The organism is Bifidobacterium sp. ESL0825, assembly GCF_052606465.1.
The window spans coordinates 1,612,304-1,669,974 of record NZ_CP199589.1 but is presented as its reverse complement, the minus strand read 5'-3'; the positions used below and the strand labels follow the sequence as shown (position 1 = coordinate 1,669,974).

The 57,671-nt window shown below is 58.2% G+C and carries 39 protein-coding genes, 3 rRNA genes and 1 pseudogene (2 of these 43 running past the window's edge); 15 read left to right on the top strand and 28 right to left on the bottom strand.

Features of this window, described 5'->3' with window-relative positions:
- A protein-coding gene (locus tag ACUIAG_RS07095) for a glycoside hydrolase family 36 protein (protein WP_445339485.1) crosses the window boundary here: on the bottom strand, positions 1 to 1,810 show its 5' portion. It extends 395 nt beyond the left edge of the window; only the first 1,810 of its 2,205 coding nucleotides appear in the window; the start codon lies at positions 1,808 to 1,810; its stop codon lies beyond the left edge, outside the window.
- 602 nt (positions 1,811 to 2,412) lie between these two features.
- Here ACUIAG_RS07095 and ACUIAG_RS07090 point away from each other — a divergent pair.
- Positions 2,413 to 2,583, top strand: a complete 171-nt coding sequence (locus tag ACUIAG_RS07090; protein WP_313839835.1) for a hypothetical protein — start codon at positions 2,413 to 2,415, stop codon at positions 2,581 to 2,583.
- An 81-nt stretch (positions 2,584 to 2,664) separates the two neighbouring features.
- Here the strand turns inward: ACUIAG_RS07090 and ptsP are convergent, their stop codons facing one another.
- From ptsP to arfA, 17 genes are all read right to left on the bottom strand, one after another.
- Entirely contained in the window at positions 2,665 to 4,278 is a 1,614-nt protein-coding gene (ptsP, locus tag ACUIAG_RS07085; protein WP_445339484.1) for a phosphoenolpyruvate--protein phosphotransferase, read from the bottom strand.
- A complete protein-coding gene (locus ACUIAG_RS07080; protein WP_313837651.1) occupies positions 4,275 to 4,535 on the bottom strand; it encodes an HPr family phosphocarrier protein in 261 nt (86 codons plus the stop codon). The genes ptsP and ACUIAG_RS07080 overlap by 4 nt, the downstream gene beginning before the upstream one ends.
- 10 nt (positions 4,536 to 4,545) lie before the next feature.
- Entirely contained in the window at positions 4,546 to 5,295 is a 750-nt protein-coding gene (alsE, locus tag ACUIAG_RS07075) for a D-allulose 6-phosphate 3-epimerase (RefSeq protein ID WP_445339483.1), read from the bottom strand.
- Between the two features lie 26 nt (positions 5,296 to 5,321).
- Entirely contained in the window at positions 5,322 to 6,440 is a 1,119-nt protein-coding gene (locus tag ACUIAG_RS07070) for a PTS fructose transporter subunit IIC (RefSeq protein WP_313837654.1), read from the bottom strand.
- Between the two features lie 37 nt (positions 6,441 to 6,477).
- Positions 6,478 to 6,789, bottom strand: a complete 312-nt coding sequence (locus ACUIAG_RS07065) for a PTS fructose transporter subunit IIB (protein WP_121913850.1) — start codon at positions 6,787 to 6,789, stop codon at positions 6,478 to 6,480.
- Positions 6,790 to 6,828: 39 nt separating this feature from the next.
- The gene (locus ACUIAG_RS07060; protein ID WP_313839829.1) at positions 6,829 to 7,293 is read right to left on the bottom strand and encodes a PTS sugar transporter subunit IIA; all 465 of its coding nucleotides are present in this window, start codon (positions 7,291 to 7,293) and stop codon (positions 6,829 to 6,831) included.
- On the bottom strand, positions 7,293 to 7,793 hold the full coding sequence (locus tag ACUIAG_RS07055; protein WP_445339482.1) for a PTS sugar transporter subunit IIA: 501 nt from the start codon (positions 7,791 to 7,793) through the stop codon (positions 7,293 to 7,295). Before ACUIAG_RS07055 ends, ACUIAG_RS07060 begins: the two co-directional genes overlap by 1 nt.
- Complete coding sequence (locus ACUIAG_RS07050) at positions 7,790 to 9,292, bottom strand: BglG family transcription antiterminator (protein WP_445339481.1); 1,503 nt, start codon at positions 9,290 to 9,292, stop codon at positions 7,790 to 7,792. The genes ACUIAG_RS07055 and ACUIAG_RS07050 overlap by 4 nt, the downstream gene beginning before the upstream one ends.
- A gap of 224 nt (positions 9,293 to 9,516) precedes the next feature.
- Positions 9,517 to 9,633, bottom strand: a 5S ribosomal RNA gene (gene rrf / locus ACUIAG_RS07045).
- Positions 9,634 to 9,806: 173 nt separating this feature from the next.
- A 23S ribosomal RNA gene (locus ACUIAG_RS07040) occupies positions 9,807 to 12,877 on the bottom strand.
- Between the two features lie 411 nt (positions 12,878 to 13,288).
- A 16S ribosomal RNA gene (locus ACUIAG_RS07035) occupies positions 13,289 to 14,812 on the bottom strand.
- The 16S, 23S and 5S rRNA genes sit together here, the layout of an rRNA operon.
- A 526-nt stretch (positions 14,813 to 15,338) precedes the next feature.
- Positions 15,339 to 16,175, bottom strand: a complete 837-nt coding sequence (locus tag ACUIAG_RS07030; RefSeq protein ID WP_445339480.1) for an alpha/beta fold hydrolase — start codon at positions 16,173 to 16,175, stop codon at positions 15,339 to 15,341.
- Between the two features lie 77 nt (positions 16,176 to 16,252).
- Complete coding sequence (locus tag ACUIAG_RS07025; protein ID WP_445339479.1) at positions 16,253 to 17,314, bottom strand: LacI family DNA-binding transcriptional regulator; 1,062 nt, start codon at positions 17,312 to 17,314, stop codon at positions 16,253 to 16,255.
- A 98-nt stretch (positions 17,315 to 17,412) separates the two neighbouring features.
- On the bottom strand, positions 17,413 to 18,297 hold the full coding sequence (locus ACUIAG_RS07020) for a carbohydrate ABC transporter permease (RefSeq protein WP_024627137.1): 885 nt from the start codon (positions 18,295 to 18,297) through the stop codon (positions 17,413 to 17,415).
- Between the two features lies 1 nt (position 18,298).
- Positions 18,299 to 19,213: a carbohydrate ABC transporter permease gene (locus tag ACUIAG_RS07015; RefSeq protein ID WP_121914839.1), complete on the bottom strand. Its 915-nt coding sequence runs from the start codon at positions 19,211 to 19,213 to the stop codon at positions 18,299 to 18,301.
- A 53-nt stretch (positions 19,214 to 19,266) separates the two neighbouring features.
- Complete coding sequence (locus tag ACUIAG_RS07010) at positions 19,267 to 20,667, bottom strand: ABC transporter substrate-binding protein (RefSeq protein ID WP_121914840.1); 1,401 nt, start codon at positions 20,665 to 20,667, stop codon at positions 19,267 to 19,269.
- 55 nt (positions 20,668 to 20,722) lie between these two features.
- Positions 20,723 to 22,255 (bottom strand): arabinosylfuranosidase ArfA, encoded by a 1,533-nt coding sequence (gene arfA, locus ACUIAG_RS07005; protein WP_445339478.1) that lies wholly within the window; start codon positions 22,253 to 22,255, stop codon positions 20,723 to 20,725.
- A gap of 657 nt (positions 22,256 to 22,912) precedes the next feature.
- Between arfA and ACUIAG_RS07000 the strand changes: the two genes are divergently transcribed.
- The 10 genes from ACUIAG_RS07000 (at position 22,913) to ACUIAG_RS06955 (ending at position 41,376) form a co-directional block, all read left to right on the top strand.
- Entirely contained in the window at positions 22,913 to 26,305 is a 3,393-nt protein-coding gene (locus ACUIAG_RS07000; protein WP_445339477.1) for an Ig-like domain-containing protein, read from the top strand.
- Between the two features lie 305 nt (positions 26,306 to 26,610).
- Positions 26,611 to 28,764 carry a glycoside hydrolase family 36 protein gene (locus ACUIAG_RS06995; protein WP_445339476.1) on the top strand — a complete coding sequence of 718 codons (2,154 nt, stop codon included), beginning with the start codon at positions 26,611 to 26,613 and terminating at the stop codon, positions 28,762 to 28,764.
- Between the two features lie 107 nt (positions 28,765 to 28,871).
- Positions 28,872 to 30,227 (top strand): ABC transporter substrate-binding protein, encoded by a 1,356-nt coding sequence (locus ACUIAG_RS06990; protein WP_445339475.1) that lies wholly within the window; start codon positions 28,872 to 28,874, stop codon positions 30,225 to 30,227.
- Between the two features lie 234 nt (positions 30,228 to 30,461).
- The gene (locus tag ACUIAG_RS06985) at positions 30,462 to 31,328 is read left to right on the top strand and encodes a carbohydrate ABC transporter permease (protein ID WP_445339474.1); all 867 of its coding nucleotides are present in this window, start codon (positions 30,462 to 30,464) and stop codon (positions 31,326 to 31,328) included.
- Positions 31,329 to 31,381: 53 nt separating this feature from the next.
- A complete protein-coding gene (locus ACUIAG_RS06980; protein ID WP_260803619.1) occupies positions 31,382 to 32,212 on the top strand; it encodes a carbohydrate ABC transporter permease in 831 nt (276 codons plus the stop codon).
- Between the two features lie 219 nt (positions 32,213 to 32,431).
- Complete coding sequence (locus ACUIAG_RS06975) at positions 32,432 to 33,472, top strand: LacI family DNA-binding transcriptional regulator (RefSeq protein ID WP_024627128.1); 1,041 nt, start codon at positions 32,432 to 32,434, stop codon at positions 33,470 to 33,472.
- Between the two features lie 353 nt (positions 33,473 to 33,825).
- Positions 33,826 to 36,813 carry a glycoside hydrolase family 3 C-terminal domain-containing protein gene (locus ACUIAG_RS06970; RefSeq protein WP_445339473.1) on the top strand — a complete coding sequence of 996 codons (2,988 nt, stop codon included), beginning with the start codon at positions 33,826 to 33,828 and terminating at the stop codon, positions 36,811 to 36,813.
- A 244-nt stretch (positions 36,814 to 37,057) separates the two neighbouring features.
- A complete protein-coding gene (locus ACUIAG_RS06965; protein WP_445339472.1) occupies positions 37,058 to 39,487 on the top strand; it encodes a glycoside hydrolase family 3 C-terminal domain-containing protein in 2,430 nt (809 codons plus the stop codon).
- The gene (locus ACUIAG_RS06960; RefSeq protein WP_445339471.1) at positions 39,480 to 40,151 is read left to right on the top strand and encodes a hypothetical protein; all 672 of its coding nucleotides are present in this window, start codon (positions 39,480 to 39,482) and stop codon (positions 40,149 to 40,151) included. Before ACUIAG_RS06965 ends, ACUIAG_RS06960 begins: the two co-directional genes overlap by 8 nt.
- A 175-nt stretch (positions 40,152 to 40,326) precedes the next feature.
- A complete protein-coding gene (locus ACUIAG_RS06955) occupies positions 40,327 to 41,376 on the top strand; it encodes a glycosyltransferase family 2 protein (protein ID WP_045923746.1) in 1,050 nt (349 codons plus the stop codon).
- Here the strand turns inward: ACUIAG_RS06955 and ACUIAG_RS06950 are convergent.
- Positions 41,340 to 42,707 (bottom strand): GHKL domain-containing protein, encoded by a 1,368-nt coding sequence (locus ACUIAG_RS06950; protein ID WP_445339470.1) that lies wholly within the window; start codon positions 42,705 to 42,707, stop codon positions 41,340 to 41,342. The two genes, ACUIAG_RS06955 and ACUIAG_RS06950, sit on opposite strands and share 37 nt — an antisense overlap.
- Positions 42,704 to 43,414, bottom strand: a complete 711-nt coding sequence (locus ACUIAG_RS06945) for a LytR/AlgR family response regulator transcription factor (RefSeq protein ID WP_045923744.1) — start codon at positions 43,412 to 43,414, stop codon at positions 42,704 to 42,706. Before ACUIAG_RS06945 ends, ACUIAG_RS06950 begins: the two co-directional genes overlap by 4 nt.
- 221 nt (positions 43,415 to 43,635) lie before the next feature.
- Here ACUIAG_RS06945 and ACUIAG_RS06940 point away from each other — a divergent pair, with 221 nt between their 5' ends.
- A complete protein-coding gene (locus ACUIAG_RS06940) occupies positions 43,636 to 44,565 on the top strand; it encodes a DMT family transporter (RefSeq protein WP_445339469.1) in 930 nt (309 codons plus the stop codon).
- On the opposite strand, the gene ACUIAG_RS06935 is transcribed toward ACUIAG_RS06940, so the two are convergent.
- From ACUIAG_RS06935 to dnaA, 8 genes are all read right to left on the bottom strand, one after another.
- Positions 44,535 to 45,647, bottom strand: coding sequence for a VanZ family protein (locus ACUIAG_RS06935; protein WP_445339468.1), 1,113 nt, complete (start codon positions 45,645 to 45,647; stop codon positions 44,535 to 44,537). The genes ACUIAG_RS06940 and ACUIAG_RS06935 overlap by 31 nt on opposite strands.
- Positions 45,648 to 45,705: 58 nt before the next feature.
- Positions 45,706 to 46,305, bottom strand: coding sequence for a DUF3566 domain-containing protein (locus ACUIAG_RS06930; protein ID WP_313836309.1), 600 nt, complete (start codon positions 46,303 to 46,305; stop codon positions 45,706 to 45,708).
- A 104-nt stretch (positions 46,306 to 46,409) separates the two neighbouring features.
- Positions 46,410 to 49,127, bottom strand: coding sequence for a DNA gyrase subunit A (gyrA, locus tag ACUIAG_RS06925; protein ID WP_313839911.1), 2,718 nt, complete (start codon positions 49,125 to 49,127; stop codon positions 46,410 to 46,412).
- A 43-nt stretch (positions 49,128 to 49,170) separates the two neighbouring features.
- Positions 49,171 to 51,210, bottom strand: coding sequence for a DNA topoisomerase (ATP-hydrolyzing) subunit B (gyrB, locus tag ACUIAG_RS06920; protein WP_445340384.1), 2,040 nt, complete (start codon positions 51,208 to 51,210; stop codon positions 49,171 to 49,173).
- Positions 51,211 to 51,502: 292 nt separating this feature from the next.
- Entirely contained in the window at positions 51,503 to 52,000 is a 498-nt protein-coding gene (locus ACUIAG_RS06915) for a DUF721 domain-containing protein (RefSeq protein ID WP_445339467.1), read from the bottom strand.
- A complete protein-coding gene (gene recF, locus ACUIAG_RS06910) occupies positions 51,997 to 53,259 on the bottom strand; it encodes a DNA replication/repair protein RecF (protein WP_445339466.1) in 1,263 nt (420 codons plus the stop codon). The genes ACUIAG_RS06915 and recF overlap by 4 nt, the downstream gene beginning before the upstream one ends.
- Before the next feature lie 29 nt (positions 53,260 to 53,288).
- Positions 53,289 to 54,413, bottom strand: a complete 1,125-nt coding sequence (gene dnaN, locus ACUIAG_RS06905) for a DNA polymerase III subunit beta (protein WP_445339465.1) — start codon at positions 54,411 to 54,413, stop codon at positions 53,289 to 53,291.
- 414 nt (positions 54,414 to 54,827) lie between these two features.
- Positions 54,828 to 56,573, bottom strand: a complete 1,746-nt coding sequence (gene dnaA, locus ACUIAG_RS06900; RefSeq protein WP_313841257.1) for a chromosomal replication initiator protein DnaA — start codon at positions 56,571 to 56,573, stop codon at positions 54,828 to 54,830.
- A 331-nt stretch (positions 56,574 to 56,904) separates the two neighbouring features.
- On the opposite strand from dnaA, the gene rpmH reads away from it, so the two are divergent.
- From rpmH to yidD, 3 genes and pseudogenes are all read left to right on the top strand, one after another.
- Positions 56,905 to 57,039 (top strand): 50S ribosomal protein L34, encoded by a 135-nt coding sequence (rpmH, locus tag ACUIAG_RS06895; protein ID WP_015022700.1) that lies wholly within the window; start codon positions 56,905 to 56,907, stop codon positions 57,037 to 57,039.
- Between the two features lie 26 nt (positions 57,040 to 57,065).
- Positions 57,066 to 57,458 (top strand): annotated as a pseudogene (rnpA, locus tag ACUIAG_RS06890) (ribonuclease P protein component); the annotation flags it as partial.
- Between the two features lie 107 nt (positions 57,459 to 57,565).
- On the top strand, positions 57,566 to 57,671 hold the beginning of the coding sequence (yidD, locus tag ACUIAG_RS06885; protein ID WP_045925193.1) for a membrane protein insertion efficiency factor YidD. 206 nt of this gene lie beyond the right edge of the window; the window shows 106 of its 312 coding nt (coding positions 1–106); its start codon is at positions 57,566 to 57,568; its stop codon lies beyond the right edge, outside the window.

Sequence of the window (57,671 nt, the reverse complement as noted above, 5' to 3'; positions counted from 1 at the left end):
ATTGATGCTCGGAGAACCGATTCAGGTACCCCGACAAGAAGAAGTGCCCCAGGAGGGTGTTGGTCAGAGCAAAGCAAAAGCTCTCGTCATCCATATCGGCAGCCGGATACGCCCAATTGCCAGCCTGCTCGGGAAGCATGGCCATGGGCGCTGTGGCACTTATGCTCGCATACCGGCCGAAGTCCTGCTGATCCGATGTAGAAAGAAGATGAAATACGGAAGACTGGGCGAAATCCGTCCGCATACCTCCGGACGAGCAGTTTTCGATGATCAAGTTAGGATGACGACGATACAGCCCCTTGATCCATTCCCGATAGGCCCGGTTGTGGCCGAGAAGACCGTCACCAGGACTATCCGCGCGATACGTGGTGCCTGGACCAGGCATGACATTGTAGTCGAATTTAAAATAGCCAACTTCGAAATCGCCAACAAGCCTGTCGATCACCTCGTTCATATGGCTTATGGTCTGAGGGTTTCTGAAATCAAGCAGGTACCTATTATGTTCCACTACTCGATGTCCTGCGTGCTGGAAGAAGGCAGAATCCGGCAGTTTCTCAGCTAAGGGGCTTTTGATTCCCACAACCTCTGGCTCAAGCCACAAACCTGGTACCATATGCTCACGCTTAATGGCATCCATGACCTCATCCAGGCCTCCGGGAAATCGGGTCGTAGATGGCTTCCACTCCCCGACTGATGGCCACCAATCACCGGTGTCGTCATACCAGCCGGCATCAATGCAGAATATTTCAGCACCTACGCTGCCGGCTGCCTTGATCAAAGGCAGCAAGCGGTCTGTGCTTGGGTCGCCATTGAGAGTATTCATATAATCGTTGAAGATGATCTTTGGAGTCTTCAGCTTGTCCGTCGCAAGATGCCAGTGTCGTCTATAGTTGGTAACCGATTCAACGGCTTGGTCAAAGTTACTGGAAGGAGCCACCGAAACAGGAACCGAAGTAAATTGCTGGTCCTTATGAAGCACCACGGACCAATCATGATTTTTGTAAGTCGGCCCACTGAGCGCAAAGTAACCCTCGCTTTTTTCGCTTTCGCCCACTTCCCAGCGCCATGGTCCGTTGTGCTCGATCTGAAAGAGCCAGGTGATGCCCTGCTTCGACGAAGTCAGAACACCCATCGGCAGAGCCTGTCCTGTGGAGAAGGTTCCCTCCGATATACAGGAGTATGCACCTTGTGGGGTTCGGCCCACCATATCGTTCTTGAGCAGGGGACATATTTCACGAAGCGATTTCCAAGACCAACGCCCCTCGCCTAGCCAGTCATTCCGACATTCAGCCAGCCGCCAATCTTCCAGCCCGTCCTTAGGCTCGCCAGGACCATCCGTTTGCCCGAAAAGCTGACAATACGTAGGGAGAGATTCAAGGACCAGGTCATCTTCCAAGGTGTTTTTAATGCTTGTCGTGACCTTGAACATCAGGTCACCGTCAGCTACCTGGAACAACTGGCTGCATTCAATCCCATGCTCTTGGCTCTCCTGGCGTATTTCCAGGTTGCTGACTCCATTCGTATGCCACGTTTTCCAAGATGCGAATCGCAGGGCCTGGCCAAGTGATGTCTCAATAAGCCTACGACCACAAATCGTATGACCCGTACCGCGACCAGAGGCTTCTATCTGCACCATGGGCAACCGACCCAGAAAAGTGATGCGTTGTGTCTTCGACTCGGTGGGGTCAGCAGGCACACGGTTGGACGATGTCCCGGCTGATTGTGGCAGGGATGAATACACCTCGTGGCGCGGGCTAAAGGTCATAGAGACTAGAGCAACAGGCCCATCCTCCCCGACATCGAACTCCATTTGTATACAATCGTTCCCCCATCGTAAGGGTGAAGATATAGTTGAATCTCCTTTTGGTATCGTTACCAATTCAAAGATCTCAGAACCATCCTCGCTCTGCATTGAATCTCCTAACAGCGACATTGCTTAACGAACCGACTCTCTCAGTATAACTGGTACCGTTCCCAATGCAAGTCGCAATCAAAATTCGTGTCTGTTCTTACCCCATGTGAACCAATCACTCGATAGACGAATAGGCCTTTTCCTGGACTTCAAGAGCTCTGTACGCATGAACCCTTCAAGATCTCACATCAATTTCCGTGGAGATCACCGCGTGCTAAATAATTATCTAGGAGCGACCTTCATCATTGGCTACACTCAGTAATGTGAGCTGATCAGCGCATCTTGCATCTCTTTCCACCAGACACTGGACATCATGGCAGTGGACGCGCTTACGAGACTGATCGGACACTACCTATCATGAAGAAACCCGGAGCCTATGAACAGGCAGACAGCGGAAGTTCATGATAAGCGAGGCTGAAACGGCAGCCAGTCAGTCGCTGGTATAGGAGTTCTACGATCAGGTCTTCAGCCGAGGAGATACCAGCAACATTGACAGGTTCATGCCGGACGACGTAGTCTATGTCTTCTTCAAGTGCACGCTGAAGAACAGCCATGTCAACAAAGTCTGTGACATCCACCGGCTGCAGGACGGTCAGCTGGCTGAGTACCGGGACATCGTCGAGCACAATGTGGAAGATGTACAGTCCTGCAACGGCAACGGTCTTTTCTGACCCTTACCCAATCTCGCCACCGACCGGGCCGGGGTTCTCTTGCTGCCTGACCTGGTCCAACAACAAGAGAACCAGGAGGCTTCAGCGAGCGCGAATGGCCTCTCTGACCGGCAGCACGCTCGCAGGCGAGACCGAAAGCTCATCCAGGCCGTAATCCAGGAAGGTGGCCGTAAGATCCCTGTCGGCACCCAGCTCGCCGCAGATCCCGCACCAGATGCCAGCCTGGTGGGCGGCATCAACGGCCATGCGAATCATGCGTAGGACGGCAGGCGAATGAGGGTCAGCGAACTGTCCCAGGTTGGGGTTCTGTCGGTCGCAGGCCAAAGTGTACTGGGTCAGGTCATTGGTTCCGATAGAGAAGAAGTCCACCTTCCGGGCCAACTCCGGCGCCATGACAACCGAGGCCGGGGTTTCGACCATGATGCCCACCTGGATGTCCTCCTTGAAGTCCTCGCCCCTGCCACGGAGCTCTTCCATGACCTGGTCGATGATGGCCCTGGCCTGATCAACCTCTTTGGTGGAGGTGATCATGGGCAGCATGATGGAGATGTTCCCAAAGGCTGATGCTCGCAGGATGGCCCTAAGCTGCACCTTGAAGACCTCCGGCCTGGTCAGGCAGATACGGATGGCCCGGTATCCCAAGGCGGGATTGGCCTCATGCTCCAGACCGAAGTAGCCGACCTGCTTGTCAGCCCCGATATCCAAAGTCCGGATGATGACCGGCTTGCCGCCCATTCTCTGGGCGACCTCTTTGTAGGCCTGGAATTGCGACTCCTCGGTGGGGAAGTCCTCGCTCTCCAGGTAGAGGAACTCGCTGCGGAAGAGTCCGATCCCTTCAGCATCGTTGGCTTCGACCGCATCCAAGTCCGAAGGCCTGCCGATATTGGCATAGAGATGAACCTCCTGGCCTTCCTTGGTTTTGGTGGGCTTGCCCTTGAGTTCCTGGAGCAGCTGCACACGTTCCCGGAACTCCCGCTGGCGGATTTTATAGGACTCAAGGGTCTTCTGGTCCGGATCGATCAGCACCAGGCCCTGGCTGCCATCCACGATGGCTGTCAGGCCCTGGTCCTCCGGTCTGGGATCCTGACCAAGACCGATGACGGCAGGCAGCCCCATGGTCCTGGCCAATATAGCCGTATGGGAATTGGCCGATCCCTGGCTGGTGGCGAAGCCCAGCACTTGTGTGGGATCCATCTGAGCTGTCTGGCTGGGAGCCAGGTCGGAGGCCATGACGATGGCCGGCCGACCATCCTCGCCCGCCTGTGCACCCGAGCCAAGGTTGTCGATCAGACGCCGGGAAACATCCTGCACATCGGCAGCCCGCGCCTGCATATAAGGGGAGTCCATGCCAGCGAACATGGCGGCGAATCTCTGTGCGGTGGCATCCACCGCGTACTCGGCGTTGACCTTGTCCGATTGGATCAGCCCTTCGACCCCTTCCACATAGTCCGGGTCTTTGAGCATGAGCCGGTGGGTGTCGAATAGCTCGGCCTTGTCCTCGCCGAGCCTAGCAGCGGTATCCTCCCTGAGCTTGGCCAGCTGGTCCATAGAGACCTGCTGGGCCTGGCGGAAGCGATCGATCTCGGCACGAGGATCATCAACGGTGCGCCGCACCGCCTGCCTGGCCTCTTCCAGGACCTTAACGGGCCCTATGGCAATGCCTGCCGAGACGCCGGTGCCTCTCAGCTCCCTCATAGATTCTCCTTGAAGAAGCTCTGCAGCTCCTCGACGGCCTTGTCTTGGTCCGGGCCATCCACATTCACAGTGATCGTGTCGCCCTGCTTGGCTCCCAGGCCCATGACCGCGAAGATGCGTTTGGCATCCGCCTTGTTGCCCTTGTCGTCGAGGGTGATGGCGGACTGGTACTTCTGCGCCTGCTCGACAAGCCTGCCTGCAGGTCTTGCATGCATGCCCTCAGGGTCGGAAATAGTGACGGTGAATGCACTTGCCATAGCTGCCTCCTCAGTCCTTGCTGATGTAACGGCCGTTGTCGAACCGGTATCCAGTGGACTGTTCATACTCGTGAACCATCTGGTCCCAGGAATCCTCGATCCTGTCGGTCAGTCCGAATAGCCCGGAACGGCCAATCACATAGATGTCAGGATCGGCATCTGAGATCAGCTTCCAGTGAGCCAGATTGGTGGATCCGTCCATCTCGATCTGATAGCCATAGCCGTGCTCATCGCGCAGCTTGCGCAGATGGACGATCTTGTCCAGGCAGACCGACAGGAAACGCTGGCCGGCGAAGCCCGGATCGATGGTCATGATGGTGACCTTGTCCAGCAGATCGATGTAGGGAAGGATGGTTTCAACCGGTGTCTCCGGATTGAGCACCATACCCGCCTTAAGGTCCGCATCGTGGATCTGATCGATCAATCGGAAGGCAACCCCGTTGGACACCTCTGCTGGCATGCAGATCATCTCGCACTTGATGTCGATCAGCTGCTGGACCCAGAAGGGGGCGTCGGTCACCATAAGGTGGGCCGACATGGGCAGGTCGGAGATCTTGCGCGTCTGCTCGATAAACCAAGGCGACAGGGTGATGTTGGGCACGAAATGGCCGTCCATGATGTCGATGTGGTAGAGGTTGGCTCTCTCGTTCAGGAAGCTGATCTGCTCCTTGAACTGGTCCAGATCCATGGTCATCAGCGAGGGGGCCAGCTGGATTTGCCGCGGGCGTTTGGTCAACGTTGGTGTGCTTGTTGCTGTCATTGTGGAATGATTGTCCTTCTGTTGGTTTAGATGACCTGGATATCGTCCAGGTCAAGGTCCTCTTCGTCGTCTGTTGCTGCTGCAGCAGGCTCGGCGGCGTCTTCAGGAATTGACTTCTTGATCAGCGCATAGACAACGCCGGTCACTAGGACGTTGGCGGCGATGGCCAACAGTCCCACCCACCACTTGGCACCCATGGTGGGGAGCATCAGGAAGCCGCCGAAAGGCACGGTGGCACCCTTGCCGTTGGAAAGGCTCATCAGGATGGCGCCCTCGCACATGCCGCCCAGACCAGCGGCGACGATTCCCCTCACCAGATCGTTCATGACGATGGGGATTGATCCCTCGACAATGTTCACAACGCCCATGGGCACTGCGGACTTGAGGGTCTCCACCTCCTCACGGGTGTAGATCCGCTTGCGCAGGAGCTTGGCGACCAGATAGGCGAAGCCAAAGCCGATGGGGGTGGCCGTGTTGGTCAGCTGCAAGGCGGTGACAGGACCGTTGATTCCCTGGGCCTGCAGCGTCAGCGCAAAGGCGAAGGCGGTCTTGTTGATGGGGCCGCCGAAGTCGACGATGCTCAACGCTCCCAGTACGGCGCCGAAGATGAGGTTGGAGGCCCCATTCATGCTTGTCAGCAGGTTGGTCAGCCAGGTGGTGAACCAGGCCACCGGGGTGCCGATGATGTAGACCATGATCAGCCCGCTGGCCAGGGAGGCAAGGAAAGGCACAATCAAGGTGGGCATAAGCCCCTTGGCCCAGCTGGGAACTTTGACGTAGCGCAGTACCGCGTAGGCCAGCCAGCCGCCGATATATCCGCCTATGATGCCGCCGATGAAGCCGGCGCTGATGGCTACGGCCGCCAGGCCGGTCACGAAGCCGGGCGCGATCCCGGGCTTGCCCGCAATCGAGAAGGCGATGCCGGTGGCGATGATGACCGGGAGCAGCCCCAGTGCTTTGCCGCCCAAGGTGGCCAGGGCCTGGAAGAAGTCGAACTTCCCCATGACCAAGGTGTCCTGGGCCTTGCCGCCGAAGGCCATGCCGATAGCGATAATGAAGCCCGCACCGCAGACGATGGGGATCATATAGGAGATGGCCGTCAGCAGATGGCCCTTGAAATTGGCTTGCTTCCAAAATTGTTTCATGATGACTTCCTTGTCCGCATGGTTGATTGCATGGTTACTACTTGCCGACGATTTCGTGCAGTTTGGCGATCAGTTTGTTGGGAGACTTGATCGCCGTCTCGGTGGAGACCTTGACGGTCTTCTTGCCCTTGAACCGCTCTTCATCGGCTATCTTGATGTCAATGGCCAGAATGACCACGTCTGCCTGCTTGATATCCTCCTCGGTCAGGGCATTCTCGATGCCGATGGTGCCCTGGGTTTCGATCTTGATATCGTCTCCGGCCGCCTTGGCCGCATCCTCCAGCTTCTGCTGGGCCAGATAAGTGTGTGCGATGCCAATGGTGCAGGCAGTCACTCCTACGATTTTCATGATTGCTTCTCCTTTGTCGTTATTCGGTTAAGTGACAAATCATCTGGTCAGAGCAGCCACGACCTGGTCGGTGTTCTCGGCCTGAAGGAGATCGTGCACCACATCGGCCTTGGCCAGCTTCCTAGCAAATTCCGAAAGCAGCTGCAGGTGCTGCTTTGATCCCTCATCATCGGCACCGACGGCAAACAGCACCACAACTTTCGCTCCGGTGTCGTCCAGGGATTCCCAGGGGATTTCATGGTCCAGCACGGCAATGGCGATGCCGTTCCTGCGAACAGTGTCGCTGCGGCCATGAGGGATGGCCACATGCTCGCCGATGCCCGTCGCACCCTGGCCTTCACGCTCGTACAGGGCTTTCATGAAGACCTCCGGCGAATCGATGTAGCCTGCGTCATGAAGCCTGCGGGTGAGCTCAGTGAAGACCTCGTCCTTGGTCTTCGCTTTGAGCCCTGTCACCACGGTGCTCTTATCGATCGCCGCGCCAAGTGATGCTGCGTCCACCATCATTTCCCTTCTGTCGTCAATATCTGTCGAACATCCGTGATCGAGCCTGTTCCCAGCAGGCCCAAAACCTTCTCGTCACCCATTCGCCGATAAAGATCACGCAGGTACCGTAGATCCTTCATCGAAGGGTCCTGCGGGATAAGGATCAGCAAGAGTCTGGATACGTCATGCGAACCGTCCCACTGTGGCATGGGTCGTGAGAGCTTCAAGTAGAGGAGCAGGCATTCATCAACGAAAGGTCCCTGCGCATGCGGATTGGCCAACTGGTCTGCAATGACTGTGCTGCCCGACACCTCACGGGCAAGCAGGTCCTTGACCAGGAGATCGGCAGACCTGATGACGCCCTTGGACTGTAAATAAGTGCATATACAGACGAACAGGGCATGCACTGGATTTTTGCGCGAAGGCATTGCTGCTGCAGTGGCGGTGTGATGAGGCAAGATTGCTGAGTCCTGGATTCCGAAGCCGCCAGAAGGCTCCTGCTCAATCAGGATTTTCATCGTCCGACCTCCCCGTTATGGATATGGTCGGCCATCCGTTCCAGCCTCTCCTGATCCTCAATGGTCAGCATGGCGCTGACCACCAGCGTCGGCCGCTTCATCTCTTCGGACAGGGCAACTGTAGAGACCACAAGATCAGTCATCGGATACCGCTCCAAGGCCTTCTCTACATCTCGGGCAGCCACGGTCCCTATGACGTCCATATCGGAGAACCGCCGTTCAATCTTTGATTTCAGCAGCTGCGCCGTGCCCAGCCCGGTCGTGCAGACCAGCAGGATGTTCAAGGGCCTGCTGAGATTTTCCACAGCCTGAGCGAAATACACAGTAATGAAGCCGATTTCCTCATCGTCGATGATGGGGAGATGCTCGTGCTCCTCGAGCTGGCGCGTGGCCTCTTTCACCGTGCTAAACAGATTTGGATACTCCAGCCTGATCTGCTCAAGAAGGTTGTTGTTGACTCTGATGCCGTTTTTCAGTCTGTTAAGCAGGGGCTTCATATGCTTGGAGAGCCTGGCAAAGAGCTCGGACTGATCGATTTGCGCGTAACGAGGGTTCAGAGCAACCTGGTCGATCAGATAGCGAGTGGCCCGCCGAACCGGACCAGGCATGTCGTTGGCGGCCGGAAGATCATCCTCGATCCTTGAGGAGGCCAGATATTGGTAGAGATCGTAAACTTCAGCATCGGGCAGCTGCGCATCCAAATACATGTTCACGTCGGCTATGACAGCTCGGCAGACACTCATGACCTTGGAGCCTTCATCGACAATAGTGGCCTGCTGCTCGCCGGCTCTATCCTCCATGAGGGCACCGACGCTGCGGAACCGTTCGATGAGGATGTACAAATGGGTGAAGATGTTGACCCGGTATGGATAGGGGATTTCGGTATGAAGCAGTTCCTCGATCAGATCCAGCTGTTTGTCAACAAAAGCCGCGTCACGCTGCTCAATGTCCTGGTCAGGCTGCATGAACCGTCGGTTGCCAGGCTGGCCTTCATCGACAAACAAGCTGCTGATCGCCCGGCGGATGTCTGCCTCCTCACCGTCGATCCAAACGAACCCGCTGACATGTTCGATGGAAAGCTGGAAGCGGCCCAGCATTAGCCTCAGGGAACGAAGATCGGTCGCCACGGCAGAGTCACCGATGAAGTATTTGCCCCAGAGCTCAGTCACTCTGTACCGCTGTGGCGCCGTAAACAACAGGCGCTTGACGATCTCATCCCGCCGCTCTATAGATGTCAGACGACTGACATCGACGTTGGCCCGGCCGATTACAAATCCTGAATCCCCGAACGACATCGTCTCAGGGTTTTTAAGCCGATACCCGCGCCCTCTCTTGGATTCGATAATGGTCACGGGCGGATATTGCTCGTTGATCTGCTGGACCGCTCTGGTAATCGTTTTGGTCGAGACTTTGAGTGCATCGGACAATTCGGAACCGCGCACATAATCGCGCCTGTTGAGCAGATAGCTGATCAACGACTTCTTGAACCCGGTCTCCATTGCCCTTGAACCTCCTTTATGTTTAGGGTAATGTGGCCACTTTCGGCATCGGACGGTGTGTGGTATTCAGCATTGTCCCTTGTCTGCGGACTATGCACTGAGTGTCAGGAAACCTATAAGACCAAAAGAGTCTGAGAGGCTGCTGAGATGCGTCGTCATCGACGATTTGAGCAAAAGAAAAGGCCTCTGATGACTGATATCATCAGAGGCCTTTCAAAGTGTTGTGGCGGCGGTGTGCTACTCTCCCACACTCTTCCGGGTGCAGTACCATTGCCGTGCTGGGTCTTAGCTTCCGGGTTCGGAATGGGACCGGGCGTCTCCCCCAGGCCATGACCGCCGCGAATCTTCAATTCTGCCGACCCTTCTCTTGGAGGGTCGGGGTCTCCTGGCGGCTTGGGGACCGGATGGTGGACGCGTGTTCCGATTGTCTGATCGCCTGTGCGTGTTCGTGCATATTGCCGCAGGCATGTGTTTCGCAGTCGGGTTGATGCCGCCGCCCCTCACGGGGGCGGGTGTTGTGTTGTCTTCGACCATTAGTGCCGGTCGGCTCCGCCCCTTGCGGGGTGTCCACGTCCGGTCTATCGACCATGTGTTCTGCATGGGGTCTTCAGAAGCCGGAAGGCTTCATGGAATCCTTATCTTGGAGGGGGCTTCCCGCTTAGATGCTTTCAGCGGTTATCCCATCCGAACGTAGCCAACCGGCCGTGCCGCTGGCGCGACAACCGGCATACCAGAGGTTCGTCCACCCAGGTCCTCTCGTACTATGGGCAGGGCTCCTCAAGATTCCAACGAGCGCAGAGGATAGAGACCAAACTGTCTCACGACGTTCTGAACCCAGCTCGCGTGCCGCTTTAATCGGCGAACGGCCGAACCCTTGGGACCTGCTCCAGCCCCAGGATGCGACGAGCCGACATCGAGGTGCCAAACCATCCCGTCGATATGGACTCTTGGGGATGATCAGCCTGTTATCCCCGGGGTACCTTTTATCCGTTGAGCGATGCCGCGTCCGTACGCCGGCACCGGATCACTATCTCCGACTTTCGTCCCTGCTCGACCCGTCGGTCTCGCAGTCAAGCTCCCTTGTGCGATTGCACTCAACACCCGATTGCCAACCGGGCTGAGGGAACCCTTGGGCGCCTCCGTTACTCTTTGGGAGGCAACCGCCCCAGTTAAACTACCCGCCAGGCACTGTCCCTGGCCGGGATGACCGGCCGAGGTTAGAGGCCAGATGAGGACAGAGCGGTATTTCACATTCCGGCTCCACGGATGCTGGCGCACCCGCTTCGAAGCCTCCCGCCTATGCTACACAGTCCGCACCTAACGCCAATACCAAGGTATAGTAAAGGTCCCGGGGTCTTTTCGTCCTTCTGCGCTTAACGAGCATCTTTACTCGTACTGCAATTTCGCCGAGCTCCTGGTCGAGACAGTGGGGAAGTCGTTACGCCATTCGTGCAGGTCGGAACTTACCCGACAAGGAATTTCGCTACCTTAGGATGGTTATAGTTACCACCGCCGTTTACCGGGGCTTGAATTCACCGCTGCCCCCTCCGAAGAGGGATGACGGATCCTCTTAACCTTCCGGCACCGGGCAGGCGTCAGTGCATATACAGCGACTTACGTCTTCGCATGCACCTGTGTTTTTGGTAAACAGTCGCTACCCCCTGGTCTGTGCCGCCCCCACCGGCTCCGCGCGCAAGGCGCCTCACCGGCAGGGGCCTCCCTTATACCGAAGGCACGGGAGTGATTTGCCGAGTTCCTTGACCAGGATTCGCTCGATCGCTTTGGTATACTCTACCTGACCACCAGTGTCGGTTTAGGGTACGGGCGGCGCCACTCCTCACGCCGAAGCTTTTCTCGACGGAACGGCACACCGGATTCGGGGCACAAGGCCCCCCATCATCACACCTCGCGCTCATGCCGGGCGGATTTGCCTGCCCGACGCGCCGCATGCTTGACCACGGATAACCACCACCGCGGCCCGGCTCCCGTTCCGTGTCACTCCTGCGCTACCCGCCACGCATCCACACGCCGGTCCCATGCCATCGGACGGCCCGAAGGCCATCGCCCGACACAGGTAAGGGCACGCTTCCGCGTCTTGGATTGGACGGCTTGACGCCGGTAGGAGAATATCGACTCCTTCATCCATTCGACTACGCCTGTCGGCCTCGCCTTAGGACCCGACTCACCCGGGGACGACGAACGTGGCCCCGGAACCCTTGGTCATCCAGCGGGCGGGATTCTCACCCGCCTCTCGCTACTCATGTCTGCATTCTCACTTCCACACGGTCCACGGCCGGCTCACGCCGCCGCTTCGCCCCATGCGGAACGCTCTCCTACCCAGCACAGCAAACTGCGCTGCCGCGTCTTCGGTGGCGTGCTTGAGCCCCGCTACATTATCGGCGCGGAACCACTAGACCAGTGAGCTGTTACGCACTCTTTCAAGGATGGCTGCTTCTGAGCCAACCTCCTGGCTGTCTATGCGACTCCACATCCTTTCCCACTTAGCACGCGCTTAGGGACCTTAGACGACGATCTGGGCTGTCTCCCTCTCGACGACGGAGCTTATCCCCCGCCGACTCACTGCCGCGATACACCTCGCACGTATTCGGAGTTTGGCTGCTGTCGGTACCCGATACGGGCCCTCAAGCATCCAGTAGCTCTACCCCATGGAGGCACTCACGCGACGCTGCACCGAAATGCATTTCGGAGAGAACCAGCTATCACGGAATTTGATTGGCCTTTCACCCCTAGCCCCAGGTCATCGGCCCGGTTTTCAACCCAGGTCCGTTCGGTCCTCCACGCGGTCTTACCCGCGCTTCAACCTGCCCAGGGCTAGATCATCCCGCTTCGGGTCCAGGACACGCGACTGGAAACGCCCTTATCGGACTCGCTTTCGCTACGGCTGCCCCACACGGGTTAGCCTCGCCACGCACCACTGACTCGCAGACTCATTTTTCGATAGGCACGCCGTCACCCCGAAAGGCTCCGACGGATTGTAGGCACACGGTTTCAGAAACTCTTTCACTCCCCTCCCGGGGTGCTTTTCACCTTTCCCTCACGGTACTCGTACGCTATCGGTCAGACAGGAATATTCAGGCTTACCCCACGGTCGGGGCCGATTCACACGGGATTCCACGAGTCCCGCGCTACTTGGGAACAAGAACCGGCAGGCGGCGCGCCTTCGGCTACGGGGCCATCACCCTCTACGGCCGGGAATTCAATCCCGTTCGCCTCACACGCCGCTTTATCACTGCCGCCGGGCCCGTCGGAGCCCGGACGCCAAGTCCCACAACACCCATGCCGCAACCCCCGACGGGTCTCACACGGCACCGGTTTGGCCATCATCCGCTTTCGCTCGCCACTACTCACGGAATATCCTTTCCTGCAGGTACTGAGATGTTTCACTTCCCTGCGTACCCCCCGCACGAATGCGGTGCCGGCCCATAACAGCCGGCGGGTTACCCCATTCGGACACCCTCGGATCAAAGCCCTGTCGGCGGCTCCCCGAGGCCTATCGCGGCCCCACGCGTCCTTCATCGGTCCTGTCTGCCAAGGCATCCACCATGCGCCCTTGCCGACAACACGGCCACAGGCCATGCCACGACAACAACAACTGCGAACTGCCAGACGACAAATCATCACACTAAACGATCACAAAACGATCGACCCGAACCCACCAAAAAATGGGCCCGGACGAAACAATACAGCAGACAGCCAGCCAGAAAAGCCAGCCATCCGCTCGCGTCCACTATCCAGTTCTCAAGCCACCAGCGCGCCGCCAAGACCCGCCACAGGGCAACACCCCATGCAGGAACCCGACGGGCGGCAGGAACACCACCCAAAACAAGGTGGCGGTCCGGGAACCCAACAGCGCATCCATGCCACAGCCTCAAGACCGTTCCACGCCAGCACGCCCACACCATCCGACCAACCGGCCGGACCCGCAGGCACGACCCCCGCGCAGCACGCGCGGAAGGATTTCCAAAATCTCCGTAGAAAGGAGGTGATCCAGCCGCACCTTCCGGTACGGCTACCTTGTTACGACTTAGTCCCAATCGCGACCTCACCTTAGACGGCTCCCCCCCAAACGGGTTGGGCCACCGGCTTCGGGTGCTGCCCACTTTCATGACTTGACGGGCGGTGTGTACAAGGCCCGGGAACGCATTCACCGCGGCGTTGCTGATCCGCGATTACTAGCGACTCCGCCTTCACGGAGCCGGGTTGCAGGCTCCGATCCGAACTGAGACCGGTTTTCAGGGATCCGCTCCATGTCGCCATGTCGCATCCCGTTGTACCGGCCATTGTAGCATGCGTGAAGCCCTGGACGTAAGGGGCATGATGATCTGACGTCATCCCCACCTTCCTCCGGGTTAACCCCGGCGGTCCCCCGTGAGTTCCCGGCATGACCCGCTGGCAACACGAGGCGAGGGTTGCGCTCGTTGCGGGACTTGACCCAACATCTCACGACACGAGCTGACGACGACCATGCACCACCTGTGAACCGGCCCCGAAGGGAAGCCGCGTCTCCGCGGCCGTCCGGCACATGTCAAGCCCAGGTAAGGTTCTTCGCGTTGCATCGAATTAATCCGCATGCTCCGCCGCTTGTGCGGGCCCCCGTCAATTTCTTTGAGTTTTAGCCTTGCGGCCGTACTCCCCAGGCGGGATGCTTAACGCGTTAGCTCCGACACGGAACCCGTGGAACGGGCCCCACATCCAGCATCCACCGTTTACGGCGTGGACTACCAGGGTATCTAATCCTGTTCGCTCCCCACGCTTTCGCTCCTCAGCGTCAGTGACGGCCCAGAGACCTGCCTTCGCCATCGGTGTTCTTCCCGATATCTACACATTCCACCGTTACACCGGGAATTCCAGTCTCCCCTACCGCACTCCAGTCCGCCCGTACCCGGCGCCGATCCACCGTTAAGCGATGGACTTTCACACCAGACGCGACGAACCGCCTACGAGCTCTTTACGCCCAATAAATCCGGATAACGCTTGCACCCTACGTATTACCGCGGCTGCTGGCACGTAGTTAGCCGGTGCTTATTCGAAAGGTACACTCACTCTCGCTTGCTCCCAATCAAAAGCGGTTTACAACCCGAAGGCCGTCATCCCGCACGCGGCGTCGCTGCATCAGGCTTTCGCCCATTGTGCAATATTCCCCACTGCTGCCTCCCGTAGGAGTCTGGGCCGTATCTCAGTCCCAATGTGGCCGGTCGCCCTCTCAGGCCGGCTACCCGTCGAAGCCTTGGCAGGCCATCACCCCGCCAACAAGCTGATAGGACGCGACCCCATCCCATGCCGGTAAACCCTTTCCCGCACCATCATGCGATGATGCGGAGCATCCGGCATTACCACCCGTTTCCAGGAGCTATTCCGAAGCACGGGGCAGGTTGGTCACGCATTACTCACCCGTTCGCCACTCTCACCGCCAAGCAAGCTTGGCGGATCCCGTTCGACTTGCATGTGTTAAGCACGCCGCCAGCGTTCATCCTGAGCCAGAATCAAACCCTCCACAAAAAACCATGAAGAAGGCCGAAACAGCCCACATCAATAATTGACGGGCCAGCTTCCATAAGGAGGAAACCAACCCACGAAAAACCCCGACACCCCTCACAACGCTCCCACGTACCCGACAACAGCCGGGCGGGCATCGGACTGGCAATCAAAAAGCTATAAGTAGCACAAACACGCTCTTGAGTTCTCAAACCACCACCACACCAACAGCTCCAAGCCCTCCGAAGAGTTCTCATCACTGCCGGGCAGCAAGAAGTAAACTTACACGAGTTTGAGTTGACCCGCAAATTGGCATACTGAAATCACGGTGGAACCCAATGATTTCGCGGTTTCTACGGCGTGTCGGTTTTTGCCGACCAAGCCCCGCTCAATTGGCCTTCACCTATCCAGGAGCCCCGCGCACTCTTCAGCGAGGCTCAAACCAATATCTTCAATGACTCATATTAGTGGATTCGGTTCTTCGCAAGAGGTATTTCCACCATGCGGATGGGTGCGTGCAGCCAGGCTGCAGTTCCTTCTTACACAGGCGCTACAAGCAGAGGGCTTTAACCGTTGCTGCGAACCGTTCTGGCTCGTCCCACTGTGGGCAGTGCCCTGACCGGTCAAATCGGATGAACCGATGCGTGCTCTTCAGCCCATCAGCAAACCGCTCAACCAGACTGCCTGGCAGATGACGGTCATACTTGCCGCTGATGAAATAAACAGGGGCCCCGAAAGAGGTCTGCCCGTTGAAATCGACCTGCTCCAGCTCAGCGTCCAAGCGCGCCCGGGACTGAGCCACCCCCTTGGCATGGTTGAGCAGACGCGACCAGTTGTAGCAGGGCGAGCGCAGGTAGGTCATGATCCGTCCCAGAGATCCGAACAGCATGGCAACCCCGCCACGAGACAGCAGCTCATCGATCATCAGCACCACGTCGGCAGCCCCGCTCTCCTTGCTGACGATCGAACCAAGCCGGGAGCCCAAACTCTGTTGCCCCCAATGTCGTCTTAGCCGAAGAGCGGAGCGCATGCTGACGACCTGCCCAAGGCCGATGTAGCAGCGAACGAGCGAGGGATACCGCTTCACCATCTCCAGTCCCAGGACGCTGCCCCATGAATGACCGACGAGGATGAGGGAATCCTGCCCGTAGGCGCGAAGAAGCTGTAGCACGAACTGGTGAACATCCTCAACCATCGAATCGATGGTTACTACCTCGCCAGGCGCAAAAGGATGGTAGGACAGTCCACTGCCTCGCTGATCCAGGTTGATGAAGCGGAAATCGCGCTCCAGGGCTGCGTTGTAGCGCATGGTCAGCGGGATGCAGGCATCGCCCGGACCGCCATGGAGGTAAAGAATGATAGGAGCATGAGGAGGTGCCGGATTCATCGAGAAAACAAAGCGCGCACCATTGATCCGCGTCCCATATAATCGGGAGCTACTGGGAACTACCGCAATGCGACCAGTCATGGAGTCATTTTATCGGCATCTTTTCCAACCTGTGTTGAATCACGTTCAACAAGCTCAAAACCCGTGGTATAAGTACGCACAGGGCCCGCATATCCGTTGATTCGCTCAATCAGCATGCTGACCGCCACCCGGGCATAGTCGTCAATCAAAGGGTCGATAGTCGTCAAAGCAGGGTTGGAATAGCTTCCCTCTGGGGTATTGTCAAACCCCACTACCTGAATATCCTCTGGAATCGAACGACCTCTTTTTTGAACTTGATGCATCACTCCATAAGCAACTGCATCATTCAAGCAAATGATTCCATCGACATCAGGATGATCATCCAGAAGGAAATCGGCTGCCTTAATCCCCTCGTCGGTCATCAGGCGTGGCAGGCTAACAATAAGACTGGAATCAACCTCCAGTCCGCGCTCCTCGAAGGCCTGAATATATCCCTTGACTCGGAGTTCCTGGGTTCCTTCCACCGCAGAAAAGACCGATCGACGACTGTACTTGGCTGGCGCCCCAACCAGAGCCAACCGTCTGCAACCTGCGTCAAGAAGCCGTCCCGTCGCAAATCGCTCTGCCTCGGTATTCGGCATGGTGACAAAGTCTGCCTTGCCGTATGGGCGATAGTCCCCGGTCATCACCAAAGGGTAGGTCTGCGAGAGCAGAATACCCTTGTCGCGCAAGGGCCGTTCAACGAAGAATATCCATCCATCGGCGGCCAGATGGTAGGTCTCATCGATAATGGTTCGGATACCCGACCCACCCGAGCTATAGGTACTAACTACTACGCCGTATTTACGTTCACGAGCCGTTTCTATCACCTTGTCAGCCAGATAGGCCCCAAAGGGCTGGGTGAAATCGAATATTCCCAGCCCCAGGATGCCTGTTGCTCCTGTCTTGAGCGATCTGGCTGACATGTTGATCTGATAGCCCAATTTGGTCATGGCTGTTTTGACACGTTCCCGGGTCTCGGGACGCATACTGCCTGAATGATTCAACACATTGGAAACGGTCTTTATGGAGACGTTCGCCTCTTTGGCCACATCCTTGATGGTCACTCGTCTCCGCATTGCCGCTCCTTATGGATGCAACGATTACTCCCTATTCGAGAATATACGTGCCCCCCGCCGAAACGACGAGGGGCACAAGCGGAACATGCGAGGAAGACCTATTCTTTAACGGCACCAGCCGTCAGCCCGCTTACCCAATACTTCTGCAGGAAAAGGAAGGCCAAGACAAGAGGAATGACAGAGATAAAGGCTCCAGAGGTAATTAGGTTCCATACCTGCTCCGACCCTGAGCCCGCATTCGACTTGGCCTGCCACTGGGTCAATCCCACTGTAATCGGGAACAGCTTGGTATCGGCAAGCACAACTTGCGGAAGAAAATAGTTGTTCCAGCAGTTGACCACGGAAAGCAGGAAAACCGTGGTTATGGCCGGGGTCATGATAGGCAGGGCCACCTGGATGAAGGTCCGGATTTCCCCGGCTCCATCAACCCTGGCCGCCTCCAGCATTTCGTCTGGCAGAGATCCCGTGCAGTACACGCGCATCAGGTATGTGCCGAACGGCGACAGCAGCGAAGGCAACAGAACCGCCCAGAGAGTATCGTTCATTCCTATCTGCGACATCAGAATAAAGGTGGGGATGACCAAGGCGGTCGTCGGAATCATCAGGGCGCCCAGCACGATATCGAAATAGGCATTTCTGCCGGCAAACCTGAACTTTGCGAACCCGTAACCGGCCATGACCGAAATAATAGTGGCCCCCAGTCCTCCGACAAAGGCATATAGGAAGGAATTCAGCAGCCATCGCCAATATATGCCCCCTTCGTAGGTGCTGAGCTCCTTGATATTGTCGAAAAGCGCAAAATGCTTGTCGAACCAAAGGGATCCACCCGTACCCATAAACAGTCCAGAATTGGATTTTGTCGCGGCCACAACCAGCCACCACACAGGCATCAGGAAATAGATGATGCATACGATCAACAGAAGATTCGAACCCACGCGATGTGGCTGGGCGATTCTACGAGCCGCATCCTTTTCCTTTAGCATGCTAATCCCCTAACCCAGACTGCTTGCGGGTAACCCGCATGAATATCACACTGAAAATAACGACCAGAAGCCCCAAAGCGAATGAGATCGTTGCCGAGTAGTTAATCTGGTTGTAGTTGAAGGCCAACGCCTGGGCATACATATTAGGCGTGTATTCCGGGGGTATGGCCGAGTTGGCATTATTGCGCAACACCATTGGCTCCGTATAGAACTGCAAGGTCCCAATCAACGAAAAGATCGTGACCATGACCAACGAGCTGCTGATCATAGGCGTTTTGATCCGAACAGCTATCTGCAGCTCCGAAGCGCCATCCAACCGAGCGGATTCGTATAGATCATGGGGTATGGCCCTCAAGGCAGAGTAGAGAATTACCATGTAATACCCTGTCCACTGCCATGTGACCATATTGACCAATGCTCCGAATATGCCGTTTGTACTCAAAAAATCCGGTGGCTGACGGCCGAATAAGGCAAAGATCGAAGTAAACGGACCCAGGTTCTTCGAGTAAATGAATCCCCACATCAGCGCCCCGATGACCACCGGGATGGCATAGGGAAGGAAGAACAGAAGCCGGGAAGCGGACGCCAAACGCGTCATCATGGAATCGATGACCAAGGCTAGAATCAGCGCCAAGCCAAGTTGAATCGGCACCATGACCAACGTATAGATCACGACCCTGCCCATGCCTTTGAGGAATATAGGGTCCGAAAAGGCCCGTCGATAGTTTTCCAGGCCGGTGAAAACACTTCCACGCACTTGCGTGTAGGTGAAAAGGGACACGTAAAAGGCATAAACTAGCGGGACGACCAGAAATACAATAAAAACGATGCCGAAAGGCAACGTGAAGAACCAACCCCACACATTATCCTTGCTCAGCCGGCGACGCCTTTTGGCAGACACATATTTTGCTGACATGATTTATCCTCCCGGGGGGAGTGATCAGCTCCCCCCATGAGATCCGACCAGACTTACTGAGATACCTTGAATCCTTGCTGCTTGGCATAGTCGCTTAGCGTTTGCTGCAAGGAATCCAGGCTCGTTGAAACATTCTTCCCGTCTCGGAGAATGGCTGAGAGTGTCTTGGTCTGCTCGTCATTGGCATATGTCTGGAACGGAAGGAATTGATAGCCCTTGTACCCCTGAGCCACCGGAGCAATAATCTTGTTGATCTTTTGGTTGCCGAAGAACGGCTCCTGCCTATCCAAGAAGGCCGCCGAGCTGAGTTTCTTGGTCCATGTAGGATACAGGCCGCTGTCATTGACCGCGATATCCTGTGCGGCATCATCCCCAAAGAGCTCCATAGCCACCTTCGCTGCAGCCTCGGTATGCTTGGCCTGATCAGTCACAGCCATTCCCGAGCCGCCGCAGTTGACATCAGGATCTGACTGGTCCCAAACAGGGGCTTTGGCAATCTGCCATTGTGATCCCTCCTGCACTCCGCTGACACCATTGAGGTATCCGACCAACCAAGAGGCATGGATGATTGTCGCATAGGAACCGTCGACGTTCTTCTTATTCCATTCTGCGGTGTCTGTATCGTCCGTCGCAACAATGTCATCTTTGGCTAGTTTCTGCCAGAAGGAGACGACTTTCTTTACCTTGTCGGAATTAATCTTGATGCCGACATTTTCAGGATCATTGGCTGAATACTTGAAGACTTTAGCGCCGTTCTGATCGTAGTAGGCGTAGTTGAACAGCGTGCCATTAGGCTGCCAGTTGCCTATATGCCCTGTGTAACCCTTCTGCTTGAGCTCACGTCCCGCTTGTTCATACTCATCCCAAGTCGTTGGCGGCTTGACCTGATACTTGTCGAAGATATCCTTGCGGTAATACATGACCACAGGACCCACATCCACCGGCACTCCGTAGACTCCTTTAGAACCTCCCAGTTGGACATCCTTCCAAGCGCCTGCTGTGTAATTGCTCCGGATCTTATCTACGCCGAACTTCGACAGGTCCACCAGATGCTTTTCCACACCTGACGCGAATTGTGGCATAACTGCATACTCGAGCTGAATCACATCGGGAGCACCGGACTTGGCCTTAATGGTGGTGTTGAATCGAGAGTATGCCTTGGCAGACTGATCGGCGCTGGTCCAGCAGACTTGAAGATCATCATGTGTTTCATTGAAGTGATCAACCAGCTTGCCGAAAGCAGGGTACCAGGCCCATACAGTCACCTTTTCAGCATTGGGCTTTTTAACCGTATTGCGGCATTTGGCAGTATCGTTGGCTTTGGCATCGTTATGCACTTGGGATGCTTCGTTATTGGACGAGCCAGAGGGCGATCCAGGAGAACCGCAAGCTCCTGCTGCCAACGCCATCACAGCTACCAGTACCGACGCACCCATGAGTCGTGCTGTTTTCATCTTTTCTCCTTTTTGAACTCTGCCGCCCACTTCCTTGTTGGGCGGCAAAACTGATTCATGCGAACAACAGCATCGTCCAAGACACAGGAGGAAGCGTGACGCATCCCTGCCTGCCATTGTTTTCGATGACTGCGGTTCTGTTCCGGTAAGGAACCACCCTTTCTTGTTTCTGAGCCGTATTCGCGGCTTGTGAATCATCATCATGGAGGGTAAAGGCTTCAACCTGTGAATATGAGGCACTCTCGCCGAGGTCAACGGTAAATTGATTGTCGCCTTTCGCCGAACGATTGACGACGAACACCGCCAGTGTGCCGTCAGAGCGCTGAACAGCTACAGCATTGACATCGGCCACCGTGCCGTAGAGGTTGGTATGGTGCTCAGAGCTTTCCAGCGGAGCAGACAATACCGTACCGCCCTTGGCATATCGTGCAGCATAAGCAAATGGATAGAAAATCGTCTGCCTCCAGGCATCCCCGCCCGGCTCGGTCATGATGGGGGCTATGGCATTTACCAATTGTGCCAAAGAAGCAGACCTAACAACGTCTACATTTTGCAGAAGGGTGATCAGCAGGTCGCCGAAGACAACGGCATCAGTGACAGTATATGTATCTTCAAGAAGGCGGGGTGCGATCGGCCAGTTGTCGATACCCTCTGGATTCTTTGATTTCTCCCCATCCTGATACCACACGTTCCATTCATCAAAGGAGATATAGACCTGATGATCACTATGCCGCTGGGCTTTCACAGAGTTAATCACTGCGGACACATCCCTGATGAAGGAGTTCATATCAACCCCGGAGGCCAGAAAACTCTCCATATCGCCATTGTGAGGCTGGTAATAGGCATGGCAAGAGATGAAATCCACATAATCATAGGTATGTTCCAGCACTGTCCGTTCCCATTTGCCGAACGAGTCCATGGCATGGCTGGAAGAACCGCAGACGACCAAATCCAGATCCGGGTCAAGCTGCTTCATTCCTGCCGCAGTCTTGGCCGCCATCCGGGCATAATCAATCGCATCGCAATGGCCTAGCTGCCAGGGACCGTCCATCTCATTGCCCAAACACCACATACGGATGTTGAAAGGCCGCTCTGCCCCATTCTGGCGTCGCAAATCCGACAGAGCTGTTCCAGAGGGAATGTTGCAGTACTCCAAAAGATCCAAGGCTTCCTGAATCCCCTGTGTCCCCAGGTTCACGGCCTCCATCAGCTCATTGCCGCCGAGTTCGGCAAGCCAGTCCTCCATCTCATGCAGGCCAAACTGGTTGGTTTCAGTGGAATGCCATGCCAAATCAAGCCGACGTGGCCGGCTGGCAGGGTTACCGATTCCGTCTTGCCAACGGTAGCCTGACACGTAGTTGCCGCCAGGATATCTAATGGTCGAAACGCCCAGTTCCTTGACCAGATCGATGACATCCTGCCTGAATCCGTGACCATCGGCTCTCGGATGGTCAGGTTCGTAGATCCCCGTATATACACACCGACCAAGATGCTCAACGAATGAGCCGAACAGCCTATCATCGACCGCCGCTAACTGATATCTCCCATCCACATGCATACACGACCGTCTCTGACGGGTTTGCGCCATGGATTCCATTCCTCTGCTACCTCCATACCGAATGAAGCGAAACAACGTTGTCTTAAACCCGGGAACCGATGCCAGTGCATCTGCGCCCTGATATTTAATACAACCTTGTACTTCTTAACTGACAATGTACTCTATATACGATTGCCTGACAAATCAACTATTCTGAACTACTCCTTTCCTAATATACAGTGTTCAACATTTAAGTATCCGCTCAAATGGATACTAACGTTGTATCTATTTTTTGCCTGCCGCAGACACAGTCATCTCAGCGGTAAGATCGCCCTTCTTTGCGCCCACAAGCACTGCCGTCTTCTTAAATATGAGAACGTTATCTATATGAAACATAGCCTCTATAGAAATCCTTTGATTTATGGGTTTTATGACTCGATAGAAGCATATATTTGACGATAGAACGTTTTCACAATATGCTGTTTTTAGTCGCGTCGATGATATGCCAGCGACGGACATTCACCAGGCAGAACCCGCGATTAAAGGGAAGGGGGCCTTGCACATATCAACGCACCCAGCCGATTATGACCTCGCCGTTGAGGATCAGACGGCCAACGCGTGAACAATGTAGTTCTCAGCATCACTCACTCGGATCCTGAACTATCCGAATCGAGCGATTGCTTTGCATTCCGATGGAAGAAACGCATCATGGGAAAATATCAGACACTTATAGCATTAGCGGCGAGCGCGAGCCTGCTGATCGGAACATGCGTTCTGCCAGCAGCCTACGCCGATGAAGCCAAACCTGCACAAGTCCTCAAAGTCGATATGGGCAAGACAACCGGGGACTTCCTCGGCGGAGCCTCGGGAACCCTGTACGGCTTGGGCGACGAAGGATCGCCGACAGATGCCATTCTCGACGGCGCCCGTGTGGAGAATTCCTCACAGAAACCGCCAACGGGCTCCCAACACCCCAGCGGGGACGCCCTGGCCTTGGAGCGCCAGTTCTTTGCCAATGGAGGACGAGAACTGGCCGTATACATGCAGGATTATTACCCAGATTGGTCCTATAACCATGGTTCACGCCCGGGAGATGGCCGATCATATGTGACTGACGTTCCTGTCAGCGATCCTAGATATGGCACCTATACCGATCAGTCCAATGGACGTTGGGATTATAGCGAAGTTGTCGAAATCGTCGTCAATAAGATATTGTCCCAATCAGAGCATCCTGACCAATACACCTTCATCCCCTTCAACGAGCCAGACGGAGGCAACTGGTACTACACGGGCGATGATGCCCAGAACCCGCTGTTCAAAACAACTTTCCTGAACGACTGGGACGCAGACTACCAACTGATACAAACCATCTGGCAACAATATAAAACCGGCGAAAAACCAAGCAAGGTGCGCCCCACAGCAGCGCACGCCCGCATAGCCGGCCCTGGGGACTCATCCTTCAGGCAGCATAGATCAGAAGCTTTTCTGCGCCACACCAAGGAAGCGGGAACCCTGCCGGATATCTTCGTCTGGCATGAGCTGGGCAAAGAGAGCCTGCAGAACTATCGAACCCACTACGCGAATTACCGCACCTTGGAACACGACATCGGCGTGCCTGCCAGAAAAATCAATATCACCGAGTACGGAGAGCTACGCGACATGTCTGTACCAGGTCAGCTGGTGCAATGGATGAGCATGTTCGAGGACACCAAAGTCCAGGCCGAGACCGCCTACTGGAACTATGCAGGCAACCTATCGGACAATATGGCCAATGCCAATGCCGCTAATGCAGGCTGGTGGCAGTTCAAATGGTATGGAGACCTGAGAGGAGATCAGACTGTTCAGGTGGATTCCGATCACCGCGACAAAATCGACTCGCTCCAAGGTATCGGGGCATTGGATACCGCCAACCATAAGGGAACAGTCTTATACGGAGGCGCCAACGACGATAACGCCGATCAAGTGAAGAATACCGGGGCCAACATTCCAGTGACCGTGCAATTGACGGGATTGGACAAGGCGGGGTTTGGCTCCACAGTGGATGTCGAAGTGCGCGAGAATGCGTTTACGGGGCCAGACGGCATCGCTGCAACTCCTCGCGTAGTTAATACGCTCTCAAATGCTCAGGTACGCAATGGCACACTCGACGTCACCACAACCAGTGTGGATCGGTATGCCTCATATCAACTCGTCGTCACGCCACACCAGGACCGGTCACTTCGCACAGATGACCAATTGGGCCGAAATCTCCAAGTTACAGAAGCTGAACGGACCAAATTATCCGGCGGCGCCCGTGCTTACGACAAAACACCTTCGGGCAATGGGTGGAGCTACTTCATGACGTCCGGCAACGGTGATGTCGGCAACTTCAAGGATGGGGCCACAGCTGACTGGGAAGTCCAAACCCCTGCTGACGGCAAATACAGGCTGCAGGTAATCAGCGGAAACACTGGATTCCCAGGGACTAATAAGGTCAGCGTGGACTCCAAAGCCGTTGGCGAATTAGACTATCACGCCGAACTTGCCATGAAAGATGCCGCGAAATGGCTGTATAGGGGAAGCACTCAGCTGGAGATGAACCTTACTCAAGGACGACACATCATCAGTATCCATGGATCGACGGCCTTGGATAACACCCTTGACAAGTTCCTCCTTTACAGGATTCCCGAGGATCGCGATGGAACCAGCGATGCCGTAGACTACCCGGCTACGCAATTCCGTCTTGCCGGCGGAGCCTCGCTCGATTTCTCCAATGAAGGCAGTCGCGGGTTCGCCGAACTTCGATCAGGCCATGCTCATGCCTTCATCCATGGCTGGTCCCAGGGATACCACACGATCAAACTCGTCTATCGGGCCGCCAAAGGAACACCGATTGCCCTGAACATGAATGGAAAAACCCTCCCGGGAATCACTGCCGCCTACTCAGGTCTGCAATCGACCAGTCTTGAGGTGGCACTGAGTGAAGGCATCAACAGTCTGGACCTTTCGGGAACAGGCGTGAGTCTACGCGATGTTCAGGTCGCCGCATCCAAGGATCTGCGTCACTCTGCCATCTCCCTTCAGGCAGAGGATCAACAATTGAACGGCGGGGCGAGCGCGACCACTGAGAATTCGTCCAATGCCGAAAACCACCAATACGTGATCGGCCTGGGAAATCAGTTCACCACTGCTGAAAGCGGCCCGGCCGGATACGGCGATCGCACCCGTGTGGTGGTTGAGAATAGCAACAACAGACCAAAGGTGAATACGCACAATCCCGGCATCATGACCATTCCGGCAGGCACGGTTCCTCGTGGGGACTATATGGTGGCCGTCAGATTCTCCAACGATGCCTTCATTGGCAGGCACGACTATAACCCGCAAATCGTGGACCTCGGACTGCAAATCCGCCAGGGGGATGGCCACGGCCCCGAACTTGCCAGAGGTTCGTTTAGGTATACCTATTCCGACAGAAGCTTCTTGAACCGTTCGCTGCAGATATCCACGAATGGAGGGGCCCTATCACTGGGGAACTGGGATCCGGCTGGAACGGGCAGAGGCGCTGTCTCCTGGGGAGTGGCACCGAATATCGACTCCCTGATTTTCTACCCTGAAATCATCGGGACGCCGACATCCGAAGACCTAGAGTCCCACCCATCAGAACCAGGTTCAGTCACCATCCATGCCCCCGGTCTGGCTCAGGGCCGAATGACACTGCGTAAGGGCCAGAAATTGCAGTTGACCGCCACAGATTCGCAGAGATCATCTGATGCCGCCATCACCTGGTCCACATCGGATCCACGCATAGCAACGGTAGACCCCCAAGGCATGCTGTCTGCCCTTGAGGTTGGCAACTGCACGATCACAGCAAGTTCCGGAAGTGCCAGCTCGTCCTTCCGTCTTCAGGTGATTCCGGCGACATCCGCAGATGCGTCAACCGCGAACGATTCAAAAGCTGAACCTAGGTCGAGCGCGAAAGCAGCAGGACAAAAAGGTCAGGAATTCCGACTTTCATCCACAGGGTCTGCAGTTACGCTCATCCTCCTTACAACCATCGTGCTTGTAGGAACTTCCGTTCTGGCTTTCATGATGGTCCAGCATTCTCGCGGCAAACAGTCATGACATACTGTGCATACTGTGAGGCTTAGTCGAATTAACGGCTTTCCTGTGGCCATTCCCCATTCCGATAGCCACAGGAAGACCGGCATCGCCGGCAGACACACCTGCAACCCGACAGAAGCGACACGCTTAATTGACTCGATAACGTTTTCAAATTACTCTGTGTTTTTAGGGATTGACCTTCGTGGTCATAGGGATATGAACATTCTCCAAGACCACAGAGAGGCGATCAGCAAATAAGCAGGGAAGGTTGTTTGCGGTTATCGGTCACCACGATCTCCACCGACACCCGACTGGGCTGTAATCATATGGCAGAGGACATCATGACACATGACTTTCAATGGGGTAATAATCGTCTATCCTTGTTCTTTCATTGGGATGACGACGCTCCAGTCAGCATAGGTCGGATTACGTCGGATGATGTGGACATGAGGATCGACGACAATCTGCCCCTTGTGGAGATCATGGCCGCTGGCTTCGGTCATTGGATTGCCTGCGAAAGGCTGGTCAGCACTTCAATCGGGGCTGGCATGCGATACGTTTCTCATCATTCTGACAAATTTGAAAACGGTATCAATTCGTTGCACGTACGAATGGAGAACCGTACCGCCGGTCTTCAAGCTGACGTGACCTATCAACTTCCTACGAATCAGACCATGTTTCGGACCTTTGTAACACTGACCAACATCGGAAACCGCCCGATCAGCCTCGAATCAGTCACCAGCTGGGTCAGTCTGTTCGGATCCACGCCCGGAGAGCAGCAAGATGCAAGCGGCTGGAAACTTCTTCACGGCGCTTTCGCCTGGTTGGGCGAAAACCGCTGGCGCTCTGAAAATACCGAGGATCTCTTCCCTCAGCTCTCTCAGGAGCTGACCGGCAACAATCCACGCAACGAGTACAAAGCAATCTCCACAGGCACCTGGTCAACTGGTCACCAGGCTCCGCTCGCGGTCCTATGCAACAAGAGCCATACAGCCACTTGGATTTTCCAAGTCGAGCACAACGGAGCTTGGCGATGGGAGGTCGGCGACTATACCGTCGATGGATACATGGCTTTATCTGGACCCACAAACGAAGATCACTCCTGGTCAAAATGCCTTGCGCCGGGACATACCTTTACATCCGTACCAGCCTCGGTCACTCTGGCCTCTTCCTTCCAATCGGCCTACGATTCCCTGATCGCTTATCGGCGGACTTTCGGCACGCACGTGGCCAAGGACCAATATCCGCTAGTGGTTTTCAACGACTACATGAATACCATCAACGGTGACCCGACCACAGAGAAGCTGCTTCCACTGATCGACAGCGCAGCTGAAGTGGGGGCCCAAGTCTTCTGCATCGACTGCGGCTGGTATGACGATTCCGGCGATTGGTGGCCTTCGGTGGGCGAATGGAAACCCTCCACGACGCGCTTCCCGGGGGGATTCGCCGAGGTGATTGATGCCATCGTCTCGCGTGGCATGGTTCCAGGCCTGTGGATGGAACCCGAGGTCGTGGGCGTGCGTAGCCCTATCGCCGCCGCACTGCCAAACGCGGCCTTCTTCCAACGCAATGGTCGACGTGTAGTCGAACAGGACCGTTATCTACTCGACTTTCGAGCTGATGAGGCTCGCAAGTATATGGACTCGGTAATTGACAGGCTTATCGGCGAATTCGGCATCGGCTACTTTAAGTTCGACTACAACGTCTCTCCAGGAGCCGGCACCGACAATCAAGCCGATAGCCTAGGAGACGGGCTTCTAGGTCACAATCGGGCCTACTGCGGCTGGTTGGATGCTTTGCATGAGCGTTATCCAAATCTAATTCTTGAGAACTGCTCCTCAGGTGGCATGCGCGAAGATTTCATGCAGACCAGTCACTTCCGTGTCCAATCAACTTCGGACCAGCAGGATTATCGTCTCTATCCACCGATCGCAGCATCTTCACCAATGATGACCGTGCCGGAGCAGACGGCCAACTGGGCCTATCCACAAGCTTCCATGAGCTTGGAAGAGATCGCCTTCAACCTGAACACCAGCATGCTGGGCAGATTGTTCATTTCAGGCTTTCTCAATGCCATGGATGAGGATCAGCGCAACCTGATTGCCCAGGCCGTACAGACCTACAAGCTTCAAATACAGCCCATCGTTTCCAGAGCTGTCCCTTTTTGGCCCATGGGATTGCCCGGATGGACAGACAAGGCACTGGCCCTCGGTCTTCGGTATGACCAGAGCGCACTAGTGACGGTGTGGGCTCGAGACCCCGCTGGAGAAGAAAGCAATGTGGTCCTATCCCTGCCTGATTTCGCCAACTCAGCCGTTGACATTCATACCATCTTCCCCACAAGCGAACGATTCGCACCATGGAAAATCCTTTGGGACCAGAACAATGCCAAGCTGCGTTTGCAAGCGCCAGAGCGTCGATTCACGTCCCGAACCATATTGATCACAAGAAAGGAGGCCCGGGGTCAAAGTCGTCTTTAAGGAATTACCGGCAGGCGTCAACACCTACAAACCGGGGTTTCCGAGTAGCCATTCATGATGGGCAGAAGGTTCCGCGAAGGATCGTGGAACATAGGAAAGGAATTTCAATGAGGATATTCAACATAACCCGAGTCGGCGCGGCCATCGCCCTGACGGGCGCAATGGTTTTCTCTCTGGTCGGGTGCTCGAATCCCTCGACTGGCAGCAGTGACAGTGCCGATACAAGCTCTAAGGATTACTGGCCATCGGCAACGCAGAAACTCGACGGGGTTCAGCTGAAAATGTGGGTGGCTCAGAACTCCAACAAGATTCCGCTGAAGGTGGTCTCGAACTTCGAGAAGGCTACAGGTGCCAAAATCGATGTCCAGACCATTCCTGATCCGTACGAGCAGAATGTCCAGACGAAGATCACGACTGGAGATACACCCGACCTGGCCTTCTGGCAGCCCACCAAGTCCATGCTGGCTGGTTTTATCGCCCAGGACAAGCTGCAAAAGCTCGATAATGCACCTTGGGTGAAGAACTATACCCAAGGCATCGCCGATGCCGGTGGCGTAGTGGACGGCACCCGTTATGCGGCCCTTTTCTCCACCCCGCCAGTTGAGGGCGTCTTCTATAACAAGGAAGTCTTCAAAAAGGCCGGTATTACCGAGACACCTAAAAACTGGAACGACCTGGTCGAGACTGCCAAGAAGATCAAAGCGGCCAACGTCCCCGGTGTGAACTCCCCCCTATTCGAAATGGCAGGCTCACAATGGGGTACCCAGTACGCGGTATCCGTCCAACTGGCAGAGGCGGCTCAGAACGGCCTTTGGGATCGCATCAATACCGGAAAAGAGAAGTTCACCGACAAGACCATTCAGACCGCAGTCGACAACTACAAGCAGCTCTTTGATGAGGGCCTCTATAACAAGGACGCAGGATCAGCCAAGGACACTGACCAGGCTGCAGCGCTCTGGGACGGCAAGACCGGAATGATTATCCAGGTCAACTCCCTGTTCAACGCTGTGGCGGCTCTGGCCAAGAACGACAAACAGGCCTTGGACGAAAGAATCGGCTTCTTCCCCATTTCCAAGGATGGGAATGTCGGAACCATCATCCCCGAACAGAACAACGCGCTGGTGGCCTTCAAGAGCAAGGACAGCAAGAAGGAAGCCGCCGCTCGTCAGCTCATCAATTACTGGATGAGCACCGGATACGCAGACTTCGTCAAAGACCAGAAGATCATCTCCGTACTGAAGGGGGTTAAGTCCCCTGATTCGGTTCCCCAAGCCTTGATTGATTCCGCAGCTGCGATCAAGACCGGCGTAGGCTCCATGCAGTCCCTGGCCATAGCCAATCCTGACCTTTACATCAATTTGGCCGATATGGTCAACGGCACGAAGTCGCCCCAGGACGTAACCAAGGCGACCCAGGACCAATTCGCTCAATTGGCTAAAGCGCAGGGGGCCAAGAACTTCTAAAGGCTCCTGTCTTTGTCCTGCTTCCGGCAGCTGCCCGCACCAAGGCAACGGCCGGAAGCGGTCATCATGCACGACATCGGATGGGCATCGGGACCGGCGCTCCTGATTTTGATGCCCATCTCATGGAAGGAAAAGCAGATAAGTATGGTAAACCATGCAACCGAGGGGGTCACACCTCACGGAGGGCGAAGAAGGAACAGATCGATCACCCCCGTCAATCCCATCAAAACGCTTATGAAGCAGAACTACCCGCTGCAATTCGTCATTCCGGCATTTGTGGTCCTGCTAATCTTCTTCTTCATTCCGACGATCATGAATTTCATCTACGCCTTCACCAACTGGTCGGCCTTTGGCAAGACGATTGATTTCAACGGGGTACGCAATTTCGTCGATCTGTTCCGTTCGGGCACTTTGATGCGGGACCTGCGCATCACCTTGGTCTATGCCATTCTCGTGGCCATATTCCAGAACACCTTCGGCTTGATCCTGGCGGTCTTTCTCGAAGAAGACACCCGCCTCAACAGGTTCGCTCGGGTCATGTTCTTCGTTCCAGTCATCATGTCGGCCCTGGCGGTCGGGTACATCTGGCAGGCCGTGCTCAAATCTGACGGCGCCCTCAATCAGATACTCTCCTTCTTCCTGGGACGGACAATCGATCTGGCCTGGCTGGGCAACACCACATGGACCATCGTTCTTGTCGCAGCTATTCACGGATGGAAATGGATGGGCTTGTCTATGCTTATCTTCCTGGCCGGGCTCAAAACCATCGATTCGGACGTTCTGGAAGCTGCAAGCATTGATGGCGCCAACAAAAGCCAGATATTCTGGAAGATCAAGTTCCCGCTGCTGGCTCCGGCCTTTACTTTCAATGTCGCCACATCACTCCTGGGCTCCATGAACGGCTTCGACATCGTCCAGGCGACTACAGCAGGAGGACCTGGCGGATCCACAGAGATACTGAACATCTTTATTTGGAGAACCTTCGGCCAGGGACTCTACTCGCAGTCGACAACCATGAGCCTGGTCCTGTTTGTCATGGTGATGATCATCGCCATCCCCTTGATCATCTACCTGCGGAGAAGAGAGGCAAAGATCCTATGACATCGGCAACCTACACGCCGGATACGGCCACCCAGGCCCAAAGCAGCACAACTGTGAACAAACGATCCAAAACCGGCACCATCGTCCATGCGGTACTGGTGGTTCTGGTCATGCTGGTCCTCTTGGGCGTTCCTTTCTGGCTGCTCATCGTTACGGCCGGAAAAAGCCAGGCCGAGGCGATCCGCCCCACGATGAGCCTGCCTAGCCATTGGCAGCTCTTGCAGAACTTCTCGACCGTCATCACCGATGGCAAAATGATCAAGGCCTTCTTCGGATCGGTGATCGTTACGGTGCCCTCGGTCTTTCTGGCTCTGTTGCTCGGCTCTATGGCATCCTGGGTACTTGCCCGTCGAGCCACCAAGCCAATGACCGTGGTATACGCCCTTTCCATCTCCGGCCTTGTTTTGCCTCCGGCAGTAGTGACCGTTATGATGCTGCTCAAGATCATCGGCCTGTCAGGAACAGCTCTGGGAATGATCGGGGTCTACGTCGGAATCTACCTGTCTACGGTTATCTTCTTCGTCACCGGTTTCATCCGGACGATACCGATCTCTCTTGAGGAGGCCGCACGCATGGACGGGGCCAGTCCTATGCGGATATTCTTCACGATCATCCTTCCCCTCTTGGGTCCGACGCTTGCCACAGCAACCATTCTGGTCACCCTCTATATCTGGAACGACGTCTTCTACTCGCTCTTCATCCTTTCCGGCAAGATGGATCTGTTGCCGCTGAATCTCTACAACATCGCCTCTGCCGGACTCTACCTGAACAACTGGCATCTGATCTTCGCCTATATCATTCTGATGAGCCTGCCACTGCTGATCATCTTCGCCTTGGCACAGCGCAAGATCATTTCGGGCATCACCGGCGGAGCAGTGAAGTAGACCATGCTGAGAGGCGGGATGCGGGCGGCAAGGCATCAAGCATGACACCGCCCGCGTCCGGCCTCCTCATGTACTATGAAGTGGCCGGAAGTCGACAGCTGCGGCAGTTGGCCAAAAGGACGGACAAACAGATGCCGGTCCGTCAGTCTGATTCTGCGGGTATGCATGAATTCCATCCGATGGTCAGGCATAAGGCGGCGTATGGGTATGGGAGTTGCTATGGCTAGGACGGTCGATCACAATAAACCGGCATCCATCAAAGATGTCGCTGTCCTGGCTCAGGTTTCGGTTCCTACTGTGTCCCGTTACCTCAACAGTCCCGAACGGGTCAGCAAGGAAAAACGCGACAGAATTGCCAAAGCTGTGAAGCTCCTACGCTACCGCCCCAATCCTATTGCCAGAGCCTTGGTTAAGGAACGGACCAAAACCATCGCTGTTCTCTCGACAAATACCACTCTGTTCGGCCAATCGCAGACCATCTTTGGCATCGAGGAAAGAGCGCAAAAGGCTGGATACACATTGAATATCGGAGTTCTGAGCCCAGAGGCGGGCGAGCAATCACGCCAGCGCATCCAATCGATTCTGGACCAGAATCCGGCAGGCATTGTACTCCTTGATTACGATCAGGTTAGCGACGATGCTTTTGCTTACGTGAACAAGGATCTGCCCATCATCCTCATTGCCGGCAACCGGAAATCGGATGTCACTCAAATTTCCATGCAGGAGCGCGACGGAGGGTATGCGGTAACCTCCTATCTGTTGGGGTTGGGACACAAAACCGTGTATCACGTCAGCATTCCCGGTGGCGCTGGCGGATACAGCCGCCTGGCCGGATGGAGATCCGCCTGTGAGGATGCCGGAGTGCCTGCACCAGCACCCATAAAGGCTGATTGGGATCCCGAGTCCGGCAAGCGCATAGGGTCAGCCTTGGGACGAAAGCCTGAGGTCACCGCCATTTTTGCCGGCAATGACGAGATCGGCATGGGCATCATCCGAGGCCTCAACGATGTGGGCCGACGAGTGCCCGAAGATGTATCAGTAGCAGGCTTCGACGATCACCCCATTGCCAAGATATGGAATCCCTCCCTGACGACAATTCATCAGGATTTCTTCAAGGCAGGGGAAAAGGCCTTTGATCTACTGAAAACGGAAATAGATGACATTGATCAAGGGCGAGGCAGGACCGATGACTGGAACAGACTGGTTGAGTTGCCAGGCCACCTGATCGAACGAGAGTCAACCGGGGTTCCTAGATCGTAGCGACACGGAGTGTGGGAATCCATTTCTATCACACCCGTCTCTCTGATCTCCAAACCTATACTTGACCTATACTTGCCTTCCCCAACAGGGTGTCCCGCCACCTCGCACACCCAAATACACACCGCAAAACAAGTCAGGTTATGCGGCAAATTCGACAGTTCGCGCATACGCAGCCGCAGAAACACGTAGTAAATGATTAACTGAAACCGTGGCATAAAGGCGTGTCGATGCAGCTGAAGGTCGCTCGCCCACCCAGGAGGCGGACCACAGTTCAAATGCTCCGTCTGCTGCGTGACCGGTCCATAGTCGTGACCGGGTGAAGCTTCGGCAGAGAACAGAGGAAAGTAGCGAACATGTTCAGTGTCAATCTGAGCGATGTGGTCGCCGTACTCAAGTCGCTGATACCCCAGCTGGTGGTCATCGGCGTCTTTCTGGTACTGGCCCTGCTGATCACGATCGCCGTGAACAAGCACACCGTCAAAAACGTAGCCAACCGAAAGATGATCCACTCCCAGTCCTGGCTGGTGGCCTTCGTGGCTGTCGTCGCAGCCCTGGCGACCATGCTCCTGGGACCCTTGTCCAACCTGATCACCAAGTCCACCAGCAAGCACGAGCTGCAGCCGGCGACCGTTACCGCAGCCCGGAACCTGGCCAAGGACATCCAGCGTGAGTCCGTCACCATGCTGCAGAATTCGGATGGCACGCTCCCCCTGAAGTCCGACAAGGTCAATGTCTTCGGCTGGGCCTCGACCAACCCCGTCTACGGCGGCACAGGCTCCGGCTCCATGTCGGCAGACAACCCCACCACCAGCCTGCTTGACGGCATCTCCTCAGCCGGTCTGAAGACCAACAAGGAGCTGAGCGACTTCTATACCAAGTACCGTGCGGACCGCCCCAAGGTCGAGATGTTCGCCCAGGATTGGACCCTGCCCGAACCCACGGCCGACAAGTACACCAGCAAGCTCATGGATGACGCCAAGCAGTTCTCCGACACCGCTGTAGTGGTCATCGGCCGAGTGGGCGGCGAGGGCGCCGACCTGCCGAAGGACATGAAGGCCAAGGACATCACCTATCACGACAACGACAAGGCCAACCCGGACTTCAAGCAGGGCCAGAGCTTCCTGGAGCTGTCCAAGCCCGAGAGCGACATGATCGCCAAGGTCACCAGCTCCTTCGACAAGGTGGTCCTGGTCTACAACGGCGCCAACACCTTCAACCTGAACTTCGTGGGTCAATACCCGCAGATCAAGTCCGTCCTCTGGTGCCCGCCCCCGGGGCAGGCCGGCTTCACCGCCCTGGGCGAGGTCCTGAAAGGCAAGGTCAACCCCTCGGGCAAGACCTCCGACACCTTCGTGCGCGATCTGACCAAGACGCCGACCTACAACAACTTCGGCTCATTCACCTACACCAATATGGATGACCACAAGGCCACCTTCACCGGATTCACCGGCAAGCCCGAAACCAGTACGCCCACCTTCGTGGACTACAACGAGGGCATTTACGTGGGCTACCGCTTCTGGGAGACTGCAGCCAAGGAAGGCCTGATCAACTACGACCAGATGGTCCAGTACCCCTTCGGATACGGCCTGTCATACACCACCTTCAGCCAGAAGATGGGACCGATCCATCATGCTGACGGGAAGATCTCCTTCGATGTGACCGTCACCAACACTGGCGCCAAGGCCGGCCGCGACACTGTCCAGACCTACTTCGATCCCCCCTATATCGACGGGGGCATAGAGAAGGCCAGCGCCAACCTGATCTCCTTCAAGAAGACCAGGATCCTGGATCCCGGCAAGAGCCAGACCATCCCTGTGAGCTTCAAGGACGAGGACATGGCCTCCTATGATGCCGACCATGCCAAGGCCTACGTGCTGGACCAGGGCGACTACGGCATCTCCATCCGTTCCGACTCCCATCGTCCGATCCAGTCCGACACGGTCAACATCGCCCATACGGTCACCTACGACAAGAGCAATCCCCGCTCCGTCGACAAGGTCGCGGCCACCAACAGGTTCGACGATGCCAAGGGCACGGCGACCTATCTGTCCCGGGCCAACCACTTCGCCAACTATGAGGATGCCGTGGCGGCGCCCAAGAGCACCGAGATGCCCGAGGAGGCCAAGGCCCACTTCTACAACAACAGCAACTACGACCCCAAGAAGTTCGACAACGACAGCGACAAGATGCCCACGACAGGCGCCAAGAACAACGTCAAGCTCTACCAGCTGCGTGACAAGAAGTACGACGACCCCATGTGGGACAAGCTGCTGGACCAGCTCAGCGTCAAGGATATGGACAGCCTGATCGCCATGAGCGGCTATGGTACCCAGGCCGTCAAGGGCATCGGCAAGATCGAGCTCACCGACGCCGATGGCCCCGCCGCCCTGAACAACAACTTCACCAAGGTCGGCTCCCTGGGCTTCCCCTCATCCACCTCCCTGGCCTGCACCTGGAACCCCGGTTTGGCCACCCGCTACGGCGAGATGATCGGCACCATGGCCCATGACATGGATGTCTCCGGCTGGTATGCGCCAGCTTTCAACATCCACCGCAGCGCCTTCTCCGGACGTAACTTCGAGTACTTCTCCGAAGACCCCGAAATCAATGCGGTCATGGGATCCAACGAGGTCGCGGCAGCCAGGTCCAAGGGCATCTACTCCTTCATGAAGCACTTCGCCATGAACGACCAGGAGACAAACCGTACCAACATGCTGGCCACCTGGGCCAACGAGCAGACCATCCGCGAGATCTACCTGAAGCCATTCCAGGCTGCTGTAGTCAAGGGCGGCGCCCAGGCTGCCATGAGCTCCTTCAACTACATCGGCACCACCTACGTGGCCGCCTATGCGCCGCTGATGCAGGATGTGCTGCGCGGTGAGTGGGGCTTCCGTGGCATGGTGCTGACCGACTACTTCGGCGTCTATGGTTACCAGAACGCCGACCAGTTGATCCGCAACGGGAACGACGCCATGCTGGCCACCACCGAGGTGACCAACCATGTCAAGGACAAGAGCGCCACCTCGGTCAAGGCCATGCGCCAGGCCAGCCACAACATCCTCTATACGGTCGTGCACGGCTACAAGTACGCCAATGGCGACCCCAAGGTGCAGACCCCGGCCTGGCAGATCGCCCTCTATGTGGCACTGGTTGTGCTGGCCCTGATCTTCCTGGCCCTGGAGTACCTGGCCTTCAGAAGGTTCAAGGCACGGCGCAGCGCTGTCGACGTGGGCACCCTGAGCGATCTGGCGGACGACGCCCGGCAGACCCGCGCCCAGGATCCGGCCAGCATGGAGACCACGCCGTCCGAGGACAGCTCCGACCAAGGGCCGACGGCCTGATCCTCCATCTCTGTTGATTTGCTCCTTGGCAGACGGACCTATGCACCGTCCGCCAAGGAGCGGATCGACACCCCCGTTGATGCCCAGGCAGCATTCATGCCAGGAAAACAACAGGTTATGCAACCCGCCCGAGCAGGCCTCGGCAGTCGGGGAATAATGAAATTCAGTACCAGTCCGAGGCCGATTGTGGAAGCAACGAGGGTTCCCGCAGCAGGATCGGCCCCCGTCACAGAGAGGGAACACTATGGAAGTCAAGGATCTGACAGTGCTGGAACGGGCATCGCTGCTCTCCGGAAAATCCACCTGGGCGACCCGTGCCTTGAAGAGGGCGGGCATCCCGAGCATGGTCCTGAGCGACGGACCGCACGGTCTGCGCCGCCAGACCGGATCAGGGGACAACCTGGGCATGGGCAAGTCCAAGCCCGCCACCTGCTTCCCCACAGCCGGCACGGTGGCCTGCTCATGGGACCCGGAGCTGGCCAAGACCATGGGCCAGGCGCTGGGCAACGAGGCCAGGAGCCTGGGCGTCAACATGGTCCTGGGTCCGGGCATGAACATCAAGCGCAATCCCCTGTGCGGCAGAAACTTTGAATACTATTCCGAAGACCCCCAGGTGGCCGGTCACATGGCTGCAGGCCTGATCGAAGGCATCCAGTCCCAGGGCGTGGCCGCCACCCCCAAGCATTTCGCCATGAACAGCCAGGAGCTGCGCCGCCAGGCATCCGACTCCGTGGTGGACGAGCGCACCATGCGCGAACTCTATCTGACCGGATTCGAGATTGCTGTGCGCCAGGCCCACCCCTGGGCCATCATGACCTCATACAACATGGTCAACGGCACCTATGCCAACGAGAATCCCCACCTGCTCAAGGACATCCTGCGCAAAGAGTGGGGCTTCGACGGCATGGTGGTCTCGGATTGGGGCGGCTCCAACAGCGCGGTCGCCGCAGCCGCCAATGGCTCCTCCCTGGAGATGCCCCAGGCCGGATATGACTCCGTCCGACAGGTCGCCAAGGCCGTGCAGGAGGGCCGCCTGGACGAAGCCGACCTGAACGCCCGGGCCGAAGAGGTGGCACGGCTGGCCAAGCTGACCTACCACTCTGACATGGACCCCGATGGGAACCTGACCGCAGACCAGATACGGGACCATCATCAGGTGGCAAGGAGCATCGCCGAGGGATCCGCCGTCCTTCTGGTCAACCGGGAGGGACGCCTGCCACTGGCCGCCGGCACCCGGGTCGCCCTGGTCGGGGATATGGCCAAAACCGCAAGGTTCCAAGGATCCGGATCCTCAAAGGTCAACGCAGCCAAGCAGGAGAACATGCTGGACCTGCTCAGGCAGGGCAACGGCGACGGACTGGAGCTGGCCTCCTACAGCCAGGGCTACGAACGCCATGGCGAGAAGAACCGGTCTTTGATCGACCAGGCCGTGGCTGCGGCTGGCCAGGCTGACGTGATTGTCGCCTGCGTGGGCCTGGATGAGCGCAGTGAATCCGAGGGTCTGGACCGTTCCCACATGGACATTCCCAGCAACCAGGTCGACCTGATCAAGGCGCTGGGTGCGACGGACAAGCCCCTGGTGGTCGTCCTGGTGGCGGGCTCCCCCGTCACCACCGACTGGATCGACCAGTGCGATGCCGTCCTCTACATAGGACTGTCCGGACAGGCTGGAGCATCAGCCACTCTGAACATCCTGACCGGCCGGGTCAACCCCTCCGGCCACCTGGCGGAAACCTGGCCCAAGTCCTATGCCGACTGCCCCAGCGCCGACTGGTACCCCGACCCCGCGCACGAGTCCATCTACCGGGAGGGCCCCTTCGTCGGCTACCGCTACTACCTGACCGCCGACGTGGAGGAACGCTTCCCCTTCGGATACGGCCTGTCTTATGCACACTTCGCCTACGCCGATCTGACCGTGGACGACAAGGGAGTCACCTTCACCCTGACCAACGACTCAGACAGGCAGGGGGCCACTGTTCCCCAGCTCTACGTCCAGGCGCCCAAGGGTGGCGTGCTCAGGCCAGTCCGCGAACTGAAGGGCTTCAAAAAGGTCAGCCTGGAGGCCGGCCAGTCAACCCAGGTCCGCATCGACTTCGACCAGACGACCTTCCGGCACTTCGATACGGCCAGCAACTCCTGGCAGGTCGAGTCCGGCGACTGGACCATCATGATCGGATCCGACGCACGCAAGATGGAGCTGAGCGGGCACCTGACCGTCCAGGGCACCGTCGATCCACAGAGTCCCGACCCTGCCTTGGGCGCCTACCTGACCGGCCGGGTCAAGGAAGTCGACGATGCCGCTGTGACAGCGCTCTTCGGCCACCCGGTGGTCCGACAGGGCGCTGTCAGCACCTTCGGCGCCAATGATCCGCTCTCGTCCTGGAAGGACTCAAGAAGCGCCCTGGCCAGGTTCGTGGCCAACTTCCTGGCCAAGAGCGAGAACCGCCACGAGGCCAAGACCGGCAACCCCGACCTGAACACCCTCTTCCTGCTCAACATGCCTCCCAGGGCCATGGCCAAGATGACCAACGGGCTGATTGACACGGCCATGGTCGAAGCCATCGTCCGCATCCCCAACGGCCACCTATGGAGGGGGCTGGGCGGATTCATCGCCGGATTCTTCAGGAACATGTCCGCCAACCGCAGGACCGGAAAGGAGCTCAATCATGAGTGATCAGCACAGCCAGCAGGCCGGACAGCCGGCCCAGGGGAAAGCGACGACAGCCTCACGGTGGGCGATCGTGCGCTGGTGGCGGCGGTTCAGCGACCGGCACACCACCCTGGCCCAGTTCATCGTCTTCTTCATCCTGTCCAACGGGGTCACCGTCCTGCAGCTGGTGCTCATGCCCGTGCTCAAGGCCATCTTCAACGGCACCTCCCTGGTGGGCACCAACTTCCAGATCTGGCGCATGGGGACCGTCGGCGGCAAGCCCTACTACCTGTTCGACTACGCGGCCGGGTCCATCGGCCACGGCGGCGGGGGCGGCCTGGCCTACTTCCTTGCGGTGGAGATCACCCTGCTGATCGCCCAGATCATCAACTTCTTCCTCCAGCGCAACATCACCTTCAAGTCCAACTCCTCGGTCTGGAAAGCGGCCTTCTGGTACCTGGTGGCCTACGTGATCATCACCATCATCGCGGCGGCGCTGCAGGGCTGGTACAAGGACCCCATCTACGGCTTCTTCCAGCACACCCTGAACTGGGGCAGCCTGGGGACCACCATTGCTGATCTGGTCACCATGATCATCAACTCGGCCATCTCCTTCTGGGTCTTCTTCCCCATCTTCAAGGTCATCTTCCGTCAGGAGCCCACCGAATCCGAGGCGAGCGCCCAGTAAAATTCCGGCCCCACTCCCCCGGCCGCCAATGAACCGGCATGCATCGGCAGCCAGAGGGGCGGGGCCTTTTCCTCAAACCCATCATGTACAGTGGTCGCATACAACGGCCGCCGACGGGATTACGGCAACCCCGCCGACATACCCGCCGACCCATTCTTTTGCGAAGTGATCGTTCATGACAGCTGACCGACCGGCCTCTACGAGCCCGCCCGTTCTTACCTTCATCGTCCCCGCCTACAACATGGCCCAGCATCTGCCGACCTGCCTGGATTCGCTCCTGAGCCGGGAGGGGGAGGACCTGGAGGTCATCGTGGTCGATGACGGATCCACCGATGCCACAGCGCAGGTAGTGCAGTCATATCAGGCACGCCATCCGCACACTGTCCGACTGATCAGCCAGACCAACAAGGGCCACGGCGGCGCGGTCAACACTGGCCTGGCAGCCGCCCGGGGCCGCTATGTCAAGGTGGTCGATGCCGACGACTGGGTGGACCCGACCTCCTTGAGTCTGGTCTTGGACCAACTGCGCGACCAGTCACAACGTACGAATCCGGTGGACATGGTGGTCACCAACTACGTCTACGAAAAGGAAGGCCGCAGACATAAGCGGGTCATCAACTTCCGCAGCGTCATGGACCCGGGACGGGTGCTGGACTGGAACCATCTGCGGCGGTTCGGGCTGGCCCAGTACATGATCATGCATGCCCTGATCCTGCGCACCGAGGTGCTCCGCCAGGCCCACACCCATCTGCCCGAGCACACCTATTACGTGGACTTCATCTACTCCTATCAGCCCCTGCCCTGGGTACACACCCTGCTCTACCTGGACACGAATTTCTACCGCTATCACACCGGCCGCCAGGGCCAGTCGGTACAGACCTCGATCATGATCGCCCGGGTCTCGCAACTGCTGCTGGTCAACGGGCTCATGGCGGATTCCACGCCTGACCCGGGGACGGTTCCCCGTGGACTTTATCGTTATATGATCCACTATCTGTCCATTAACTGCGTGGTGACCTCGGTCTTCCTGATTCTTTCGCGCAAGCCCAGCAACTACCGAAACAAGGACATGCTCTGGCGAAGGCTGGAGCACCGCTCCCCCGTCATCGCCTCCGACGTGCGCTCCACCCTGCTCTGCCGGATGATCAACATGCCGGGCAGGCCGGGCCGCTTGGCCATTCGCCTGGGTTACAAGGCCGCCGAGGCCGCCATGGGCTTCAACTGATCGCCCACCCGCGGCAGGAGCACACAAAGGCTGAACCAGTGATGCTCGGTCCGCAGGGTCATCTCGCCCTGGTAGCGGTGGGCTATGTGCCGGATGGACTTGACTCCGTAGCCATGCAGGCCATCCTCAGTTCTGGTCTTGGTGGTGGCCAGCTCGCCGTTGCCCTTCCAATTCAGGGGCGATACAAAATAGTTTTCAATGCGGATCACCACGAATTGTCCCCGTGCGTACAGGGCCACCTTGATCAGGCGGCGGTCTGAGTCCTCAACCTTCCTCAAAGCCTCAATGGCATTGTCCAAAGCGTTGCCGAAGAGGGTGGAGACATCCATGGGCGACATCCCCTCCAAGAGGGAGCCGTCGGCCACCATGGTCAGGGTGATCCCCTCTTCGGAGCATATGCGCTCCTTGGTTGACATGACCACGTCCAGGATGGGGTTGCCGGTGTGCTGCTGCGACCCGTACCGCCCGACTGCAGCCTCCAGCTCCTCGAAATCCTGGGACTTGCGCTCAGGATCCATCTGCGAGCGCAGGGCGGCGATCTGGTGCTTGAGGTCGTGGGCGAGCCTGCCCATGGCCTCCAGATTTTCCTTGGAACGCATGTACTCCCGATGCTGGCTGTAAGCCCGGGCGTTGATGGAGGCCAGCTCGGCGCTGGTATGGCTCTCCCGCAGCTGTTCCTGCTGGGCGTAGAGCATGGCGAAGCCGCACAGATCCACCAGAGTGCGGATGTAGAAGACCTCCAGGCCGACCCGACCGGAGAAGGGGGTGTTGGTGGAAACGAAACTCAGGTTGGACATGGCGAAGGTAACCACAGCGATGACCGCGGCTATGAAGACGCTGCGTCCTGGCACAGAAGGCTGGGCATCGGCGAAGTTGCGCCGTTCCGCCACCCAGGCCAGCAGTCCTACGCCCCCGTAGATCAGCACCAGCAGGATCAAGGAGGCCGGGTCGTACAGGCTGTGGCTGGAGGGACGCATGAAGGAGTCCAGCTGCCAGTGCAGGGAGGCAACCAGCTCGGCCAGAACGAAGGCACGGGCCAGCAGATAGGCCCCGTCCAGCGCCCTCAACCCCGAAGCCAGCATGATGATGGCATACATGCAGGCCACGGCCAGGCACATGCTGATGATCCAGAAGGCGATAGGCAGGGTGCCGGCCCAATATTGGACCCCGATGAGCACAGCCAGACCGGGCAGAAGCACAGCCACCATTCTTAGGCGTGAGGTCCTCGCCCCAATAGCCAATAGATAGACCAGGCAACCCAGCCACTCGCTGATGGCTGTATAGAGCCGGGGAATGTCGGGCAGGGCATTGAGGATGTGGGTGCTGGTCATGGCCGACCTGCCACATAGGCGGTCAGAGCCGTCATGAAGGCCTTCTTGCGGGGTCGGCTGACCCGCAGCCGCTGGCCGGTAGACATGATGCAGTCCTGGTCCTCCATGCCCGTCACATGGGCTAGGTTGACCAGGTAACAGGAGTTGGAACGGAAGAATCCCCGCTGGTCCAGCTGGCCCTCCAGGCTTTTCAGCGTGCTGTTCGTGGTCAGTGAGGAATCCAAGGTGTGGATGACGCTGCTGTGGCGGACGGATTCGATGAAGACGATGTCCTTGAGGGGGATCCTGGTGGATCGGGCACCCTCGGTGATCAGGATGGACAGGTCCACGCGGCCACGCACCTGGGCGATGGATCGGTCCAGCTCCTGGGAGAAGGCGAACCAGGGCAGGGGCTTGAGCAGGTAAGAAAGAGCGCCCACCTCATAGCCGTTGATGGCGTACTGGGGGGCGGAGGTGATGAAAACGATGACTACCGACTCGTCACGGGCTCTTACCCTGCGGGCCACTTCGATTCCGTCCATGGGGGTCATCTGAATGTCCAGAAGGAGGATGTCATAGACGGGTCGATAGCCATCCGCAAAAGCCTTGCCATCGGTGAAGACGCTGACCGTCAGTTCTTCCTGACGTTCCTTGCGGTAGCGGCTCAGGTAATTGACCATGGTCCGACAGCTGATGGAATCATCATCCACCACTGCGATTCTGATCATCCTGGCACACACTCCTTATCCCGTCGGCCAAGGACCCATGGCCGCCGTTATCACCGTTCTTCAATGATATCGGAGATGTCCGCATGGCAGACCCCGCTTGCCTGAAGCCGAACGCTGACAAACAGGGGTTGGTTTGGAAAAAACAAACAAGTTTGAACCACTCGTTTTTTTACGCTGCGAATCTATTCTCACTTGTGGGCGGGAACGATTAGAGTCGAAACATGTCTACCTTCGCACCCTCTTCGTCCTGGAAACCCTCCACCTGGCTGGCCCGCCTGATGCTGCTGATGGCTGCGGCCGCCTGGGGAGCCGGATACACCTTCGAAAAGGTTGCCATGGAGACCCTGACCGTGCGCTGGCTGATGGGCATTCGCATCCTCTGCGCCATCGTGGTCATGACACCCTTTTTGCTGCCTAGGCTGCGCAGAACCGGGGCCATACATACCCTGGTGCCAGGGCTGATTCTGGGGGTCAGTTACTGGGCGGCCTTCAGCCTGCAGATGATGGGGCTGACCACCATCGCTCCGGGCCGCAACTCCTTCCTGACGGCCACCTACTGCATCTTCGTGCCCTTCCTGGTCTGGATCATGGCCCGCCGACGGCCGGCCCTGCGGCACTTCGTCGCAGCCGCCATCTGCATCCTGGGCGTGGCTCTGATCTCGCTGCCGGCCCAAGGCGGGGGACAGGGGCTGGTTCTGAGCACCGGCGACCTGCTGACTCTGGCCGGCGCCCTGCTCTACGGGGTCAACCTGGTGATCACCGGTTTCCTGACCAAGAAGTTCGATGCCCCCACGCTGACCTACCTGGAGCTGCTCTTCGGCGGCATGCTCTTCCTGGTCTGCGCGCTGATCTTCGATCCCTTGCCCACTGCGGCCGACTTCACGCCCTCGACCCTGGGCTCCATGATTTATCTGACGCTGATCTCGACCCTGATGGCCCAGAACTTTCAGAACATCGCCTTCTCCAGGGTCCCCGCCGCCCAGGGCTCGCTGATCCTGTGCTCGGAGAGCCTGTTCGGCATGCTGGTCTCGGTCCTGGTCCTGCACGAGGAGCTGACGGCCACCCATCTGCTGGGCTTCGCCATCATCTTCGCCGCCATCATCCTGTCCGAGGTCAGGCTTCACCCCCGCCGGCTGTCGAGGGATTCCTGAGCAGCCGGATCCCCCCGGTAGGCTGTTCCGGGCAAAAGGTCGTAGGGCATCTGCCGCTTGATCAGGTAGAAGACCAGCAGGAGCAGGGCCAGGATGCGCGTCGCAGTCTGAACCTTGCCGGTCCAGGGGCCGAAGACGGCCAGGATGACTGCGGTCCGGAACAGATAGAAGAGGAAGCGGGACCAGCCATGCCGCTGCTTGGTTTCGACGGTCATGTGGGTGAAGGTGGCGCCCAGCGTCCGTCCCCGGCGGGGCAGGGGTATGAGCAGTTCAAAGATCAGCAGCATGGCCAGATCCACCACGGTCCCGAATACATCCAGAGCGGATGGGGCGATCAGCAATCCGCCAAAGCGGTAGTGACCATCCAGCTGATAGGTGCCCAGGCGATGAACCGCATAGGTCACGCCCATCCCCAGAGACAGGGACAGAATGGTGGCCAGAAGCAGATCCAGAGCCAGGGAGACGGCACGGTGTATGAACCCGGGATTGGTGACCAGCTGGGCAGCGTCAGCCTGACGAGTGGGAACGAGCTTGTTGGCCGCCATGGCCACCAGGTAGCCGATCAGAGCGCCTGATGTATTCCAAATCAGGTCGTCCACGTCGAAGAGACGGTAGGCGCAGCCCACGATGCCGAAAACCCCGGTCAGCTGGGCCGTTTCGATGAAGAGGGAGACCAGGAAGGCAACCGGCAAGGCCAGGATGAAGCGCCAGCGGAAGACCCGCCCCATGATGAAGCCCAGGGGCAGGAAGAAGGCCACATTGAGCAGGATCTGCAGCATGGCCATCCGACCGCCTGTGCTCAGGTCGGTCAGGAATTGCATGGGGTTGAGCTGGGGGGTCAGATGGTGGGTGGCGCAGAAAGCAGCGCGGTCGTCGGGCATGGGCCAGAGGGTGAAGAAGACCAAGGCCAGCAGGTATAAGACGGTCAGGTAGGCCGCCATGGCTGCTGTCAGCCGGAGCCGGTGATAGCGGTTGTAGATCAGGGCAAGAATGGGCAGGGTCAGGATCAGCGAGGCCAGGGGCCAAAAGACCAGAGATATGCCGAAGGAGCCGCTGAAGTAGTCCAGGTATGTCGAGAGCACAGTTCCAGTCTAAATCGTGCTTGGGCCTATCGACCGATTGACTGCGCCGACGAAGAGCTCAGTCGTCGCCCAAGGTTACGTGGATGCCGCCAACCAGGGAGCTGACCAGATTGTAGAGAAAGGCAAAAATGGTGACCAGAGCCACTACTATGACGATCTCGAAGATAGAGAAAATGGTCACCGAGCTCAGGACCGTCCCCAGGCTCAGCACCTGGCCCAGGTCGAAACCACCCGCATCCAGGCCTGTCTTGGAGATGACCTGGGTCAGATTGTCAAAGAGCCCCATGGCGTTGAGCAGAATCCAGAGCAGGGCGGCGGCCACCACCTGAATGATGGCCCCGGCGATGGACAGCAGGAAGGTGACCTTGGCCACCGACCAAGGTTCCAGCCGGGTCAAGGACAGCTGCATGCGCCGGGCCCGAGGCACGTGAGGACGTGTCGTTGAAGAGGCCTTGACCGGACCGGCAGCCGAAGCTGCGGTTCTTGCGGAGCGCCCTGCTGCCGTCCGGCCGGCAGCAGAAGCCGGGGGAGTGGCCGATGAGGGTCGGCGGGACTCGCCCTTTTCGGATTCATCAGCCTTGGTCTTTCCGGCTTTGGGCTTTTCTGTACCCTTCTTACCGGTACCGGCCTTGGCCTGCTTCTGATCATCCTGGCTCATGGGCACTCCTTGATCCTTGCATTCACCAGTCCGCGCACACCGCCGCAGGACCTGCACAACTTCTTACGAGGCTACCAGTCTTGTCAGACTGGTAGCGGACCTGCTCAGTCCTCTTGGGCCAGACCTTGGCCGTCGCCGGTTCCGGTGGTGGCGATGGGCTGATCCTTGGCCGCCAGGGGAGCGGCAGGAGCCAAGTCAGCCTGACCGCCATTCTCCTCCTGGTCGTCACGCTCGGCATTGCGGGCGATGGAGAGGATCTCATCGCCCTTGTCGGGCTTGGCCAGGGTGACTCCCTGGGTGTTGCGGCCGGTCCGCTTGACCTCGGCCACATCGGAGCGGATGACCTTGCCGGACTTCATGATGGCCATGATCTGATCGTCCTCGTTCACCACCAGGGCGCCGACCAGGGATCCCCGGCCCTCCACCATGGCGATGGCCTTGACGCCGTAGCCGTTGCGGCCCTGCAGGCGGTACTCGCTCAGGGCGGTCCGCTTGGCAAAGCCTTCATCGGTGACCACCAGCAGATCATTCCCGGACTCCTTGGCGATCACGTCCATGCTCAGCAGTTCGTCGCCGGGGCGGAACCGCATGCCTTGGACGCCGGCGGTCTGCCGTCCCATGGGCCGCAGGGTGGAGTCGTCGGCCGGGAAGCGCACGCTCATGCCCTTGCGGGAGACCAGGATGATCTCATCGTCGGCATTGCAGAGGGCAGCACCCACCAGCTCGTCACTCTGGGGCACCTCTTGCCCGTCCTCGTCGGTGACGGTGCCCAGCTCCATCAGCCGCACGGCGATCAGGCCGCCCTGGCGGGGCGAATCATACTCGGTCAGGCGGGTCTTCTTGACCCGTCCGGTCTGGGTGGCCAGGACCAGATAGTCGGCATCGTCATAGTCGTGCAGGGAGAGGACCTGTTCGATCCGCTCGCCCGGGCCCAGCTGGAGCAGATTGGCTACATGCTGTCCCTTGGAGTCGCGGGAACCCTCAGGCAGCTCATAGGCCTTGAGCCGATACACCCGGCCCTTGTTGGTGAAGAAGAGCAGCCAGTTGTGGGTGCTGGTCAGGAAGAAGTGGTCCACCACGTCGTCCTCGCGCAGCCTGGCTCCGCGGATGCCCTTGCCGCCACGGTGCTGGGCCCGGTACTCGTCGGCCTTGGTCCGCTTGACGAAGCCGGAGTGGGTGACGGTGACCACCACCTGCTCGTCGGCGATCAGGTCCTCCACGTTCATCTCGCCTGAGTAGGGGACGATCCGGGTCCTCCGCTCGTCGCCGTACTTGTCGACGATCTCGTCCAGCTCATCGCCCACGATGGTGCGCTGGCGCTCGGGGTGGGCAAGAATGTCGTTATAGTCGGCGATCTTGCGCATGAGATCCTCATGCTCGTCCAGGATCTTCTGCCGTTCCAGGGCGGCCAGACGGCGCAGCTGCATGGCCAGGATGGCATCGGCCTGGACCTCGTCCACATCCAGCAGCTCCATCAGGCCAGTGCGGGCCGTCTCCACGTCCTTGGAGGCGCGGATCAGGGCGATGACCTGGTCGATCATGTCCAGGGCCTTCAGATACCCCTGCAGGATGTGGTCGCGATCCTCGGCTTCCCGCTTCAGATAGCGGGTGCGCCGCTCGACCACATCCAGCTGGTGGTCCACCCAATGGCGGATGAAGGCATCCAGACTCAAGGTCCTGGGGACCCCGTCCACCAGGGCCAGCATGTTGGCCCCGAAGGTCTGCTGCAGCTGGGTGTGCTTGTAAAGGTTGTTGAGGACCACCTTGGGCACGGCATCACGCTTGAGCACCAGGACCAGGCGCTGGCCGGTACGGCCCGAGGTCTCATCGCGCATATCGGCGATGCCTTGAATCTTGCCGTCGCGCACCGCCTCGCGGATGGAGGAGGCCAGCCGGTCGGGGTTGACCTGGTAGGGCAGCTCGGTGACCACCAGGCACATCCTTCCGCGGATCTCCTCGGTGTTGACCACGGCCCGCATGGTGATCAGGCCGCGTCCGGTCCGGTAGGCCTGCTCGATGCCCTTGTGACCCAGAATGGTGGCGCCGGTAGGGAAGTCCGGTCCCTTGATGATGGCGATCAGGGCGTTGAGCAGCTCCTCCTTGGAGGCCTCGGGATGCTCCAGTGCCCAGTGCACGCCCTTGGATACCTCGCGCAGGTTGTGCGGAGGGATGTTGGTGGCCATGCCCACGGCGATGCCGGCTGATCCATTGACCAGCAGATTGGGGAAGCGGGAGGGCAGAACCGTAGGCTCTTGGGTTTTCCCGTCATAGTTGGGGATGAAATCGACCGTGTCCTTGTCGATGTCGCGCACCATCTCCATGGCCAAGGGGGCCATACGGCACTCGGTGTACCTCATGGCGGCCGCCGGGTCGTCGCCGGGGGAGCCAAAGTTGCCCTGGCCGTCCACCAGCGGGTAGCGCATGGACCAGGACTGGGCCAGACGCACGATGGTGTCATAGATGGCCGCATCGCCATGGGGGTGGTACTTGCCCATGACGTCGCCCACCACGCGCGAGCACTTGTTGTAGCCGCGGTCGGGCCGGTATCCGCCGTCGTACATGGCGTAGATGACCCTGCGGTGGACCGGCTTCATGCCATCGCGGACATCGGGCAGGGCCCGCTCCACGATCACGGACAGGGCGTAGGACAGGTAGGATTCCCGCATCTCCTGCTGGAGGTCGATGGGCTGAATCCGCTCGCCCTTAAGGAGGCCGTAATCGGTGTTGTCCATCTCCTGGGGGCTGAGCGGCTCGCGGGACCCGTCGGGCAGGTTGAGGCCGTCCTGGTCCGGGCTGTTGTCATTGTTGTTATCGTCTGCCAAAATCGATCCTTAGCTCAAATGGTGAAAAGGGGAGGCTTCCGTCTCAGGCGTCGATGAAGCGGGCGTCGTGGGCGTTGCGTTGGATGAACAGACGCCGAGGTTCGACCTCGTCGCCCATGAGCATGGTGAAGGTCTCGTCGGCCTGCTCAGCGTCATCGATGCGGATCTTCTTGAGGATGCGGTGATCCGGATCCATGGTGGTCTCCCAGAGCTCCTGGTAGCTCATCTCGCCCAGACCCTTGTAACGCTGGATCCCTTCGCCCTTGGGCAGCTGTCGGCCGGAGGCCTTGCCCTCGGCCAGGACCCTGTCGCGCTCGGCATCGGTGTAGACGAAGCTGTGGGGCCCCTTGGTCCACTTGAGCCGGTAGAGCGGGGGCATGGCCACGTAGACGTAGCCAGCCTCGATCATGGGCCGCATGTAGCGGAAGAAGAGGGTCAGATTCAGGGTGGCGATGTGGGCGCCGTCCACATCGGCGTCGGCCATGATGATGACCTTGTGGTAGCGCACCTTGTCGATGTTGAAGTCCTCGCCGTATCCGCCGCCCACAGCCGTGATCAGGGATTCGATGGTGTCGGACTTCATCATGCGGTCCAGACTGGCCCGCTCCGTGTTGAGGATCTTGCCGCGCAGGGGCAGGATGGCCTGGGTCATGGGGTTGCGCCCCTGGATGGCCGAGCCGCCTGCGGAGTCGCCCTCCACGATGAACAGCTCGCACTCCTCGGGGTCGCTGGACTGGCAGTCCTTGAGCTTGTCGGGCATGCCGGCCGTCTCGAAGATGGACTTGCGACGGGTGTTCTCGCGGGCCTTCTTAGCCGCGATCCTGGCCCGGGAGGCCTCCATGGCCTTCTGGATGATGGACTTGGCCTCGCCGGGATGGGCGTCGAACCAGTCGCTCAGCCTCTCGGTCATGACCCGCTGGACGAAGGTCTTGGCCTCGGAGTTGCCCAGCTTGGTCTTGGTCTGGCCCTCGAACTGCGGATTGGTCAGCTTGACGGAGACCACGGCGGTCAACCCCTCGCGCACGTCATCGCCCGAGAGGTTGTCATCCTTGTCCTTGAGGATGTTCTTGTCTCGGGCGTAGCGGTTGATCATGCTGGTCAGAGCTGCACGGAACCCCTCTTCGTGGGTGCCGCCCTCGGTGGTCGCGATGGTGTTGGCGAAAGTGTGGACCGACTCCGAGTAGGCGGTGGTCCACTGCATAGCCACCTCGGCGGAGATGCCCAGCTTCAGGTCCTCGGCCTCGAAGTCGATGACCTCGGCCTCCACAGGCGTGGCCTTCCTGACCTTGACCAGATAGTCCACATAGTCCTTGATGCCGTTGGCATACTGGTAGCTGACGGACTGGCCCTTCTGCTCAGGGGTCTGCTCCTCGCCCGCCACCTCGTCACCGGCCTGGTTGTTGGGGCGCAGATCGGTCAGGGTGATTCTCAAGCCCTTGTTGAGGAAGGCCATCTGCTGGAAACGGCTGCGCAGGGTCTCGAAGTCGTAGACCGTGGTCTCGAAGATTTTGGGATCGGCCCAGAAGGTCACCGAGGTGCCGGTGCCCTCGTCCGGCCCCATGGCCTGATCCTTGGATAGGGGAGCCGTGGGCTTCTGATTGCGGAAGCTCTGATGCCAGTGGTAACCCTGACGGCGCACCTGGACGTCGATCCGGGTGGACAGGGCGTTCACCACGGATATGCCCACGCCGTGCAGGCCGCCTGAAACCGCGTAGCCGCCGCCTCCGAACTTGCCGCCGGCATGCAGCTTGGTCATGACCACCTCGACGCCGCTCTTGCCCTCGCCCGGCACCTCGTCCACAGGTATGCCACGGCCGTTGTCGTCCACCCGGATGCCGTTGTCGGGCAGAATGGTGACTTCAATGTGGTCAGCATACCCGGCCAGGGCCTCGTCGACCGAGTTGTCGACGATCTCGTAGACCAGATGGTGCAGGCCCCTGGGACCTGTAGAACCGATGTACATACCGGGACGGACGCGAACCGCCTCCAGCCCCTCCAGCACTTTCAGATCGCTGGCGTCATAGTGTTCGGGGGAGAGCGAGTCATCCAGCTGCGCGTCGTCCAGCCGATCCTGGCCCGTCATGCCGTCATCCTGAGGCTTGTCCTCCTCATGCTCCCGGCCCTCTTGCGGGGTCCGGGACGGGTCAGTGTTGAGATCTGCCACGGATAGTCCTTTCTGCACCCCCATTGTCGCCCACTGACGACAAAGCAGCTTCCGTTCGTGGTCGAGCGGGGGATCGAGTCATGGTCACCAGGTTCCAAATCGTCCATAAAGGGGCCTTGGAAGCGTTTGACCCTATAACCTATAGATTACCAGCGCTAGGGGACTTTAGGCTGACAGAAAGCTGGGAAGACGGTATCCACAGATTATGGGTTCACCCGTAGGTGTCGCGCACGCCTCGGCCCGGCGGATCGAACCGTGAACGGCGAAAGCTGTAGTTGTGGGGGCCGGTCACCCGGATCTGCTTGACCGGCATGCCCAGCCGCTTGACAATGGTCGCCTTGAGCTGGGGGACCAGGTAGGTCAGCTGGGTGGCCCAGACTGTGGTCTGCGCCTGGATGGTCAGCACGCCCTCCCGGTAGGAGACCACTCTCGAATGAGCGGCGATGCCGGGGCCCACCACACTGTCCCACTGGTTGCGCAGCCGGGCCACCTTCAGGTGGCTGGTCCACCCGCTCCCGGCAGCCAGGCTGGTCACCACTCCTCCCAGTTTGGCTGGGTCGCGGCCTGGCTTTCCGAACGCATACCAGGCCTTGCGGGAGTTGTCCTCCCGCTGCCGACGAGTGGCCGCCCGTCGTGTGCAACCCTCGAAGACCAAGGCCGGCAATCGACGCTGGTCCAGGTGCAGAGTCTCAACCATGGGAGCCTTCATGACAGGTCGTTCCCCTCTGGCCCACCCTTCATATCCGAGTCGTCATGAGCCGTCCCTCTGGTTCGCCTCAGGTCCTGCATGGCACTGGCGATGGCCGGATCCTGAGCGGCCGGATCGGATGGTTGCACAGGCCTCAACCTGGACACATCCACCAAGCTGGCACCCTGCAGGGAGGGGATATCGCTGTCGGCGGCCACAGTGATCAGCACCTGGTCCTGCTGGCGGGCAAAGTCCAGGATCTGATCCCTGCGGCCCCGATCCAACTGGGCGAAGACATCATCCAGAATGACGATCGGCTCCAGGGCACGACGATCCTTGACCACCTGCAGCAGAGCCAGCCTCAGAGCCAGGGCCAGGGTCCACATCTCACCGTTGGAGGCGAACTCCCTGGCAGGCATGCCGTTGAGGGTGAAGGCCAGATCATCGCGCTGGGGGCCAATCAGATTGGTGCCCCGGGCCACTTCTCCCGGATATATCCGCTGAAAGTGACGACTGACGGCTTCGGCGACCTCGGAACCGGTCTGCCCATCGGGTCCTATCTCCTCCAGGGAGGGCCGGTAGGTCAATCGAGCATCCTGATCAGGGCCTGCCAGCCGACCATACAGATCACTGAAGGGCCGGTCCAGAGCCTCTACCAGAGCCGCCCGTCGTCGGCTCAGATCCAGCCCGGTGCGAATAAACTGCCCAGTCCATACCTCTAGGCCGGACAGGGCTGCGTCACGCCCATCACCCGAGGGGTCGCGGCCCGCCTGTGAGAGCTGCTTAAGCAGGGCGGCGCGCTGCCTGGCCACATGACGAAAATCCTGCCGAACCTGGAAGTAGTCGGCATCGAGCTGGCTGCCGGCCTGGTCCAGCACGGCACGTCTGGCTGCCGGCTCTCCGGAGACCATCAGCTGATCCTCGGGGCTGAAGGTCACGCAGGGCAACCGGCCTACCAGGTCACGCTGATAGAGGGAAGGCCCGCCGTTGATTCTTCCCCGGTTGGCCCCCTTGGCGGCAATGGTCAACTCATAGTCGGTGGCGGTCCCGTCCTGCTCCAGCCTGGCCCTGACAGTGGCCTTGGACTGCCCACGCTCTACCAGGGGCAGCAAGGATGAGGTCCTATGGCTGCCGCCGGTGGACAGGACCTCGATGGCCTCGACCAGGTTGGTCTTGCCCAGGCCGTTGCGTCCCTCCAGAATGGTCACTCCGGGCTCCAGATCGAGGACGCAGTGCTCCCAGGAACGGAAGTGATCCAGAACCAGACGGGAGATGTGCACGGCGATCGTTCCTCGAACCTGCCCGGGTGTCAGTTGTTGAAACGCATGGGCACCAGCAGGTAACGGTAGTCCATGGACTCCTCGGAATCCTGCTCCTGCTGGCCGTTGAACTCCACGGCCTTGACCGCCGAGGTCATTTTGATACGGACAAAGGGCTCGGCGATGGCGCCCAGCCCGTCGATCAGATAGCTGGGATTGAAGGCCACCGTGATGTCTTCGCCATCCAGATCCGCCTGCAGAACCTCATGGGCCTGTGCCTCGTCAGCCGTGCCTGCGCTCAGTGTCACCTCGTTGCCGGAGAAGACCATGCGAATGGGGGCGTTGCGTTCGGCAACCAGGGCCACGCGCTTGATGGCGTCGATCAGATCCTGCCTGGCGATGACCGCCTGGATGGGGTACTCGTCCGAAAAGAGACGGTCTACGGCCGGAAATTCCCCGTCAATCAGCTGGGTGGTGGATATCTTGCCGGCGTTTTCCACGCCCATGATGGTGGGGTTGTCAGCCTCGTAATCCATGGTCACGTTCTGGTGCTCGTCGAGGGAGCGGGCGATGTCTCGCAGCAGAGAACCGCGGATCAGCATCGATGTGGAGAAGTCGGCGTCGCGAGGAGTCCAGGTGAAGCTCGAACGGGACAGCCTGAAACGGTCAGTGGCGGTCATGACCACCTTGTCCCCGGTGATTTCGGTTTTTACGCTAGTCAGAACTGGCCGGCTTTCTTCCCGGGAAACAGCGACGATGGATTGGGAGATGGATTGGATAAAGGTCTCAGCATCCACTTGGCCCATGGGTTCGGGAACGGCAGGAAGGTCGGGATACTCGCTGTCAGGCATCAGCTGCAGGGAAAAAGTGGATTTGCCCGAAGTGATGGTCATCTTGGATCCCTCGGTTGATAGGTAGGTCTTCTCCGAGGGCAGTGATTTAGTGATGTCCGCTAGAAGTTTGCCCAATACCAGAGCCGTTCCGGATTCGTCGATACCTGCCTCGATGTGGTTTCTCGCCGAAACCTCGTAATCGAAAGCAGAGAGCTTCAATGTTCCGTCAGAGGCTTCCATTCTCACGCCCTCCAGAATCGGCGAAGCCGGTCGGGAGGGGATGATGCGGGTGGTCCAAGCCACTGCATCCGAGAGTGCGGATGAATTCACTTCTACTTTCATGGGAGCCTTCTTGTCGATGAATGAACTGGACTCATTCTATCGAATAGGCCAGGGGATGTGGTTGGAGTGAGGAAGTGTGCTTGAATATGACGATGACTATTGCATAAATATACATAGAGTCATCGTAATAAGCTCGGTGGATGGTGTGGATAAGTTTCCAAATCCTTGCAATACGGTGGATATACCTCCTCCAGGCGCTGTGGATAAGTGGTGAGATCGATGTGACTAACAAGCCAAATTATCCACAAGGGCGGATTTTTGCTGAGTTATCCACAAAAGCATGGTGGTTATTCGCTGAAGATCCACCACTTGTCCCCGGAAAATCGGTGGGTTATTCCCAAGGTTTGCCCACATCTGGGGATAAACAGGTGGATATCTTTTTCTGCCGATCCACACCGATTCCTGCGTGTCGCATCAGTTCTGAGGCTGCTTGAGCCGGACCGTCAGCTCCATGACGTAGTTGTAGATCTCCCGCTTTTCCTGCATCTCATTGGAGATGCGCGTATAGGCATGCATGACTGTGGTATGGTCGCGGCCGCCGAAGACCTCGCCGATGTCTACCAAGGACATGCTGGTCATTTCCCGGGCCAGATACATGGCGATCTGGCGGGCCAGGGCGATGTTCTTGGTGCGCGTACGGCCGACGATATCGTCAAAGGTCAGATGGAAGTACTTGGCCACCTGGGAGATGATGTCGGTGGGCTTGATTTCTACGTCCGTGGAGAAGAAGTCCTGCAGGGTCTGTTCAGCCAAGGCCGTGGTGACTGGCTGGTTATTGAGGCTGGCCACGGCTGTGACACGAGTCAGAGCCCCCTCAAGCTCTCGGATGTTCTCGGTGAAGCGTTCCGCGATCAGATCCAGGACCTCGTTGGGAATGCTCACCCCGTTCATGGAGGCCATCATTCTCAGGATGGCCACCCGGGTCTCCCGGTCTGGCGGCTTGACGTCCACGGTCAGGCCCGAGTCGAAGCGCGAGATCAGTCGCGATTCGAAGCCTTTCAGATTCTTGGGGGCCACGTCCGATGCGATGACGATGCGCTTGTTGGCGTCGTGCAGGGCGTTGAAGGTGTGGAAGAACTGGTCCAGGGTGGCTTCCTTGCCCCCCAGGAACTGGATGTCATCGATAAGGAGCACATCCACCTGCCGGTAACGGCGGTTGAATTCTGCGATCTGGCCCGAGCCTTGGGTTGAGTTCTGCAGGGCGTCGATGAACTCGTTGGTGAATTCCTCCGAGTTGACGTACCGGACCTTGAGCGAAGGATCCTTAACCAGGGCATAGTTGCCAATGGCGTTGAGCAGATGGGTCTTGCCCAGACCTGAGCTGCCATAGATGCACAGGGGATTGAAGTCCTGGCCCGAGCCTTCGGCCACGGCCAGGGCCACAGTCCGCGCGAAGCGGTTGGAGTCGCCTGGGACGAAGGTATCGAAAGTGGCGTTCTTGTTCAGATGAGTCTGCGGATCGCGCTCCACCCGGTTCTGGCTCATGGGGAAGCGAGGCACGGTAAAAGCGGGTCGCGACGTTGTCCGCTCGGCCTCGGCCTGCTGATCGGCATCGGCGCTGGCCGTGGACCTTGCAGCAGGGGAGGACTCGGACAGCTCGGCCTGCATGTCCAAAGTCATGGGCACGTAGGTGCCCTGATGGAAATCATTGGCCGAGACGATCGGGGTTTTGGCGGTCCCTGCGGTCTCAGGCCTCCAATTTGAACGGGTCTCTGTGTCGGAGGAGGATCGGCCGGTGCTGTTCTGGCGCTGGTAGTCGCCGTATGGATCCTGGGCTGGGCCGGGGACCTGACGGAACTCGCCGCTTCCCGGGGCGGAGCCAGCCATGGCGGATGCGCGTTGGTCGTTCTGTTGGTCGGCAGCCATCTGCTTGGCCATCTGCTCAGGGTAGACGATTTTGATGGCCGGGAACATTTCCTGATTGGTGACCAGTTGCAATGCGCTGAGGACGGGCTGGCTGAGCGGTCCCTGAATAGCTTCCTGGGTGGCCTTGGAGGAGACACGCAGAACGATGGTGGTGCCGAAGACCGCCTCGGGGGTGATGTCTTCAAGCCAGCCCTTGTCCCTGGAGGTCAGCGAACTGCTGTAGCGGAGCACCTGCAGGACCGCATCCCAGATTCTCTTGGCCTGGGCAGCGGCATCCAGCGGATCCTGCGCCATCAGTGTGCTCCTCTCTTCTCGACGACGGATTTCCCGTGTTTCCTGCTTCTCTCAAAGTCGACAGTAGCCCATTGTTACACCGACTTTGCGTGGTTATCCACAGGATAGCGTGTTGTGTCTGCGCTGAATGTGAATAACAGTGATGTAATTTGTGGATAAGTGAGGAGGCGCTTTCTCGCGCCATGACAGGGTTTGTGCAGGATACGAGGCGGTCCTTGTCATCTGAGGGGCGGATGCCTGTTTGACTCCGTCCCGGCTCCTGTGTACCGTGATATAGCTTGACTCATAACGAGCCGTACTCGAGTATGTCTACACACGGGAGCAACGAATTATGAAGAGGACATTCCAGCCCAATAACCGCCGTCGTCACATGAAGCACGGGTTCCGCGCTCGCATGCGCACCCGCTCTGGCCGCGCTCTGATCAATCGTCGCCGGGCCAAGGGCCGTCGGACGCTCTCCGCCTGAATCGGATTTCGATCCTTTCGCAAAAGGTGGAACGGCTGAGGAGCCACCGGGAATTCACGGCGGTGCTCAGGCGACACCATCGGGTCAGCAGCCGGGATCTGGTCATTCATTATTCGATCCCTGGATCTGACCAGACGGTGACCCCGCTGCCGGTGGCATCGGTTGCGCACGAAGGGCGGCATGACATCCTGCCTGCGGGCAGACGCCGCATGGGGCTCGCTGTATCCAAAAATGTAGGCAAGGCCGTGACTAGGAACAAGGTCAAGCGCAGATTCAGGCAACTTGCCGGATCCAAGGAGGGCCTGCTGCCATCCTCCTGTGATCTGGTCATGCGCGCCAAGCCCAGCGCTGCCAGAGCCACCTATGGGCAGCTGGAGGAGCAAGTGGACAGGCTCTTCCGTGACCTTATGCGCAAGACTGGCAAGATTGCCGGCGGCTCTGAAGGGCGAATGCAATCAGATTTGCAGCTCGGCGGGTCCAAGCGTCAACCGGCTCAACGGCTGGAAGCCAATGAAGGATGCAGGGCATGAGCGGCCTGGCCTCCCGGGCTCTGCAGGGTGCAGTCCGCTGGTATCAGCGCCACATCTCACCCCTCTCGCCGCCGCGGTGCCGTTACTACCCGACCTGCTCCC

Excerpts from the sequence above, each read along its gene's own strand:
- ACUIAG_RS07030 (WP_445339480.1), bottom strand. The coding sequence starts at position 16,175 with ATGAATCCGGCACCTCCTCATGCTCCTATCATTCTTTACCTCCATGGC.
- ACUIAG_RS07070 (WP_313837654.1), bottom strand. The coding sequence starts at position 6,440 with ATGAAACAATTTTGGAAGCAAGCCAATTTCAAGGGCCATCTGCTGACG.
- arfA (WP_445339478.1), bottom strand. The coding sequence starts at position 22,255 with ATGGCGCAAACCCGTCAGAGACGGTCGTGTATGCATGTGGATGGGAGA.
- ptsP (WP_445339484.1), bottom strand. The coding sequence starts at position 4,278 with ATGAGGGAGCTGAGAGGCACCGGCGTCTCGGCAGGCATTGCCATAGGG.
- ACUIAG_RS07080 (WP_313837651.1), bottom strand. The coding sequence starts at position 4,535 with ATGGCAAGTGCATTCACCGTCACTATTTCCGACCCTGAGGGCATGCAT.
- ACUIAG_RS07060 (WP_313839829.1), bottom strand. The coding sequence starts at position 7,293 with ATGGTGGACGCAGCATCACTTGGCGCGGCGATCGATAAGAGCACCGTG.
- ACUIAG_RS07025 (WP_445339479.1), bottom strand. The coding sequence starts at position 17,314 with ATGCGGAGACGAGTGACCATCAAGGATGTGGCCAAAGAGGCGAACGTC.
- ACUIAG_RS07090 (WP_313839835.1), top strand. The coding sequence starts at position 2,413 with ATGCCGGACGACGTAGTCTATGTCTTCTTCAAGTGCACGCTGAAGAAC.
- gyrB (WP_445340384.1), bottom strand. The coding sequence starts at position 51,210 with ATGACGGGCCAGGATCGGCTGGACGACGCGCAGCTGGATGACTCGCTC.
- ACUIAG_RS07020 (WP_024627137.1), bottom strand. The coding sequence starts at position 18,297 with ATGCTAAAGGAAAAGGATGCGGCTCGTAGAATCGCCCAGCCACATCGC.
- ACUIAG_RS07065 (WP_121913850.1), bottom strand. The coding sequence starts at position 6,789 with ATGAAAATCGTAGGAGTGACTGCCTGCACCATTGGCATCGCACACACT.
- ACUIAG_RS06945 (WP_045923744.1), bottom strand. The coding sequence starts at position 43,414 with ATGATCAGAATCGCAGTGGTGGATGATGATTCCATCAGCTGTCGGACC.
- dnaA (WP_313841257.1), bottom strand. The coding sequence starts at position 56,573 with ATGGCGCAGGATCCGCTGGATGCCGCTGCCCAGGCCAAGAGAATCTGG.
- ACUIAG_RS06950 (WP_445339470.1), bottom strand. The coding sequence starts at position 42,707 with ATGACCAGCACCCACATCCTCAATGCCCTGCCCGACATTCCCCGGCTC.
- ACUIAG_RS06930 (WP_313836309.1), bottom strand. The coding sequence starts at position 46,305 with ATGAGCCAGGATGATCAGAAGCAGGCCAAGGCCGGTACCGGTAAGAAG.
- ACUIAG_RS06970 (WP_445339473.1), top strand. The coding sequence starts at position 33,826 with ATGTTCAGTGTCAATCTGAGCGATGTGGTCGCCGTACTCAAGTCGCTG.
- rpmH (WP_015022700.1), top strand. The coding sequence starts at position 56,905 with ATGAAGAGGACATTCCAGCCCAATAACCGCCGTCGTCACATGAAGCAC.
- ACUIAG_RS07055 (WP_445339482.1), bottom strand. The coding sequence starts at position 7,793 with ATGAAAATCCTGATTGAGCAGGAGCCTTCTGGCGGCTTCGGAATCCAG.
- ACUIAG_RS06990 (WP_445339475.1), top strand. The coding sequence starts at position 28,872 with ATGAGGATATTCAACATAACCCGAGTCGGCGCGGCCATCGCCCTGACG.
- alsE (WP_445339483.1), bottom strand. The coding sequence starts at position 5,295 with ATGACAGCAACAAGCACACCAACGTTGACCAAACGCCCGCGGCAAATC.
- ACUIAG_RS06955 (WP_045923746.1), top strand. The coding sequence starts at position 40,327 with ATGACAGCTGACCGACCGGCCTCTACGAGCCCGCCCGTTCTTACCTTC.
- ACUIAG_RS06975 (WP_024627128.1), top strand. The coding sequence starts at position 32,432 with ATGGCTAGGACGGTCGATCACAATAAACCGGCATCCATCAAAGATGTC.
- ACUIAG_RS06960 (WP_445339471.1), top strand. The coding sequence starts at position 39,480 with ATGAGTGATCAGCACAGCCAGCAGGCCGGACAGCCGGCCCAGGGGAAA.
- ACUIAG_RS06965 (WP_445339472.1), top strand. The coding sequence starts at position 37,058 with ATGGAAGTCAAGGATCTGACAGTGCTGGAACGGGCATCGCTGCTCTCC.
- ACUIAG_RS06985 (WP_445339474.1), top strand. The coding sequence starts at position 30,462 with ATGAAGCAGAACTACCCGCTGCAATTCGTCATTCCGGCATTTGTGGTC.
- ACUIAG_RS07000 (WP_445339477.1), top strand. The coding sequence starts at position 22,913 with ATGGGAAAATATCAGACACTTATAGCATTAGCGGCGAGCGCGAGCCTG.
- dnaN (WP_445339465.1), bottom strand. The coding sequence starts at position 54,413 with ATGAAAGTAGAAGTGAATTCATCCGCACTCTCGGATGCAGTGGCTTGG.
- ACUIAG_RS07015 (WP_121914839.1), bottom strand. The coding sequence starts at position 19,213 with ATGTCAGCAAAATATGTGTCTGCCAAAAGGCGTCGCCGGCTGAGCAAG.
- ACUIAG_RS07050 (WP_445339481.1), bottom strand. The coding sequence starts at position 9,292 with ATGGAGACCGGGTTCAAGAAGTCGTTGATCAGCTATCTGCTCAACAGG.
- ACUIAG_RS06995 (WP_445339476.1), top strand. The coding sequence starts at position 26,611 with ATGGCAGAGGACATCATGACACATGACTTTCAATGGGGTAATAATCGT.
- ACUIAG_RS06940 (WP_445339469.1), top strand. The coding sequence starts at position 43,636 with ATGTCTACCTTCGCACCCTCTTCGTCCTGGAAACCCTCCACCTGGCTG.
- ACUIAG_RS06915 (WP_445339467.1), bottom strand. The coding sequence starts at position 52,000 with ATGAAGGCTCCCATGGTTGAGACTCTGCACCTGGACCAGCGTCGATTG.
- ACUIAG_RS07010 (WP_121914840.1), bottom strand. The coding sequence starts at position 20,667 with ATGAAAACAGCACGACTCATGGGTGCGTCGGTACTGGTAGCTGTGATG.